Origin of the sequence: Amycolatopsis sp. NPDC004169 (genome assembly GCF_040610315.1) — a bacterium.
Taxonomy (GTDB): Bacteria; Actinomycetota; Actinomycetes; order Mycobacteriales; family Pseudonocardiaceae; genus Amycolatopsis.
Genome location: NZ_JBEXMD010000007.1, coordinates 163,037 through 219,501 on the forward strand (window position 1 = coordinate 163,037; position 56,465 = coordinate 219,501).

General features: G+C 72.8%; 52 protein-coding genes (2 of these 52 running past the window's edge). 34 read left to right on the forward strand and 18 right to left on the reverse strand.

Annotated elements, in window-relative coordinates; all coding sequences use genetic code 11:
• Positions 1-70: the 5' portion of an aldo/keto reductase gene (locus tag ABZX11_RS11975; RefSeq protein ID WP_354912432.1), read on the reverse strand. The gene continues 851 nt to the left of window position 1, outside the view; only the first 70 of its 921 coding nucleotides appear in the window; it begins with the start codon at positions 68-70; the stop codon falls past the left edge of the window.
• Between the two features lie 45 nt (positions 71-115).
• On the opposite strand from ABZX11_RS11975, the gene ABZX11_RS11980 reads away from it, so the two are divergent.
• Entirely contained in the window at positions 116-850 is a 735-nt protein-coding gene (locus tag ABZX11_RS11980; RefSeq protein WP_354912434.1) for an SDR family NAD(P)-dependent oxidoreductase, read from the forward strand.
• Here ABZX11_RS11980 and ABZX11_RS11985 read toward each other — a convergent pair whose 3' ends face one another.
• A complete protein-coding gene (locus tag ABZX11_RS11985; protein ID WP_354912436.1) occupies positions 851-2,173 on the reverse strand; it encodes an amidohydrolase family protein in 1,323 nt (440 codons plus the stop codon). It lies immediately after the preceding gene.
• A gap of 23 nt (positions 2,174-2,196) precedes the next feature.
• Between ABZX11_RS11985 and ABZX11_RS11990 the strand changes: the two genes are divergently transcribed.
• Genes ABZX11_RS11990 through ABZX11_RS12000 form a run of 3 tightly spaced genes read left to right on the forward strand, consistent with a single transcriptional unit; the run spans position 2,197 to position 5,088 of the window.
• Positions 2,197-3,300, forward strand: coding sequence for a zinc-binding dehydrogenase (locus ABZX11_RS11990; protein WP_354912732.1), 1,104 nt, complete (start codon positions 2,197-2,199; stop codon positions 3,298-3,300).
• Between the two features lie 10 nt (positions 3,301-3,310).
• The gene (locus ABZX11_RS11995; protein ID WP_354912438.1) at positions 3,311-4,258 is read left to right on the forward strand and encodes an aldo/keto reductase; all 948 of its coding nucleotides are present in this window, start codon (positions 3,311-3,313) and stop codon (positions 4,256-4,258) included.
• Positions 4,255-5,088, forward strand: a complete 834-nt coding sequence (locus ABZX11_RS12000; protein WP_354912440.1) for an alpha/beta hydrolase fold domain-containing protein — start codon at positions 4,255-4,257, stop codon at positions 5,086-5,088. The genes ABZX11_RS11995 and ABZX11_RS12000 overlap by 4 nt, the downstream gene beginning before the upstream one ends.
• Here ABZX11_RS12000 and ABZX11_RS12005 read toward each other — a convergent pair.
• On the reverse strand, positions 5,075-6,514 hold the full coding sequence (locus ABZX11_RS12005; RefSeq protein WP_354912442.1) for a GMC family oxidoreductase: 1,440 nt from the start codon (positions 6,512-6,514) through the stop codon (positions 5,075-5,077). The genes ABZX11_RS12000 and ABZX11_RS12005 overlap by 14 nt on opposite strands.
• A gap of 138 nt (positions 6,515-6,652) precedes the next feature.
• Between ABZX11_RS12005 and ABZX11_RS12010 the strand changes: the two genes are divergently transcribed.
• The 7 genes from ABZX11_RS12010 (at position 6,653) to ABZX11_RS12040 (ending at position 14,599) form a co-directional block, all read left to right on the forward strand.
• Positions 6,653-8,089, forward strand: coding sequence for an aldehyde dehydrogenase family protein (locus ABZX11_RS12010; RefSeq protein WP_354912444.1), 1,437 nt, complete (start codon positions 6,653-6,655; stop codon positions 8,087-8,089).
• A gap of 72 nt (positions 8,090-8,161) precedes the next feature.
• Entirely contained in the window at positions 8,162-9,583 is a 1,422-nt protein-coding gene (locus ABZX11_RS12015) for a fumarylacetoacetate hydrolase family protein (protein ID WP_354912446.1), read from the forward strand.
• On the forward strand, positions 9,565-10,233 hold the full coding sequence (locus ABZX11_RS12020; protein WP_176170574.1) for a GntR family transcriptional regulator: 669 nt from the start codon (positions 9,565-9,567) through the stop codon (positions 10,231-10,233). The genes ABZX11_RS12015 and ABZX11_RS12020 overlap by 19 nt, the downstream gene beginning before the upstream one ends.
• Before the next feature lie 17 nt (positions 10,234-10,250).
• The gene (gene dapA / locus ABZX11_RS12025; protein WP_354912449.1) at positions 10,251-11,198 is read left to right on the forward strand and encodes a 4-hydroxy-tetrahydrodipicolinate synthase; all 948 of its coding nucleotides are present in this window, start codon (positions 10,251-10,253) and stop codon (positions 11,196-11,198) included.
• Positions 11,195-12,700 (forward strand): 5-carboxymethyl-2-hydroxymuconate semialdehyde dehydrogenase, encoded by a 1,506-nt coding sequence (hpaE, locus tag ABZX11_RS12030; protein WP_354912451.1) that lies wholly within the window; start codon positions 11,195-11,197, stop codon positions 12,698-12,700. Before dapA ends, hpaE begins: the two co-directional genes overlap by 4 nt.
• Positions 12,697-13,737, forward strand: a complete 1,041-nt coding sequence (hpaD, locus tag ABZX11_RS12035) for a 3,4-dihydroxyphenylacetate 2,3-dioxygenase (protein ID WP_354912453.1) — start codon at positions 12,697-12,699, stop codon at positions 13,735-13,737. Before hpaE ends, hpaD begins: the two co-directional genes overlap by 4 nt.
• 184 nt (positions 13,738-13,921) lie before the next feature.
• Entirely contained in the window at positions 13,922-14,599 is a 678-nt protein-coding gene (locus ABZX11_RS12040; protein WP_354912455.1) for a signal peptidase II, read from the forward strand.
• Between the two features lie 124 nt (positions 14,600-14,723).
• On the opposite strand, the gene ABZX11_RS12045 is transcribed toward ABZX11_RS12040, so the two are convergent.
• Positions 14,724-15,827, reverse strand: a complete 1,104-nt coding sequence (locus tag ABZX11_RS12045; protein ID WP_354912457.1) for a hypothetical protein — start codon at positions 15,825-15,827, stop codon at positions 14,724-14,726.
• A 31-nt stretch (positions 15,828-15,858) separates the two neighbouring features.
• Positions 15,859-16,830, reverse strand: a complete 972-nt coding sequence (locus ABZX11_RS12050; protein WP_354912459.1) for a hypothetical protein — start codon at positions 16,828-16,830, stop codon at positions 15,859-15,861.
• A gap of 330 nt (positions 16,831-17,160) precedes the next feature.
• Between ABZX11_RS12050 and ABZX11_RS12055 the strand changes: the two genes are divergently transcribed.
• The 13 genes from ABZX11_RS12055 to ABZX11_RS12115 are packed head-to-tail and all read left to right on the forward strand — an operon-like array spanning position 17,161 to position 30,203.
• Positions 17,161-18,702 carry a phage tail sheath subtilisin-like domain-containing protein gene (locus ABZX11_RS12055; protein ID WP_354912461.1) on the forward strand — a complete coding sequence of 514 codons (1,542 nt, stop codon included), beginning with the start codon at positions 17,161-17,163 and terminating at the stop codon, positions 18,700-18,702.
• A gap of 10 nt (positions 18,703-18,712) precedes the next feature.
• Entirely contained in the window at positions 18,713-19,150 is a 438-nt protein-coding gene (locus tag ABZX11_RS12060; protein WP_354912463.1) for a phage tail protein, read from the forward strand.
• 25 nt (positions 19,151-19,175) lie between these two features.
• Entirely contained in the window at positions 19,176-19,643 is a 468-nt protein-coding gene (locus ABZX11_RS12065) for a phage tail protein (protein WP_176170583.1), read from the forward strand.
• A gap of 35 nt (positions 19,644-19,678) precedes the next feature.
• Entirely contained in the window at positions 19,679-20,101 is a 423-nt protein-coding gene (locus tag ABZX11_RS12070; RefSeq protein ID WP_176170584.1) for a phage tail assembly protein, read from the forward strand.
• Positions 20,102-20,118: 17 nt separating this feature from the next.
• The gene (locus ABZX11_RS12075; RefSeq protein ID WP_354912734.1) at positions 20,119-20,268 is read left to right on the forward strand and encodes a DUF6760 family protein; all 150 of its coding nucleotides are present in this window, start codon (positions 20,119-20,121) and stop codon (positions 20,266-20,268) included.
• Between the two features lie 23 nt (positions 20,269-20,291).
• The gene (locus tag ABZX11_RS12080; protein WP_354912466.1) at positions 20,292-22,460 is read left to right on the forward strand and encodes a DUF4157 domain-containing protein; all 2,169 of its coding nucleotides are present in this window, start codon (positions 20,292-20,294) and stop codon (positions 22,458-22,460) included.
• Positions 22,461-22,473: 13 nt separating this feature from the next.
• Complete coding sequence (locus ABZX11_RS12085) at positions 22,474-22,950, forward strand: phage tail protein (protein WP_176170586.1); 477 nt, start codon at positions 22,474-22,476, stop codon at positions 22,948-22,950.
• A gap of 4 nt (positions 22,951-22,954) precedes the next feature.
• Positions 22,955-24,079 (forward strand): phage tail protein, encoded by a 1,125-nt coding sequence (locus ABZX11_RS12090; protein WP_354912468.1) that lies wholly within the window; start codon positions 22,955-22,957, stop codon positions 24,077-24,079.
• Positions 24,076-25,890 (forward strand): phage baseplate assembly protein V, encoded by a 1,815-nt coding sequence (locus ABZX11_RS12095; RefSeq protein ID WP_354912470.1) that lies wholly within the window; start codon positions 24,076-24,078, stop codon positions 25,888-25,890. Before ABZX11_RS12090 ends, ABZX11_RS12095 begins: the two co-directional genes overlap by 4 nt.
• A gap of 12 nt (positions 25,891-25,902) precedes the next feature.
• Positions 25,903-26,307: a GPW/gp25 family protein gene (locus ABZX11_RS12100; protein ID WP_176170589.1), complete on the forward strand. Its 405-nt coding sequence runs from the start codon at positions 25,903-25,905 to the stop codon at positions 26,305-26,307.
• A 2-nt stretch (positions 26,308-26,309) separates the two neighbouring features.
• Positions 26,310-28,265, forward strand: a complete 1,956-nt coding sequence (locus ABZX11_RS12105) for a putative baseplate assembly protein (RefSeq protein ID WP_354912473.1) — start codon at positions 26,310-26,312, stop codon at positions 28,263-28,265.
• Positions 28,266-28,278: 13 nt separating this feature from the next.
• Complete coding sequence (locus tag ABZX11_RS12110; protein ID WP_354912475.1) at positions 28,279-29,661, forward strand: discoidin domain-containing protein; 1,383 nt, start codon at positions 28,279-28,281, stop codon at positions 29,659-29,661.
• An 8-nt stretch (positions 29,662-29,669) separates the two neighbouring features.
• Positions 29,670-30,203: a phage tail protein gene (locus tag ABZX11_RS12115; protein WP_354912477.1), complete on the forward strand. Its 534-nt coding sequence runs from the start codon at positions 29,670-29,672 to the stop codon at positions 30,201-30,203.
• A 15-nt stretch (positions 30,204-30,218) separates the two neighbouring features.
• Here ABZX11_RS12115 and ABZX11_RS12120 read toward each other — a convergent pair whose 3' ends face one another.
• Positions 30,219-31,490 carry a hypothetical protein gene (locus tag ABZX11_RS12120; protein ID WP_354912479.1) on the reverse strand — a complete coding sequence of 424 codons (1,272 nt, stop codon included), beginning with the start codon at positions 31,488-31,490 and terminating at the stop codon, positions 30,219-30,221.
• Between the two features lie 142 nt (positions 31,491-31,632).
• Between ABZX11_RS12120 and ABZX11_RS12125 the strand changes: the two genes are divergently transcribed.
• Both ABZX11_RS12125 and ABZX11_RS12130 read left to right on the forward strand, forming a co-directional pair.
• Positions 31,633-32,247, forward strand: a complete 615-nt coding sequence (locus tag ABZX11_RS12125; protein ID WP_354912481.1) for a Pvc16 family protein — start codon at positions 31,633-31,635, stop codon at positions 32,245-32,247.
• Positions 32,248-32,250: 3 nt separating this feature from the next.
• The gene (locus ABZX11_RS12130; RefSeq protein WP_354912483.1) at positions 32,251-32,649 is read left to right on the forward strand and encodes a PAAR domain-containing protein; all 399 of its coding nucleotides are present in this window, start codon (positions 32,251-32,253) and stop codon (positions 32,647-32,649) included.
• Positions 32,650-32,702: 53 nt separating this feature from the next.
• Here ABZX11_RS12130 and ABZX11_RS12135 read toward each other — a convergent pair whose 3' ends face one another.
• A complete protein-coding gene (locus ABZX11_RS12135) occupies positions 32,703-33,845 on the reverse strand; it encodes a lytic transglycosylase domain-containing protein (protein ID WP_354912485.1) in 1,143 nt (380 codons plus the stop codon).
• Positions 33,846-33,860: 15 nt separating this feature from the next.
• On the reverse strand, positions 33,861-37,157 hold the full coding sequence (locus tag ABZX11_RS12140) for a hypothetical protein (RefSeq protein ID WP_354912487.1): 3,297 nt from the start codon (positions 37,155-37,157) through the stop codon (positions 33,861-33,863).
• 303 nt (positions 37,158-37,460) lie between these two features.
• On the opposite strand from ABZX11_RS12140, the gene ABZX11_RS12145 reads away from it, so the two are divergent.
• Entirely contained in the window at positions 37,461-38,087 is a 627-nt protein-coding gene (locus ABZX11_RS12145; RefSeq protein ID WP_176170597.1) for a LuxR C-terminal-related transcriptional regulator, read from the forward strand.
• Between the two features lie 76 nt (positions 38,088-38,163).
• Positions 38,164-41,034, forward strand: coding sequence for an AAA family ATPase (locus tag ABZX11_RS12150; RefSeq protein WP_354912489.1), 2,871 nt, complete (start codon positions 38,164-38,166; stop codon positions 41,032-41,034).
• A 16-nt stretch (positions 41,035-41,050) separates the two neighbouring features.
• Here ABZX11_RS12150 and ABZX11_RS12155 read toward each other — a convergent pair whose 3' ends face one another.
• A complete protein-coding gene (locus tag ABZX11_RS12155) occupies positions 41,051-42,070 on the reverse strand; it encodes an NAD(P)-dependent alcohol dehydrogenase (RefSeq protein WP_354912491.1) in 1,020 nt (339 codons plus the stop codon).
• Positions 42,071-42,162: 92 nt separating this feature from the next.
• Here ABZX11_RS12155 and ABZX11_RS12160 point away from each other — a divergent pair, with 92 nt between their 5' ends.
• Complete coding sequence (locus ABZX11_RS12160) at positions 42,163-42,774, forward strand: TetR/AcrR family transcriptional regulator (protein WP_354912493.1); 612 nt, start codon at positions 42,163-42,165, stop codon at positions 42,772-42,774.
• Between the two features lie 141 nt (positions 42,775-42,915).
• The gene (locus tag ABZX11_RS12165; protein ID WP_354912495.1) at positions 42,916-43,308 is read left to right on the forward strand and encodes an STAS domain-containing protein; all 393 of its coding nucleotides are present in this window, start codon (positions 42,916-42,918) and stop codon (positions 43,306-43,308) included.
• 19 nt (positions 43,309-43,327) lie between these two features.
• On the opposite strand, the gene ABZX11_RS12170 is transcribed toward ABZX11_RS12165, so the two are convergent.
• Both ABZX11_RS12170 and ABZX11_RS12175 read right to left on the reverse strand, forming a co-directional pair.
• Positions 43,328-44,509 carry a lipase family protein gene (locus tag ABZX11_RS12170; protein WP_354912497.1) on the reverse strand — a complete coding sequence of 394 codons (1,182 nt, stop codon included), beginning with the start codon at positions 44,507-44,509 and terminating at the stop codon, positions 43,328-43,330.
• A gap of 28 nt (positions 44,510-44,537) precedes the next feature.
• Positions 44,538-46,100 (reverse strand): GMC oxidoreductase, encoded by a 1,563-nt coding sequence (locus ABZX11_RS12175; protein WP_354912499.1) that lies wholly within the window; start codon positions 46,098-46,100, stop codon positions 44,538-44,540.
• Positions 46,101-46,209: 109 nt separating this feature from the next.
• Between ABZX11_RS12175 and ABZX11_RS12180 the strand changes: the two genes are divergently transcribed.
• Positions 46,210-46,791, forward strand: a complete 582-nt coding sequence (locus ABZX11_RS12180; RefSeq protein ID WP_354912501.1) for a TetR family transcriptional regulator — start codon at positions 46,210-46,212, stop codon at positions 46,789-46,791.
• Positions 46,792-46,957: 166 nt separating this feature from the next.
• Positions 46,958-50,401: a carboxylic acid reductase gene (car, locus tag ABZX11_RS12185; RefSeq protein ID WP_354912503.1), complete on the forward strand. Its 3,444-nt coding sequence runs from the start codon at positions 46,958-46,960 to the stop codon at positions 50,399-50,401.
• Between the two features lie 145 nt (positions 50,402-50,546).
• On the opposite strand, the gene ABZX11_RS12190 is transcribed toward car, so the two are convergent.
• Complete coding sequence (locus ABZX11_RS12190) at positions 50,547-51,302, reverse strand: SDR family NAD(P)-dependent oxidoreductase (RefSeq protein ID WP_354912505.1); 756 nt, start codon at positions 51,300-51,302, stop codon at positions 50,547-50,549.
• Between the two features lie 59 nt (positions 51,303-51,361).
• On the opposite strand from ABZX11_RS12190, the gene ABZX11_RS12195 reads away from it, so the two are divergent.
• Complete coding sequence (locus ABZX11_RS12195; protein WP_354912506.1) at positions 51,362-51,691, forward strand: helix-turn-helix domain-containing protein; 330 nt, start codon at positions 51,362-51,364, stop codon at positions 51,689-51,691.
• 31 nt (positions 51,692-51,722) lie between these two features.
• On the opposite strand, the gene ABZX11_RS12200 is transcribed toward ABZX11_RS12195, so the two are convergent.
• Positions 51,723-51,872, reverse strand: a complete 150-nt coding sequence (locus tag ABZX11_RS12200; RefSeq protein WP_354912508.1) for a hypothetical protein — start codon at positions 51,870-51,872, stop codon at positions 51,723-51,725.
• A 192-nt stretch (positions 51,873-52,064) separates the two neighbouring features.
• Positions 52,065-52,898, reverse strand: a complete 834-nt coding sequence (locus tag ABZX11_RS12205; RefSeq protein ID WP_354912510.1) for an alpha/beta hydrolase — start codon at positions 52,896-52,898, stop codon at positions 52,065-52,067.
• A 99-nt stretch (positions 52,899-52,997) separates the two neighbouring features.
• Between ABZX11_RS12205 and ABZX11_RS12210 the strand changes: the two genes are divergently transcribed.
• The gene (locus tag ABZX11_RS12210) at positions 52,998-53,567 is read left to right on the forward strand and encodes a helix-turn-helix domain-containing protein (protein ID WP_354912512.1); all 570 of its coding nucleotides are present in this window, start codon (positions 52,998-53,000) and stop codon (positions 53,565-53,567) included.
• A 103-nt stretch (positions 53,568-53,670) separates the two neighbouring features.
• On the opposite strand, the gene ABZX11_RS12215 is transcribed toward ABZX11_RS12210, so the two are convergent.
• The 4 genes in view from ABZX11_RS12215 to ABZX11_RS12230 are tightly spaced (at most 53 nt apart) and all read right to left on the reverse strand, a layout consistent with a single transcriptional unit that may run on beyond the window.
• On the reverse strand, positions 53,671-54,402 hold the full coding sequence (locus ABZX11_RS12215) for an SDR family oxidoreductase (protein ID WP_354912514.1): 732 nt from the start codon (positions 54,400-54,402) through the stop codon (positions 53,671-53,673).
• Entirely contained in the window at positions 54,399-55,010 is a 612-nt protein-coding gene (locus tag ABZX11_RS12220) for a cysteine hydrolase (RefSeq protein ID WP_354912516.1), read from the reverse strand. The genes ABZX11_RS12215 and ABZX11_RS12220 overlap by 4 nt, the downstream gene beginning before the upstream one ends.
• Before the next feature lie 53 nt (positions 55,011-55,063).
• Entirely contained in the window at positions 55,064-56,023 is a 960-nt protein-coding gene (locus tag ABZX11_RS12225) for a cyclase family protein (protein ID WP_354912518.1), read from the reverse strand.
• Positions 56,020-56,465: the 3' portion of an aldolase/citrate lyase family protein gene (locus ABZX11_RS12230; RefSeq protein ID WP_354912520.1), read on the reverse strand. Its footprint extends 340 nt past the window's final position; 446 of the gene's 786 nt are visible here — the last part of the coding sequence; its start codon lies beyond the right edge, outside the window — the gene reads right to left on this strand; its stop codon occupies positions 56,020-56,022. Before ABZX11_RS12230 ends, ABZX11_RS12225 begins: the two co-directional genes overlap by 4 nt.

The window sequence follows — 56,465 nt, forward strand, 5'->3', positions numbered from 1 at the left end:
CGGCGTCGTCGAACGCCATCCGGTCCCAGGTGTTCCACGAACCGAGGCCGAAGGCCGATCTTCCGAGCACGGGTTTTCCTTTCGCCGCAGCACATCTTTCATCTACGATTGTAGAATGAAAACACGGGTTGTGGTGGTCACCGGCGGGGCGAGCGGCATCGGCCGCGGGGTCGCCGAAGCGTTCGTGGCAGCTGGCGACCGGGTGGTCGTGGCCGATGTGGACACCCGCGCGGCGCACGACGTCGGCCGCGAGATCGGCGCCGGGCACGTCGAACTGGACATCGCGGATCCCGCGTCGGTGGAGGCGGCGGCCGCCCTGGTGGCGGACCGGTTCGGGCCGGTGGACGTGCTGGTCAACAACGCCGGCTTGGCCGGGGGCGGCGGGCCGCTGACCGGCCTGGACGTCGAGGTCTTCGACCGCTGCCTGCGGGTCAACTTCCGCGGCACGTTCCTGATGACCCGCGCGGTGGGCGCGCAGATGGCCGCGGCCGGGACGCGCGGGGCGATCGTGAACCTCTCCTCGATCGGTGCCCGGCAGCCGACGCCCGGGCTCGGCCACTACGAAGCCACCAAAGCCGCGGTCGACGCGCTGACCCGGTCCGCGGCGCTGGAACTGGCGCCGCACGGGATCCGCGTCAACGCGGTCGCACCCGGACCGGTGCTGACCCCGATGACGGCCGGCTTCGCCGCGGACCCGGCCGCCCGCGCGGCCTGGGAGGCCCGGATCCCGCTGGGCCGCATCGCCGCCGTCGAGGACGTCGTCCCGGCCGTGATGTTCCTGGCCTCGCCCGCCGCCGGGCACATCACCGGGGTGAGCCTGGCGGTGGACGGTGGCCAGCTGCTCGCCTGACTATCCCTTGTGGACGATCCGGCCGCCGGTCACGGTCAGCTCGACGGTGACCGACGGCAGGTCCGCCAGGGGAACGCCCACCGGATCGGCACCGAGGACGCAGAAGTCGGCCGCCTTGCCCGGTTCCAGGGACCCCTTCCAGTCCGACGATCCGTCCTGTGCCGCGGCTTCGGTCGTGTAGCAGCGAAGCAGCCGTTCGGACAGCGCGGGCGTGACACCGCGTGCGCCCAGCAGTTCCCCGGCCGCCGCGAGGTGGACGCGCCAGTCGGGGGTGACGACCGGGGCGTCGCTGCTCAGCGTGAGCTGGACCCCGACGTCGAGGACGTCCCGCAGCGGCCACGCCTTCGCGGCGACCTCCTCGCCGAGCGCGGTGGCGACCATCGGCCGCATCGCGGTGGCGATGGCCGGTTGCGTGGTCAACCCGACGCCCCGGGCGGCCATCCGCCGCAGCTGGGCCGGGGTGACGAGGTCGCCGTGCACGAGGTGGTCGCCGGCCCGCAGGTGCTCGAGGGCGGCTTCGATGCTGCGCTCGCCGGTGGCGTGGACGCCGACCACGAGACCGGCGTCATGGGCCAGGGCGATCATCTTCGCCAGGTTGGCCGCGCGCCCGTCGTCGTCGGGCCCGTCGACGAGCAGGGTTCCGCGCGTGCCGTCGGCGTAGCAGTGGTGGGTCCAGGCCGTGCGCATCGGCGGGATGCCGTCGGCGAAGATCTTGACGCCGGTGACGGCCAGCCACTCCGGATCCGCCGCCGGCACCGGGGTGCCCAGACCACGCTCGAAGTCCGGCAGCGAACTGGCACCGTCGAGGAGACCGAACAGGCGCAGCACCGTGACCCTGGCCCGCAGCCGCCCTTCGCGCTGCAGGGCCGCGTACTCGCCGAGGACGTCCGCCGAGAAGCAGCCCGTCTCGCCCGGACCGAGGCCGGGCTCGGTGTAGCTGGTGATGCCCAGCGCCGCGCAGACGTCGCCGGCCCGCAGGATCGCGGACCGGCGGTCCTCCGCGGTGACCACCGGGGTTTCCTCGTGCGGCGCGCCGAGCAGCGGGTGCGGCCACCGGGCGCCGAGCCAGGCCGCGTGCAGGTGGGCGTCGTTGATGCCCGGCAGCACCGTCCGGCCAGCGAGGTCCAGAACCTCGGTGTCCGGTCCGATGTGGCCGGTCAGGTCGCCGCCGGCCGCGGCGATCCGGCCGTCGCGCACCGCGAGCCCGGTGACCGTGCCGGCGGGGCCGAAGGTGCGCACCACCCCGCCGTGGACCACCAGGTCCGCCGGATGGATCCGTTGCGCCGTCATGGTTTCCTCCCGGCTCTGGACTTTTTCTTCCACGACTGTAGACTAAAAAGATGGCCCTGCCCACCCACACGGAGGCCGCCGTTCTCACCGGCCACCGCGCTCCCCTCGAACTGCGCGAGCTCCCGCTGCCCGGCGAACCGGAACCCGGCGCCGCGCTCGTCCGGCTCACCTGCACCACGCTGTGCGGCACCGACGTCCACCTGTGGTCCGGGCGGATGAGCCTGCCCGGCATGCTCCCGATGGTGCTGGGCCACGAGATGGTCGGCGAGGTCGTCGCCACCGGCCCCGGCACCACCGACACCCTCGGCCGGGAGATCAAGCCGGGCGACCGCATCGGCTGGTCCGAGTCGACGTGCGGCAAGTGTCACGGCTGCACGGTTCTGCGCGAGCCGGTCGCCTGCGAGCACCGCGGCTACGGCTTCCTCCAGCGCGCCGACCGGTTCCCGTACGCCACCGGCGGCCTGGCCCGCTACTGCTACGTCACGCCCGGCGCGGCGAAGCTGCTGCTGCCCGGCGACGTCCCGGACACGTGGGCGTCGATGTCCGGCTGCGCGGGCAAGACCGTGCTGCGCGCGGTGGCCCGGTCCGGTGGCATCCGTCCGAACGCGACGGTCGTCGTGCAGGGCGCGGGGGCGCTCGGCGTGTTCGCCACGGCGGTCGCCCGCCTGTGCGGCGCCGGAACCGTGATCACGGTCGGCGGCCCGCAGTCGCGGTTGGCCGTGGCCGAACGGTTCGGGGCCACCGCGACCGTCGACGTCGAGTCCACTCCGGACGAACGCATCGAGCGCGTGCGCGAGCTGACCGGCGGCCGCGGCGCCGATCACGTCTTCGACTTCGCGGGCGGCCCGACGATCGGCGAGGAGGCCGTCGCCTTCGCCGCCCAGCGCGGCACGGTCGCGATCGTCGGGTCCACCGGCCCGGCGCCCGTCCCGGTGCCGCTGGGCACGGTGATGGGCAAGGAACTGACGCTCGCCGGCTCCCTCAACGGCGACATCGCCGACTACCACCGCTCGGTCGGGTTCTTCCGCGCCTTCGCCGGCCGGATGCCGTGGGACGAGCTGTTCAGCGCGCCGGTCGGGCTGGCCGGCGCGTCCGCCGCCGTCGAGTCGATGTCCCGGCTCGGCGAGCTGAAAGCCGTCATCGACCCCCGACTCCCCTAGGAGGGTTCCCGTGCCCATCCCCCAGCGCCGCATCGGCCGCGACGGCCCGCGCACCGGCGTGCTGTCCCTCGGCTCGTGGCACACCTACGACCGGATGGACTTCCGCGAAGCGGTTTCGCTGCTGCGGACCGCCGTCGACGCCGGGATCACGCTCTTCGACGTCGGCGTGTACGGCCTGCCCGGCGGCCCGCCGGTCTTCACCGACGTCCTGTTCTCGGCCATGATCCGCGCCGCGGGCCTGCGCCGGGACGACTACCTGCTCTCGGCCAAGCTGTGGCTGGAGGGCTACCCGGAGCACAGCCTGCGCGCCCAGCTGGAGAACGCGTTCTTCCGGGCCGGCGTCTCGCACGCCGACCTGGTGATCCTCGGCGACCTTCGGCACGACGGCACCGACCTGCACGCCCTCGTCACCGACCTCGCCGAGGTGCACGACGCGGGGCTGGTCGGGCAGTGGGGTGTCAACAACTGGTCGGCCTCGGCGATCAAGGCCGTGCACGGCTTCGCGGCCGCGGACGGCGTCCCCGGCCCCGCGATCGCCCAGCTGAAGTACAGCGTGGCCCGGCGGTCCATTCCGGACGGTGCCCCGTTCGCCTCGGTCTTCGGGCTCGGGGTGTCGCTGCAGGCGTCCGACGTCTTCGAAGGCGGGGTATTGCTCGGGAAGGGCGGGCGCCAGGTCGGCCGCGACCCCGGTGACGTCCGGCAGCGGATCGCGGACTCCGCCGAGGACCTCGCGAAGGTGGCCGCCGGCGTCGGGGCGACCCCGGCCCAGCTGTGCCTGGCGTTCACCCTCACCCACCCGGCGAACACGACGACGTTGTTCGGCGCCACGAGCGTGCGGCAGCTCGAAGACAACCTGAAGGCGGTCGCGCTGGTCGAGCGGGTGGGCGTGGCGGAGCTGCGGGCGCTGGTGGAGCCGTTCTGGGCCGACCGGGACGCCGTCGATCCGGAGGGGCCGTGAACCTCTCCGCCGAGACGCTCCCCGCGATCCGCGCGTCCTTCCGCAACCCCACGCCGCCGGAGGCCATCGGCGACCGGGACATCACCTGGTCGGACCACACGCTGGACGGCGGGGTCGTGGTCACGGTGCTGCAGCCCCGGCACCCGCGCCCGGACGCCCCCGGCCTGTACAGCATCCACGGCGGCGGGATGGTGATGGACGACCGGTTCGCCGACCTGCCGCGCCTGGTGCCGCTGATCGAGGAGTTCGGGTTCGTCTGCGCCACGGTCGAGTACCGGCTCGCACCCGAGCACCCGCACCCGGCGCCGCTCGAAGACTGCTACGCGGGCCTCGTGTGGTTCGCGTCGGCCTTCGGCTTCGAGCAGCTCGTCGTCGGGGGCGGCAGCGCGGGCGGCGGGCTCGGTGCCGGGGTGGCGCTGCTGGCCCGCGACCGCGGCGGGCCGGCACTGGCCGGGCAGCTGCTGCTGTGCCCGATGCTCGACGACCGGACGTCGGCCGACCTCCCGGACCTCGTGTGGACGAAGCAGGCCAACGACTTCGGCTGGCGCAGCCTGCTGAACGGGCAGGTCTCGCCGTACGCGGCCCCGGCGCGGATGGCGGACTTGAGCGGCCTGCCGCCGGCGTTCGTCGAGGTCGGCGGCGCGGAGCTGTTCCGCGACGAGGACGTGGCCTACGCCCAGCGGCTGGCCGAGGCGGGGGTTCCCACCGAGCTGCACGTCTGGGCGGGAGCCCACCACGGCTTCGACCGCTTCGATCCGGAGGCCGAGGTGACCCGCGCGGCGCTGGCGGCGCGGTCCTCGTGGCTGCGACGGCTGCTCAGTTCCCGATGAGGAACCGAGCCGCCTGCTCGCCGACCAGAACCGCCGGCGCGTTCGTGTTGCCCGTCGTCACGCGGGGCAGCACCGACGCGTCGGCGACCATCAGGCCGTCCAGGCCGGGCACGGCCAGCCGCGGGTCGACGACCGCGTCCGGGCCGGTGCCCATCCGGCAGGTGCCGACCTGGTGGTGGTAGGTGATCGCCGTCCGGCGGACGTACTCGCGGACGTCCGTACCCGGCGCCGGGTACCGCGGCCGGGCGCCCCACTCCTCCGCCAGCGCCGGCGCGCGGCCGACCTCGAGGCACTGCTCGACCGACGCCACCAGGCTCTCGAAGTCCGCCGGTGCGGACAGGGCGGCGAGGTCGATCAGCAGTTCGTCGTCGGGCGAAGGACCGGACAGCTTCAGGCTCCCCCGGCTCTCCGGCGTCACCATGCCCGCCATCAGTGAGAACCCGGTCGGCGGCCCGGACATCCACGGCTCGTACATCGGCACGCTGAAGCAGATCGGCTGGGTGTCGGGCACCGCGAGGCCGTCCCGGCTGCGCCAGAACCAGTGCACCTGCGTCACCGGACGGCCCGGCGCCGGCGCGACCTCGCGGGCGGTCGAGAAGATGACCGGCGAGAGCAGGTGATCGTGCAGGTTCCGCCCCACGCCCGGCAGGTCCGCGACGACGTCGAGGCCGAGCGCGCGCAGCTCGTCCGCCGGGCCGACGCCGCTGCGGAGCAGGATCGCGGGCGAGGCCAGCGCCCCCGCGGCGAGCACCACCAGGTCCGCGGAAAGCTCCCGCAGCACACCGTCAAGAGCGACCACCACCCCGGTCACGCGGGAGCCGGAGAACCGCAGCCGGTGCACCAGCGCTCCCGTGTGGACAGTCATCCGCGCGGCCACCGGCGCGCCGTAGGCGTGCCAGGTGGTGAACCGCCGGCCACCGCGCAGTGTGATCTGCTCGACGGAAACACCGTCCAGTTTTCCGCTGTTGTAATCCGGGTTCAGCGGCAGCCCAGCCGAAACGCAGGCGTCCACTATGGACTTCTGAACCGGGTGCAGCGGCTCGTTCGGGACGACCTCCAGGAGGTCCTTCTCGATCCGCGCGAACACCGGCTCGACGTCGGCCCAGGTCCAGCCGGGCAGGCCCCAGCCGTCGTAGTCGGCCGGGGCGCCGCGGACCCAGATCATCGCGTTCAGCGCGTGCGACCCGCCGAGCACCCGGCCGCGCGGCAGGTGCAGCCGCCGTCCGGCGGCGTGCTCCTGCGGAACCGTGTACAGGTCCCAGTCTTCGGGCCCGTGCCACAGCTCCCCGGCCCGGGCGGGGTCGTGGATGGCCGGGTTGACGTCCTCGCCGCCGGCCTCCAGCAGCGTCACCGCCGCGCCCGCGTCCACCAGCCGCCGCGCCACCACCGAACCGGCCGAGCCGGCGCCCACCACGATCACGTCCATGCGGCCCAGCCTGACGCTCGGCCCGTACCCCGCGCGGGATCCCTTCGCGGTCGGTCAACGGGCGTGCGGGAGCGGACAAGACCCGCGGCGGCCCGCCGCCCGATACTCGGTGCACCCCAGGCCGAGGAGGACAGCGGGATGGCGACACGCCTCTGCATCGACGGACAGTGGACCGAAGCCGGCGGCGGCGCGCTCCCGACCCGCGACCCGGCCACCGGCCGGATCCTCGATGAGGTCGGCACGGCTTCGCGGGCCGACGTCGACGCCGCCGTCGCGGCCGCGCGGCGAGCGCTTTCCGCACCCGGGTGGGCCGGGCTGCCGCCGGTCCGGCGCGCCGCCCTGCTGTTCCGGCTGGCCGACCTCGTCGAGCAGCACCACGAAGAACTGGCGCGGCTGGAAACCCTGGACCAGGGCCAGCCGATCGGGGTGTCCCGGCAGGTGAGCGTGACCGGCGCGGCCGAGCACTTCCGGTACTTCGCGGGCTGGGTCACCAAGCTGCAGGGCACGACGAACCCGGTGTCCTTCCCGGACACGCTGCACTACACCCGCCGCGAGCCGGTCGGGGTGAACGCGCTGATCACGCCGTGGAACTTCCCGCTGATGATCCTCGCCTGGAAGCTCGCCCCGGCGCTGGCCACCGGCAACACCGTGGTGATCAAGCCCAGCGAGGTCACGCCGCTGACCAGCATCCGGCTGGTCGAGCTGGCGCACGAGGCCGGGATCCCGGCGGGCGTGGTCAACCTCGTCACCGGCGACGGCGCCGTCGGCGCCCTCCTGACCGAGCACCCCGACGTCGACCACGTCTCCTACACCGGTTCCACGGCGGTCGGGAAGCTGATCACGGCGGCGAGCGCGGCGTCCAACCTCAAGCGGCTCACCCTCGAACTCGGCGGGAAGGCCCCGAGCATCATCGCGGCCGACGCCGACATCGACGCCGCCGTCGCGGGCAACCTCGCCGGCGCGACGCTCAACACCGGCCAGGTCTGCGCGGCGTACACGCGCTTCTACGTCGACCGCAAGCGCGAGCAGGAGTTCGTCGACAAGCTGGCGCGCGGCCTGGAAGGCCTGCGGCTCGGGCCGGGCACCGAAGAGACCACGCAGCTCGGGCCGCTCGTGTCCGAGAAGCACCGCGAACACGTCGACTTCCTGGTCGGCACCGGCCGCGACCAGGGCGCCGACCTGGTCACCGGCGGGAACCCGGTCGACGGCGACGGCTACTTCTACACCCCGACGCTGTTCGCCGGCGTCCGCGACGACATGGCGATCATGCGGGAAGAGATCTTCGGCCCGGTGCTGGCCGTGACGGCCTACGACGACGGCGACGAGCCACTGGCCCGCGCCAACGACACCGAATACGGCCTGGCCGCCACGGTGTGGACCCGCGACATCCGCACGGCGCAGCGCTACGCGGACGGCCTCCGGGCCGGCGCGGTGTTCGTCAACATGCCGCCGATCCCGGACATGGCGGCGCCGTGGGGCGGGTACAAAGCGTCCGGCTGGGGCCGCGAGATGGGCCCGTGGGCGCTCGACGCGTACACCGAAACCAAGTCCGTCTGGCTCCACTACGGCAGCTGAGGGGGTTTCCCCGCGCTGTGGATCGTATATTATTTGAGATACTTTCTCTCGAACCGGCAGGCAGGACCACCGATGACGCCTCTCCCGCAGCGGCCCGGCAAGATCATCGCGCTGCACCTCAACTACCGCTCCCGCGCCGCCCAGCGCGGCCGGGTACCGGAGCAGCCGTCGTACTTCCTCAAGCCCCCGACGTCCGTCGCGGCGAGCGGCACCGCCCTCGAACGGCCGGCCGGCACCGAACTGCTGGGCTTCGAAGGCGAGATCGCGCTCGTCATCGGCCGCACGGCCCGCCGCGTCACGCCCGAAGAGGGCTGGTCGCACGTCGGCGGCGTCACCGCGGCCACCGACTTCGGCGTCTACGACCTGCGGTACGCCGACAAGGGCAGCAACCTGCGCGCCAAGGGCGGCGACGGCTTCACCCCGCTCGGGCCTGCGGTCCTGCCCGCGGCCGGCGTCGACCCGGCGGCCCTGCGGCTGCGGACCTGGCTCAACGGCGAACTCGTCCAGGAGGACACCACCGCCGGCCTGCTCTTCGGCTTCGGACGGCTCGTCGCCGACCTCTCGCAGCTGATCACCCTCGAACCCGGCGACGTCGTCCTGACCGGGACACCCGCGGGAGCGTCGGTCGCCGTTCCCGGCGACGTGATCGAAGTGGAGGTCGACGGCGGCGGCCACACCACCGGCAGGCTCGTCACCCCGATCACCGAGGGGACTGTCCCCTTCGGACCGTTCGGCGCTCTCCCCCGCATCGACGAGCAGCAGCGCGCGGACGCGTACGGGACCGCCGAGCCGCAGTTCGAGCTGACGGCCTCCCTCAAGCAGCGGATCGAATCCGTCGGCACCGCCACGCTGTCGGCCCAGCTGCGCAAGCGCGGGTACAACGCCGTGTCGATCGACGGGCTCACCTCGACCAGGCCCGGCGCCCGGCTGACCGGCCGCGCGCGGACCCTGCGGTACCTGCCGTACCGCGAAGACCTGTTCACCGAACGCGGCGGCGGCTACAACGCGCAGAAGCGGGCGATCGACAGCCTCGGCCCGGGTGACGTCCTCGTCATGGAGGCCCGCGGCGAACGCGGCACCGGCACGGTCGGCGACATCCTCGCGCTGCGGGCCCAGGTCCGCGGCGCCGCCGGGATCGTCACCGACGGCGGGGTCCGCGACCTGGCCGCAGTGTCCGCTTTGGACATTCCCACCTACCACGCCGGGCCGCACCCGGCGGTGCTCGGCCGGCGGCACGTGCCGTGGGACGTCGACGTCGCCATCGCCTGCGGTGGCGCCGCGGTCCGCCCGGGCGACGTCATCGCCGGCGACGCTGACGGCGTCCTGGTCATCCCGCCGGACCTCGTCGAAGAAGTCGTCGACGCGGCGATCGAGCAGGAGCTGCAGGAGACGTTCATCGCCGAGCGGGTCGCCGACGGCGAGCGCGTCGAAGGCCTCTACCCGATGGACGAGCACTGGCGCGGGAGGTACGCGGCATGGCGCGCGAACCGGTGAACGGCACCACGATGAGCAAGTCGCGGATCGCCTACGAGTGGATCAGGGCCCGGATCGCCGACGGCACCTTCTCCCCCGGCTACCGCCTGGTACTGGGCCAGCTCGCGCAGGAACTCGGCGTCAGCGTGGTGCCGGTCCGCGAGGCGATCAGGCTGCTGGAGGCCGAGGGCCTGGTGACCTTCGAGCGCAACGTCGGCGCCCAGGTCGCGATGGTCGACGAGAGCGAGTACCAGCACACGATGCAGACCCTCGCCCTGGTCGAGGGCTACGCCGCCGCGCTCGCCGCGCCGGTCCTCGCGCCGGGCACGCTGGCGAAGGCCCGCGCGCTGAACGCCGAGCTGGCCGGCTGCCTCGGCGACTTCGAACCCGCGAGGTTCACCGGCCTCAACCGCGACTTCCACGCCGTGCTGTTCGAAGCCTGCCCCAACCCGCAGGTCCTCGACCTCGTCCGCCGCGGCTGGGACCGGCTCAGCCACCTGCGCAGCTCGACGTTCAGCTTCGTGCCCGGCCGCGCCCGCGAGTCGGTCGCCGAGCACGAAACCATCCTCGGCCTGCTCGAACGCGGCGCGCCCGGTCCGGAGATCGAACAGGCCGTCCGCGCACACCGGCTGGCCACCCTGGACGCCTACCTCGCCCACCGCCGCCACTGACGCACGAAGGGAACCCCATGCGCTTCCGCTCCGACCCCCGGGCCATCCGCGGGTCGATCGCGCCCCTGATGACGCCGTTCACCGCCGAGGGGGCCGTCGACCACGACGGCCTGAAGAACCTCGTGCGCTGGCAGCTGGCTTCGGGCACGCACGGCATCTCGATCGGCGGTTCCACCGGCGAGCCCGGCTCCCAGACGGTGGCCGAGCGCGCCGAGGCGATCCGGACGGTGGCGGCCGAGGTCGGCGACCGCGTCCCGTTCGTCCCCGGAACCGGCTCGGCGAAGCTCGACGAAACCCTGGAACTCACCGCGGCCGCGCGCGACGCCGGGATCGACGCGGCCCTGATCATCACGCCGTACTACGCGCGGCCCACCCAGGACGCCCTGTTCGTCTGGTACCGCACGGTCTGCCACGAGTTCCCGGACCTGCCGATCATCGCCTACAACGTCCCGAGCCGGACCGCGGTCGACCTCGCACCCGAGACCGTCGCGCGGCTCTACCGCTCGTGCGACAACTTCGCCGGGATCAAGGAGACGACGAAGGACTTCGAGCACTTCTCGCGCGTGCTGCACCTGTGCGGCCGCGACCTGGTCGTGTGGTCCGGGATCGAGCTGCTCTGCCTGCCGCTGCTGGCCCTCGGCGGCGCCGGGTTCGTCAGCGCGACAGCCAACATCGCCCCGGCCGCGTGCGCCGAGATGTACGAAGCCTGGCAGGCCGGCGACCACGAACGGGCGCGGGAGATCCACTACGGCCTGCATCCGCTGGTCGACCTGCTGTTCGTCGAAACCAATCCGGCGCCCGGGAAGTGGGTGCTGGAACAGCGCGGGCTGATCGCCTCCGGGCACGTCCGGCCGCCGCTGATCCCGCCGACCGAAGCCGGCCTCGCCCGGATCAAGGACCTGATGGCCGAAGGCGCGCAGTACCTCAGCCCGGTCGAAGGCTTCTCCCCGGAAGGAAAGGCATGACCCACCACGTCCCGGACGGACTGCCGGGCGAGCTCAAGCACTACATCGGCGGCGAGCTCGTCGACAGCGTCTCCGGCAAAACGTTCGACGTGCTCGACCCGGTGTCCAACACCCCGTACGTCACCGCCGCGGCGGGCCAGGCCGAGGACGTCGACCGCGCGGTCGCGGCGGCGCGCCGGGCGTTCACCGGTGGGCCGTGGCCGCGGATGCTGCCGCGGGCACGGGCGCGCGTGCTGAACAAGATCGCCGACGCCGTCGAAGCCCAGGACCGGCGGCTGGCCGAGCTGGAGACGTTCGACACCGGCCTGCCGATCACCCAGGCGCTCGGCCAGGCGCAGCGCGCGGCGGAGAACTTCCGGTTCTTCGCCGACCTCGTCGTGGCCCAGGCCGACGACACCTACCAGGTGCCCGGGCGGCAGGTGAACTACGTGCACCGCAAGCCGGTCGGCGTCGCCGGGCTGATCACGCCGTGGAACACACCGTTCATGCTGGAGAGCTGGAAGCTCGCGCCGGCGCTGGCCTCGGGCTGCACGGTGGTGCTCAAGCCGGCCGAGTTCACGCCGCTCTCGGCGAGCCTGTGGGCGGGGATCTTCGCCGAGGCGGGGCTGCCGGACGGGGTGTTCAACCTCGTCAACGGCTTCGGCGAAGAAGCGGGTGACGCCCTGGTCAAGCACCCGGACGTGCCGCTGATCTCGTTCACCGGCGAGACCACGACCGGGCAGACGATCTACCGCAACTGCGCGGCGCACCTCAAGGGCATGTCGATGGAGCTGGGCGGCAAGTCCCCGGCGATCGTCTTCGCCGACGCCGACCTCGACGCGGCACTGGACTCGACACTGTTCGGCGTGTTCTCGCTCAACGGCGAACGCTGCACCGCGGGCAGCCGCATCCTGGTCGAGCGGCCGATCTACGAGGAGTTCTGCGCGCGGTACGCGGAACGGGCCGCGAACATCGTCGTGGGCGATCCGCACGACCCGGCCACCGAGGTCGGCGCGCTGGTGCACCCCGAGCACTACGACAAGGTCATGCGCTACGTCGAGCTGGGCAAGACCGAGGGCCGGCTGCTCGCCGGCGGCGGTCGTCCGTCCGGTTTGGACAGCGGGAACTACGTGGCGCCGACGGTGTTCGCCGACGTCCCCCCGACCGCGCGGATCTTCCAGGAGGAGATCTTCGGCCCCGTCGTCGCCCTGACGCCGTTCGACACCGAGGCCGAAGCCCTCGCGCTCGCCAACGACGTCAAGTACGGCCTGGCCGCGTACCTGTGGACGTCCGACCTGACACGGGCGCACACGTTCGCGCAGTCGGTCGAAGCCGGGATGGTCTGGCTGAACTCGCACAACGTCCGCGACCTGCGGACGCCCTTCGGCGGGGTCAAGGCGTCCGGCCTCGGCCACGAAGGCGGCTACCGCTCCCTCGACTTCTACACCGACCAGCAGGCCATCCACGTCTCACTCGGACCGGTGCACACGGCACGGTTCGGCGCCGGGAAGGAAACCGCATGACCGCCACCCCGCCGGACGTCATCCGCTGCGCGTACGCCGAACTCGTCGTCACGGACCTGGCCGCGTCGCGGGCGTTCTACGTCGACGTGCTCGGGCTCGTCGTCACCCACGAAGACTCCTCCGCGCTGTACCTCAGGGCGTTCGAGGAATACCTGCACCACTCGCTGGTGCTGCGCGAGGGCCCGCAACCCGCGCTGGGCGTGCTGGCCTACCGGGTGCGCACCCCGGCCGACCTCGAGCTGGCCGAGGCGTACTACCGCAGGCTCGGCTGCCCGGTCTCCCGGCGAACGGCCGGCGCCACCCGCGGCATCGGCGAGGCGGTGCGCGTGCTCGACCCGCTCGGGTTCCCGGTCGAGTTCTTCCACGAGGCCGAGCACGTCGAGCGGTTCACCCAGCGCTACGACGTCCACGGCGCCGGCGCGCTGTCGCGGTTGGACCACTTCAACCTCGACACCCCGGACGTCCCGGCGGCCCGGAAGTACTACGAGGGCCTGGGTTTCCGCGTCTCGGAGGACATCCAGGACGACGAGGGCACGGTGTACGCGGCCTGGATGTTCCGCAAGCCGACGGTCCACGACGTGGCCCTGACCGGCGGCGACGGCCCGCGGCTGCACCACATCGCGTTCGCCTCGCACGAACGGCACCAGATCCTGCACATCTGCGACCACCTGGGCGCACTGCGGAAGTCCGGGATGATCGAACGCGGCCCGGGCCGCCACGGCGTGTCGAACGCGTTCTACCTCTACCTCCGCGACCCGGACGGGCACCGCATCGAGCTCTACACGCACGACTACTACACGGGCGACCCGGACAACCCGGTGATCACCTGGGACGTCCACGACAACCAGCGCCGCGACTGGTGGGGCAACCCGGTGGTGCCGAGCTGGTACACCGACGCGTCGCTCGTGCTCGACCTCGACGGGCGCGTCCAGCCGGTCGTCGAACGGGCCGAGCCGCGCGAAGCCGACGTCACCGTCGGCGCCGACGGGTTCTCCCACACCGGCGGGGCGGAGTACAAGCTGGGCGAGCAGGTGTAAAACCACGCACGGGTGCGGTGCCGGAGGTCGGCGGCAGCCGGATCCGGCGGGAAACGACAGGTCCCGACCAGGTTCGTGGAAGGTTGACACAGAGAAGGTCGCTGATCGTAAAGATTTCGCAATAATCGCCAGTCACCCTGGGCAACGGTAAGCACACTGACCGCTACCTTCAGGGGGCGCGATCATGAGCGACAACTCGACGACAGCCGCCGTCCACTCGACCCAGGTGACACGAAACGGCGGGTTGGCGGTGTTCGCCCTGCTGGCGGTGGTCACCGTGGTGGACCAGCTCGGCAAGTGGTGGGCCTGGCGGCACGCACCCCTGGCGAGAATCAACTACGGCGGCAACTTCCTCGTCGGCGAAACGATCAGCCACTGGTACGCCGACCCGACCACCGGCGCACTGCTCGACCTGATGGACTTCGGTGTGCTGACCGCCGCCGCGGTCGTCCTGATCCGCCGCCGGCCGTCGGCGGTCGTTCTCGTCCCCGCCGGCCTCATGGTCGGTGGCTGGATCAGCAACCTGTTCGACCGCCTGGGGCTGCACTACCTGACCGCCCCGGGCAGCGTGCGCGGAGCGGTCGACTTCATCGCACTCGGCCCGATCCGCTACAACCTGGCCGACGTGTTCATCGTCTGCGCCACGCTTCTGTTCATCCTCGCCGTGATCGCCAGCACCTTGTTCACCAACCGCCCCAGAGCCGCGTCCCCCGCGCCCCCGAAGCGACACCATCGACGTCGCACCTGGCTGTCCGGAGTCGCCACCGCCACCTGTCTCGTCCTGGTCGTCGGTTTCGGAGCGCTGAACTACGGCGGCGTGACCACACCGAACCCCTCCCCCGGCACCACCAGCACCCGATAACCGACGGCGAGGGCACCGGGAGAGTTCGCCGTCGGCACCGAAGTCGGGACCGGTGCCGGGGACGACGTGCCCGAGGTCGAGCCCGGGGGCAGGCGGCCATCGTGCCGCCCGCCCCAGGCCGTGCTCAGCGATCCTTGTTCACCACGAGGAACTGCCCGAACCGGCGGCCCAGTTTGCCGTTCGGCTTCAGCTCGACGTCCGTTTCGGCCGGTCCGTCCTGGGTGATCTCATAACTGCCGACCTGGCCCGGGTAGCCGTAACCCAGCGCCGTCTCGCCCCACACCAGGCCGACCGTGAAGCCGTAGGGCCTCTCCTTGCGCGGGGTGATGGTGAACTTGCTGTTGATCGACAGGTGCTGCCAGTAGTGCTGCTTGACGCCGTTCAGGTCGGACAGCGGGCTCAAGGCGATGTTGCGCATCACGTAGAACGTCTCGCCCGCCGACTGCGTGGCCTTCAGCAGCTGGGCATCGTAGTCGGCCGCCTCGGCTTTGATGGTCTCGACGGTGGCCTCCAGCTCCCCGATGGCCCCCTTGATCCGGGGTTCGTTCTCCTGGAACTTCCGGAGGAACTTGAGGTACTCGGTGAACGACTCGCCGGAGTTCTTGGTCCGGTACTTCACGGTGAGCTTCTTGCCCTTGCTGCCCGGCTCCTGCACCGTCAAGTCGTCGAGCTTGAGCTCCTTCACCCGCTCGTAGAACTTGTCGTAGGCGTCCGCCGTCCGGCTCGCGAAGCCCTGCTTCACCGCGGCTTCGTCCTTCTTGCTGATCGGTTTGGGCGTGACCGCGTAGAGGTTCCACCGCAGCTGGTAGGGGAACACGGTGCAGATGTAGGCCGACGAGAAGTCGCCGGTGTCCTTGGTCTTCTCGTGCGGGAGTTTCCCGCGGTGCGAGTTCAGCAACGACCCGAAGGCCCGCGTGTGGGTGTACCACACGCCGGAGGCGCTGAACTCCCCCACCCAGTCGGCCTTGAACTTCGCCTCGTCCGCCGTTCCGGACGAAATCCCGTCACCGCCCGACTCGACCGCCATGGTGAGCTTCGCGCCGTGGTCCTTGACGATGCTGTAGACGAAGTTCGCCGCGCCCAGCACGGCGCCCAGGATGCCGCCGCCCGTGCCGGCGATGGTCTGCGCCTGGGTCTGCGGACTGGCCGTGACCGACTGGACGCTGCCGCTGACGTTGCCGTCCTTGTCCACGTTCGTCGTCTGGGTCTGCGTTACTCCGGATGTCATGGTCTTCCCGTCTGGTCGGTGGAAACGGTGGTCACTGGACGTTCACGAAGTGGCTCGCGTCGAACGAGTCGATGTCCTCCTCGTCGGAGGAGTAGTCGATCTGCAGGTCCCCTTCGGAGACGGCCTGCATCAGCTCCGCGAAGCTCGACGGGTCGTTCAGGAACGTCTCGACCTCGGCGTCGGTGACCGCTTCGCCGTCCGAAGCCGGCGTGCCCGGCACGTATGGCTTTCCGTTCTGGTAGAGCTGGTTCTGGCGGTCGTAGTAGATGTCCTGCCCCGGGTAACCGGTGTGCAGGAAGACCTCGGTCGTCTTGTCCGCCAGGAACACCCGCCCCGCACTGTCCTTCAGGAACCCACCGGACTCGGTGAACGTCTGCTGCGGCGTGTACGGCTTCCCACCCTGGTACAGCTGGTTCTGGCGGTCGTAGTAGACGCCCTGCCCCGGATAACCGGTGTGCAGGAAGACCTCCGTCGTCTTGTCCGCCAGGAACACCCGCCCCGCACTGTCCCTCAGGAAACCGCCCGACTCGGTGAACGTCTGCTGCGGCGTGTACGGCTTCCCACCCTGGTACAGCCGGTTCTCACGGTCGTAGTAGACGCCCTGCCCCGGGTAACCGGTGTGCAGGAAAACCTCGGTCGTCCTGTCCGCCAGGAACACCCGCCCCGCGCCGTCCTTCAGGAACCCACCGGACTCGGTGAACTGCGGGGTGGCCGACGGCGGCGCCCAGCCCTCGGCGTCGATGAACTTCTCGGCGAACTTCTCCGGATCCTCCTGGTAGTCGGTACCGGTCTGCTCGAGTTCTCCGGCGACGGCGTTCACCAGGTCATCGAGGTCGGAGCCCTGCAGGCCTCGGCTTTCGAGGTCCTTCTTGAACTCCTCCTCGAAGTCGTCGTACCGCGGTTTGCCCGCCCCGCTCGCGAGGTACATCGCGTGCAGGGCGGCGTGCACCCGCTTCTCGGTGTCCTTGGACCGGACGAAATCGCGTACTTGGTCGAGCGCCATGGCGGCTCCTCGTCAGGCGTGGGCGGTCCTCCAATCGGCGGGGGCACACCCGGGCGGATTTCCTGGCCGCAGGCCCGCGGCCTGCCGGAGCCATCCTGTCCGGTCGCCGTCTCCGGGGGCAGCCGGTGACCGGGCAAGAAGGCGCGCAGCGGGGTTCTCCTTCGGGCAGCCGGCCCGGGCAGGCGGTCGTGCCCGGACGGTCCTGCCCGTTGGTGCACCGGCGTGCGCGATGGATGGTCCGTCGGCTTCTGCGCGATCGCCGCGGCACCCGGCCACAGTGGACCTCATCGGACGCCATCGGACGCCATCGAAACCCCACGGGAGGCCGCGATGCCCAACTACCTGTCGCCAGGCGTCTACACCGAAGAGGTGTCCTCGGGCTCGAAGCCGATCGAGGGCGTGGGCACCGCGGTCGCCGGGTTCGTCGGGTTCGCCGAGCAGGGGCCGGTCGACGAGCCGGTGCTGGTCACCAACTGGACGCAGTTCACCCAGGCGTTCGGCGGGTTCGTCGACGGGGGCTACCTCGCCCACGCGGTGTACGGCTTCTTCCTCAACGGCGGCGGCGCGGCCTACGTGGTCCGCATCGGCGGGGACGGCGCCGCGGCCGAAGGCAACGGGCAGCCGGCGCTGGAAGCCGGGCGTTCCGCGGCCGCGGAGCTCGCGGGCGCCGGCGGCCGGCCGCTGATCGTGCGGGCCCGGGAGCCCGGGCCGTCCGGCAACGGAGTCGTCATCGACGTCCAAGACCCCTCCGAACCGGGCGAAGACACCTTCAAGCTCGTGGTGCGCGCGCACGGCGTCGAGGAGGTCTACGACAACGTGACCGTGCGCCGCGGGCCGGCCAACGTGGCCACCGCGGTCCGCCAGTCCAAGCTGATCACCATCGAGGAGACGAAGCCGGGGTCGGCGGCGGTGCCGGCGAAGGGCACCGCGGTGACGCTCAGCGGCGGTGAAGCGGCCGGACCGGCGCCCGTCGCCCCCGGCGACTACGTCGGCGACGCCGCCGACCGCACCGGGTTCGCCGGGCTCGAGGCCATCGACGACATCACCATGCTGTGCGTGCCGGACCTGATGAGCGCCTACCGGCGTGGCCTCCTCGACGCCGACGGGGTGAAGGCCGTGCAGCTGGCGATGATCGCGCACTGCGAGCTGATGTCGGACCGGGTGGCGATCCTCGACCCGCTGCCGGACCTGAGACCGCAGCGGCTCAAGGACTGGCGGATGAACGACACCGGCTACGACTCGAAGTACGCCACGCTGTACTGGCCATGGCTGAACGTCATGGGGCACGACGGACGGCCGGTGCCGGTGCCGCCGTGCGGGCACGTGGCCGGTGTGTGGGCCCGCAACGACGACACCCGCGGGGTGCACAAGGCCCCGGCCAACGAGGTGCTGCGCGGGGTGCTCGACCTGCCGTCCGGGCTGACCCGCCGCGAGCACGACACGCTGAACCCGGTCGGCGTCAACTGCATCCGGTCCTTTCCCGGCCAGGGCATCCGCGTCTGGGGCGCGCGCACGCTCTCCAGCGACCCGGAATGGCGGTACCTGAACGTGCGGCGGCTGTTCAACTACGTCGAGAAGTCGATCCTCAACGGCACGAACTGGGTCGTCTTCGAACCGAACGACCAGTACCTGTGGAGCGCGGTCAACCGCACGATCGGCATGTTCCTGCGCCGGGTGTGGCGCAGCGGCGCGCTCTTCGGCGACACACCCGAGCAGGCGTTCTACGTCAAGTGCGACGCGGAGAACAACCCGCCGGAGAACCGGGACGCCGGGGTGCTCACCGTGGACATCGGGATCGCCCCGGTGAAGCCGGCCGAGTTCGTGGTGTTCCGGCTGTCCCAGTACTCCGAGGGCACCGCGCTGCAGGAGTGAAGGCGGGGCGATGACCGGCCAGTTCGTCAGTGCCGCACGGTTCCTGATCACCTGCGAAGGCTGGGCCGTGGGGCTGGGGTTCTCCGAGATGTCGGGGTTCAGCTCGGCCGTGGAGCACCAGGAGTACTCCTACAACGGCCGGCTCGGCAACGTCCACACCAAGCAGTTCGGGCGGCCGAAACCACCGTCGGTGACGCTGAAGCGGGCGCTGGACGCGGCCGGGTTCGGGCAGCTGTTCGCCTGGCACGCGCTGGCCAGGCTGAACAGCCCGCTGGCGAAGGTGCCTGCCACCTTCACGATCATGGACGCCGCGGGCACGGTCACCGCGAACGTCCTGCTGGAGAACGCCTGGTGCGCGAAGGTGGAGCTCGATCCGGCCACCGCCGGCTCGTCCTCCGTGGTGATGATGAAGACGACGATCGAATGCGACGCGGTCCTGCTGATCTGAGCGCCGCCGAAAGGATGGGTTCCCGATGACCTCCGCGACCACCCAGGCCCAGGTGATCTCCGCCGCGCGGTTCTACCTGAGCTTCACCAACCTCGGCACGATCGCGTTCTCCGAGCTGCAGGGCATCACGTCGAAGGTGGGCGCCCAGGAGTACATCTACAACGACGACAAGGGGAACACCGTGCACACCAAGCAGTTCGGCAAGACCGAGCCGCCGACGATCACCCTCAGGCGCGGCCTGGACGCGGCCGGCAACGCGAAGCTGATGGCCTGGCACGCACTGGCCCGCAGCGGCGATCCCACCGCCCGCGGTGACGGCACGCTGACCATCATGGACGCCCAGGGCAAGGGCCAGATCGTCTACACGCTGCACCACGCGTGGTGCTCGGAGCTCGTGGTGAGCGGCATGAAGGCCGGTGACTCGGCGGTGGCCACCATCGAGTGCAAGGTCACCTGCGAAAGCATCGCGGTCACCCCGCCGGCCACCAGCTGATCACCCCCGCTTCCGACGGAAGGGTTGCCACGCCGATGTTTCCCGCCGAAACCTCCTTCGCCACCGCGGCCGCGCCCGCGGCCGCCGGCCTGCGGACCGAATTCCCGTTCGTGCTGCCGCGCGGGTTCGTCGACGAGCACGGGCGCGTGCACCGCGACGGCGCGATGCGGTTGTCCACGGCCCGCGACGAGATCGGCACGCAGGTCGATCCGCGGGTCCGGCAGAACTCCGCGTACCTGACGGTGCTGCTGCTGGAACGCACGGTGGTCCGCCTGGGCAGCCTGCCGGTGGTGGACGCGCCGGTGATCGAGGGGCTGTTCTCCTCGGACCTGGCGTTCCTGCAGGACCTGTACCGGCGGATCAACCAGCAGGGCCACACCGAGGCCGAGGTCACCTGCCCGGACTGCGGTCACGAGTTCGCGGTGGACATCGCCGGTGATGCCCCGGGGGAATCCTGACGTACGGGCTCCCCCGGCTGTGGGAGGAGATCGCGTACCTCGCCTACTACCTGCACTGGCCGTTCACCGAACTGGCCGACCTCGACCACCACTCCCGCAGCCGGGTGATCACCGAGGTCGGCCGGATCAACGAGCAGCTCAACGCCGGCGACAGCCTGCCGGCCTGATCCCCGGACCCCGTGGAGGCGCGATGTGGTGGCCGTTCCGGAAGCGGCACGGGCGGAAGCCCGCGCCGGGTGAGCGGCGGCCCGCCGCCCGGCACTGGCGGGTGCTGCCACCTCTGCGGCCGACCCTCGACGTCCGGCCGCCCGTGCTGGCGCCGCTGTTCGCGCTGCCGCGGGTGACCGGCACCCGGCGGCTGGTCCGCGACCTGCCGCCGCTGCGGCACCGGCGGATCCGCCGCCGCCCGGCGCCAGGTGCCGCGTACGGCCGGGTGACCGGCGTGGTCACCGTGCGGCCGGAACCCCTCCTCGAGCCCGCCGGAACGGCCGGGCCGTTCGAGCCGGTCGCCGTGGCCACGCCCTTCGGGCCGGACGAGGCGGCCGAGCCGATCGAGCCCCGCCGCCCGCAGGAAGCGATCGCCGGCTTCAGCGTGCCGAACAGGTCTGTGCGGGTGTTCCGGACCGACGACGTCACGCCGGCCGTCACCCCCGGCGAACCGGCGGTGGTGGTCCCGTCACCGGTGCGACGGCTGCGTGCGCGGCCGGCGTCCGGCCCGGCCGGGCCGCTCACCGAGGCGAGCGCGGAGTACGTGGCCGAGCCGGTCGAGCCGGAGACGCCGTTCCGGGGGGTCACCGAGTTCGACCGGCTGGCCGCGCAGTACGAACAGCTCGACGTGGCCACGGCGATGAGCCTGCTGGGCGCCGGTCCGGCCGGCCTCGGCCCCGCATGGCCTGCCGAGCCGGCACCGGCCGTCCCCGAGGCGCCCGCCGGCGTGCCGTCCGGACGGGCCCCGTACCGGCGGCCGAGCCTGGCGGAGAGCCGGCGGCGCGGGATCGACGTGGCGAGCGGCGAGCCGGATCGGCGTCCGGTGTCCCCAGTGGACGATGCACCGGCGCCGGCCGCCGCCACCCCGCCGCCCGCACCGGCACCGGACCCGGCACCGGCGACCGCCCCCGCCGGGCCGCTCGCGGCGGAGCCGGCTCGCCCCGCCGCCACACCCGCTCCTGAGCCGGCGCCCGCCACCGTCGGACCGGCGGAAGGCGGTGCCCCGGTCCCGCCGGGCGGCCGGCCCCCGGAAGACCCGGTCCGGCCGCGCACCGTGCAGGCTCCGCTGTGGCCGCGGCCGCCGCACCGCCGGACGGTGCCGGCCGCGGTCCCGCCGCCCGCACCGCCGCCCGCTCCCGGCGAAAGCACGGAAGCCGCCCGGCTCGGAGTGCCACCGGATTCGTCCACTGTGGACGAGGCACCGGATCGGGGTGTCTTCGCCGGACCACCGGAGCCCGCCGGCCCGGTGTACCGGGCGGTCCTCGCCGACCAGCTGCCACCACCACCGCCCGAGGACGCCGCCGTGCCGGACACCGTGGTGGTCCCGGTGCCGGGCGAGCTGGTCACGTTGTTCACCCGTGAGCTCGGCGTCGACGTCAGCGCGGTGCCGGTCCACCGCGGCCGGGCCGTCGCGGTCCGCGCGCGGCAGCTGGGCGCGCGGGCCTACGCCCAGGCCGGTCAGGTGTTCCTCCCGCACCATGCCGGCAACCTCGCCGAGCCGCCGGTGCGCGCCCTGCTCGCCCACGAGCTCACGCACGCCGTCCAGCAGCGGATCCTCGGTGACACGCAGCCCACGCCCGAGTCCGCCGAGGGGCGCGAGCTGGAAGCCGCGGCCGACCTCGTCGAACACTGGGTGGCCGGTACCGGGCCGCGGCCGCCGGCCCTGCTGCACCGCAGCGCCCGGGGCCGGCCCGACCCCGGACGCCCGGACCCCGGACGGCCACCCGGTTCGATCGTCCAGGCCGCCGAGGCACCGGTGGCGGTGCCGCCGGGAGCGCCGCCCGCCGAGCCGCCCGCGGACGTGCCCGCCGGTGTGTCCTGGTCGTGGGACACGGGCTTCACCGGGGAGCCGCCGTCCGGCGGTCCGCCGCCGGGGGGCACGGTTGCGGGCCTTGCGGGCGGCCCGGTGCCGACGGCGGCGGCCGAACCGGTCGCGGCGCCGGAGACCGCGGCGGCGGTGGCGATGGCCTTCGAGCAGATCGCCGATCTGCGCGCTTCGGTCGTCCGGCTGGGCGACCGGGAGCCCCGGCCGCAGCCGGTGATCGATCTGCAGGACCTGGCCGGCCGGCTCTACCGGCACATCAGGACCCGGTTGCGCGCGGAACTGATCGTCGACCGGGAACGCGCCGGAACACTGGCGGACCCGTGGTGAGAGGAGTTCGGGCATGGTAGTCGGCAAGCTCAACACGAAGCTGTCGGAGTTCCTCTTCGACCAGGTGGCCATGACCCACCGGTTCGTGGTCCAGATCGACATGGCCGAGTACGACCTCGGGACCTGGACGAAAGTGGCCGGGCTGCAGGTCACCTGGACCAAGCACAGGTACCGGCCGGGTGACAACAACGACGAGCTGGTCTTCCCGGGGAACGCCGAGTACCCGACGATCAAGCTCAGCCGCGCGGCCAGCTCCAAGTCGGCCACCGTGCAGGAGTGGCTGAAGAAGACATCGCGGAGCCACACGGTGCTCAGCGGCGGCATCCACATGCTCGACTACCTCGGGGTGCCGGTGCTCACCTGGGAGCTCAAGCAGTTCTTCCCGGTCGGCTGGTCCATTTCGGACTTCGACTCGGGCAGCGGCAGGCCGGCGATCGAGACGCTGGAGCTGGCGCACACCGGATTCCTGGGCGACGAGGCGAGGTTGTGACGCGATGACGATCCCGAACGTGCTGCAGGCGCCGATGGGCGCGCTCGGCGCCGTGGGCATGCGGAAGTCGGTGCCGGGCAACGCCGCGGCCCGCAAACCGCCCCGCTACGGCATGACCATGTGGTTCAAGGTGGTGGTGACCGACCCGGCGGGCGGCACCAGCCACCTCGGGCTCTGGTCGGGCTGCTCCGGCCTGGCCGTCAACCTGGAGACCGAACCGGTGTGGGCCGGCGGGCAGTACCTGGCCCCCTACCTGACCCCCCGGCAGATCACCTACCCGAACGTGACGCTGGAACGGGCGATGGAGGCGCGGTCCGCCGCGCAGGTCCGCAGCTGGCTCGAACTGGTCGCGGGCAAGTGGATCAGCGGCGACGAAGGCGGCGCGGGCATGGTGCACGAGAAGGCGGGCGGCAGCGCCCCCGGCACAGCGCAGTTCCGCGGCACCACGGTGACCGTCTCGCTGTTTTCGGCGCTGGTGCCCGGCGACGGCAAGGCCGCGCCGGCCGGCGGCACCGAGCGCGAGGTGGCCAAGTGGGAGCTGCGCGACGCGATCCCGGTGTCGTGGTCCGCGCCCGCGTTGTCGGCGGGCGGCGGTGGTGTGGCGACCGAGAAGCTGGTGCTGACCCACCGGGGTTTCCTCGACGCCGCCCCGGCGGGGTCCGCGCCCGGCGGCCTCAACACGCAGCACCAAGGGCAGCTGACCCTCAGCTGCCAGGGCAAGAGCCTGCAACTCCAGTACAACCCGAGAGAGGTCACCGAAGAGCGGACCACCCGCGTCGGCAACGAGAACGAGGGCCAGACGCTCACCATCAACGGCGAAGAACTGATCTACGACCGCAAGAAGCTGACCCTTTCCGCGCTGCAGATCGAAGGCGTGACGGCGGTCGCGGACGGCTGCCGGAAGCTGTGGGAGTGGACCGACCTCGACTACAGCAAGGAGAAGAAGGGCGCGCCCAAGCAGGTGCAGCTGCGGATGGGCTCCGGCACCGGCCTGGTCTTCGACGAGCAGGTCCTGATCAAGACGGCGAAGGTGTCGTACTGCCGGTTCACCACGTCCGGGGTGCCGTCCCGGGCGCTGGTCACCCTCACCCTGATCGTGGTCGAGCAGAAGCAGAAGACCCGGGCATGACCACGGGAAGCGCCTACTACCACCTCGACGACCGGACCCGGGTCGTCCCGCAGGTGCGGGCCGGCGGGCGGCCGCTGCCGCCGGAGCTGGCCGACCGCATCCAGCGGGTCGTGGTCGACACCCACCGGCTGCGGCCGGACATGTTCGAGATCACCTTCCTGGACCAGGACCTGACCGTGGCCCGCTCGTCCGGGCTGGCCGTCGGCACCGCGATCGGCATCACCTCGGGGTCGGCGGCCGACGGGAACCAGATCGAGCTGATCAGCGGCGAGGTGACCGCCATCGAAGGCTCGTACGGCCGGGTGAACCGCACGATCGTGCGCGGCTACACCCACGACCACCGGCTGCAGCGGTCGCGGCGCAACCGCTCCTTCCCCAACCGCAAGGACTCCGACGTCGTCCGGGAGGTGGTCCGGGAGTACGGCCTGCCGCTCGGCACCGTGCACCCCACCCGGACCGTGCACGTCCACATCGGACAGGTGAACCAGACCGACTGGGAGTTCCTGCGCGGGCGGGCCGACGCGCTCGGCTACGACGTCGGCGTGGTGGACGGCAAGTTCTGCTTCACCAGACCCGTCGACGTCCGCCGCGGGAAGCGGCCGCTGGCCGTGGAGTTCCCGTTCGGGCTGCGCGTGTTCCGGCCCCGGATCACCGCCGGGAACCTGGCGCCCACCACCGAGCTGCGGGTGTGGGACCCGGCGGACCGGCGGGCCCGCTCCGCCTCGGCGCCGACCGCGACCACCGGGGTGCAGCTGCCCGACGCGGACCCGGGCACGCTGAGCAAGCCGTTCCAGCCGGACTCCGCCCCGCCGCGCGCGGCGAACCCGGCGCTGGGCGAGCTGGGCCCGGCGCCGCGGCCGCAGGCCTTCGCCGTCACCACCGTGCCGGCCGGTACCGGCAGCGGGATCGACGCCGCCGCGCGGGAAGCGGTGGCGGGGGCGGCCGAGCAGCTCGGCAGCACCGTCGCCGAGGCGGACGGCGAAGCGGTCGGCGACCCGCGGCTGCGGGCCGGCACGGTCCTGGAGGTCGGCGGGGTCGGCCCGGTCTTCGACGGCCGCTGGCTGGTCACCCGCGCGGTGCACACCTACGACGTCGACGGCTACTTCACCGCGTTCGAAGTCAGCGGCAGGCAGGAGCGCTCCATCCTGGGGCTGACCGCCGGTGTCCGCACGGCCCCGCCGCAGCTCATCCCCGGGGTGGTGTGCGGGGTGGTCAGCAACATCGGCGATCCGGACGGGCTGAACCGGGTGCAGGTGGTGCTGCCCTGGCTGTCGCCGGAGTTCGTCAGCGACTGGGCGCCGGTCGCGCTGGCCGGCGCGAGCACGGGCGCGGCGGCGCTGTTCCTGCCCGAGGTGGGCGACGAGGTGCTGGTGGCGTTCGAGTTCGGCGACCCGCGCCGCCCGTACGTCCTCGGCGGGCTGCTGAACCGCAAGAGCAAACCGGACCTCGGCGGCAAACCGGTGCTGACCCGGGGCAGCACGGCCACGGTGGCCTGGCGCGGGCTGGTGTCCCCCAACGGGAACCGGCTGGCCTTCCATGACGAACGGACCCCCGGTGCGCAGCCCACGCCGACCAAGGGCGAGATCGTGCTGGGCACCCAGCGCGGGGACGTGGCGCTGGTCATCGACCAGATCGCCGGCACGGTCACGGTGCGGTGCAAGAACGGCGGCAAGATCGACATCCAGGCGGGCCGCGGCGGGGTGGTCAACGTCGGCGGCGGCGCGCAGCTCAACCTGACCGCGCAGGCCTCGATCAAGATCGAGAGCCGCGGACCGGTGGAGATCAAGGGAAACCCGATCAAGCTCAACTAGCGGGGAGTGACGATGTCGGCCGAATCGATCGGTGCGGGGTGGCAGTTCCCGCTCGGGTACTCCCCGAGCGGCGGCTTCGACCTGGCCCGTGGCGTGCGCAGGCTGGAGCAGTCGATGCGGCTGGTGCTCACCACCTACCCCGGGGAACGGCTGATGCGCCCGGAGTTCGGGTCGCGGCTGCGCGACTACGTCTTCGCCGCCGTCTCGCTGGACACCGCGACCGAACTGTCGGGCGAGGTGCGCCGGGCGCTGACCCGCTGGGAGCCGCGCGTGGAGATCACCGACGTGGTGACCCGGCCCGATCCGGACGAGCCCGGCCTGCTCCACATCGACATCGGCTACCGGCCGGCCGGTGGCGGCGACGAGCGGAACCTGGTTTTCCCGTTCTACACCGTGCCCGACGGCGAGGTGCCGTAGCGATGGCGCTGCCCGCACCGAACCTGGACGACCGGGGGTTCGCCGAGCTGGTGGCCGACGCCACCGGCGTGGTCCGCCGGCACTGCCCGGGGTGGACCGACCTCACGCCGTCGGATCCCGGCGTCACCCTGATCGAAGCGTTCGCGTTCCTGGTCGACCAGCTGTTCACCCGGCTCAACCAGGTGCCCGACCGGCTGCACGTCAAGTTCCTCGACCTGATCGGCGTCCGGCTGCACCCGCCCACCCCGGCCCGCACCGACGTGACCTTCTGGCTGTCGGCCCCGGCGACCGCCGCGCTGGTCGTCCCGGCGGGCACCGAGGTCGGCACCCAGCACACCGAAACCGTCGACCCGGTGGTGTTCAGCACCGAGACCGAAGCCGTGGCGCTGCCGTGCGCGCTCATCGCGGTGCGCACGCTCGGAAGTGCGGACGCCGGCCCCGCCACCGACCGGACCACCGAGCTGCGCGCCGGTCCGGTGCCCGCCTTCTCCGCGGTCCCCCGGCCGGGCGACGCCGTGCTCTTCGGGCTGGACGTGGCGGTGCCGCGCGGCGCGGTCCAGCTCGACCTGGAGAGCCGGATCGACGGCGTGGGCGTCGACCCGCAGCAGCCGCCGCTGGTCTGGGAGGCCTACACCGGCGAAGAATGGCTCGGCTGCCGGGTGCTGCGCGACGAAACCGGCGGGCTCAACAGCGACGGCGCGGTGGTGCTCGACGTGCCGGCCGAGCACCGGGTGGCCCTGCTCGACGGCCTGCGCGCGGCCTGGCTGCGCGCCCGGGTGACCGACCCCGCCGCGGGACGGCCCGGCTACCACGCGACGCCGACGATCGCCGGGGCCGTCGCCTGCACGGTGGGCGTCACGAGCGCGGCGGTGCACGCCGAGCTGATCGGCGCCGAGCCGCTCGGCACCGCCGACGGCTCGCCGGGCCAGGTGTTCCGGGTGGCCGCCGCGCCGGTGCCGTCCGGCCTCGGCAGCCCCGTGGTCCAGACCAGTTCGGAGGACGGCTGGCAGGACTGGACCCGCGTCGCCGACTTCGCCGGCAGCACCGCGGCCGACCGGCACTTCCTGCTCGACGGCTACACCGGCGAGGTCGTCTTCGGCCCGCTGGTCCGGCTGGCCGACGGCGGCACCGAGCAGCACGGCGCGGTGCCCGGACCGGGCGTCGCGGTGCGCATCCGGGGCCACGCGGTCGGCGGCGGCGCGGCGGGCAACGTCGCCGCCGGCACCCTCACCACGCTGCGCTCGTCGATCCCGTTCGTCGCCGCGGTGAGCAACGCGGCCGGGGCCAGGGGCGGCACCGACGCCGAGACACTGGACCAGGCCCGCGACCGGGGCGCACTCACGCTGCGGACCCGGGGCCGGGCCGTGACCGCCGAGGACTACGAGGCGCTCGCCCGCGAGGCGGTGCCGGAGGCGGCCCGGATCCGCTGTGTCACCGCGGGCGAAGCCGGGCTGCCGGCGGCCACGGTCAAGGTGCTGGTGGTGCCGGACGTGCCCGCCGAGAACGGCCGGGTGCGGCTGGCCGACCTGGTGCCGTCCGACGAGGTGCTCGCCCGGCTGGCCGGGCACCTGGACACGGTGCGCCTGATCGGCACCACCGTGCTGGTCGAGCCACCGCGCTACCGCGGGGTGACGGTGGTGGCCCGGCTGGTGGCCCGGCCGCGGCGGAGCCCGGCGGCGGTGCGGGAGGAGGCGCTGCGGACGCTCACCGGCTACCTCAGCCCGCTGCCCGGCGGCGGACCGGACGGCGCGGGCTGGCCGTTCGGCCGTGCGGTGCGGGTCGGCGAGATCCACGCGCTGCTGCAGCGGGTCTACGGCGTCGAGACGGTCGAGGACGTCCGGCTGTACAGCGCCAACCCGGTCACCGGCGAGCGCGGCGGCGAGACCAACCGGGTCGAGGTGGACGCCCACAGCCTGGTGTTCTCCTTCGACCACCACGTCCGCGTCGAAGCCACCTGAGGAGGAGCACGCGATGATCGTCTGCGGGGAATGCGGGCAGTCCAACCGGGACAACGACACCTTCTGCGGCTCCTGCGGGGGCTTCCTGGAGTGGACCGGGCAGAAGACGGCGCCCTCCGCCGCACCGGCCCCGGTCGCCGTGGCGGCCGAGGCGCCGGGCAAGGTCGGGCTGCTGCGCCGGGTGGCCTCGGCCATCGTCGGCCCGCTCACCACGATCGACGGCAAGCCGGTGCCCGATGACGTCGTCGGCCCGGCCCCGGCGGGGCAGGGCCCGCCCCCGCCGCCACCACCGGTCGGCGCGCCCCCGCCCCCGCCACCGCCGCCGGTCGGTGCTCCCCCTCCCCCGCCGCCCCCGGTCGGGGGGCCACCGCCTCCGCCGCCGCCTCCACCGCCGCCGCCTCCACCACCACCGCCGCCCGGCGGGCCGCCGCCCCCGCCGCCGGCACCGGAGGCCGACCAGGGCCGCCACCGCGCCCCGGAGACCGGACCGGGCGTCGACGGCCTGGTGGCCCCGATCGACCCCGCGGCCGCCGGGACCGAGCCGGCCGAGGTGCTGCCGCAGGAGGTCGCTCCGGCCGCCAAACCGGCCCACCGGGCGCCGCCCACCCGCCGGATCCAGCCCGGCGACCGGATCTGCGGCGAGTGCGGCGAAGGCAATCCGCCGACCCGCAAGTTCTGCAGCCGCTGCGGCGAATCGCTCGAGAGCGCGGTCGTCCGGCGCCTGCCGTGGTGGCAGCGCCTGCGCCGGAGGGGCGGCCCGAAGCTCGTCTCAGCCGCCCGCCGCCCCAAGAGCGCCGGGCGCGGGGGCAACCGGCGGGTCGGCCGCCGGGTGGCGACGAGCGTGCGCCGGTACACGTTCGTCGTGGTGCTCGCGTTCGGGCTGCTGGCCGGGCTCTACCCGCCGCTGCGCACCTACGTCGTGCGGCAGGCCGACCACCTCAAGAGCTGGGCCACCGGGCTGGTCGGCGACGCCACGGTCCGCCCGGTGCGGCCGACCGCCGTGCAGGCCACCGACACCCAGCTGCCCGGCCACCCGGCAGGCGCCGCCTTCGACGGGTTCACCAACACCTACTGGGCCGCGCCGTGGGTGCCGAACGGCAAGCCGCCCCAGGTGACCGTCGACCTCGGCCAGCCGACCGCGCTGGCCAAGGTCGTGATCACCGGCGGCGCCAGTGACGACTTCGTCGGCCACGACCGGCCGTCGATCATCGTGTTCAGCTACTCCAACGAAAAGTCCGACACGCTGACCCTGCAGGACTCCAAGAGCCCGCAGACGTTCACCCTGCGCAACGGCCTGGCCGCCAAGCTGGTGCAGGTGCAGGTCCTGCAGGTCAAGGAGTCGCCGGGAGCCAAGGACGTCGCCGTGACCGAGTTCCAGTTCTTCAGCGTCGGGTAGGGGCGGGCATGCGTGGGATGACCGCCGGGGTGCGCACGCCCCGGCCGCTGGCCGCCCTGCTGCCGTCGGTGCTGCAGGAGGACCCGGTGCTGACCGGCCTCACCGCGGGCCTGGACGAGGTGCTCGCCCCGGTCCACGCCGTGCTCGACTGCCTGGACGCCTACCTGGACCCCGGCCTCGCGCCGGCCGACTTCCTGGCCCACCTGGCCGCCTGGCTCGGCGTCACCCTGGACGACGCCTGGACCGACGACCGGCGGCGCGAGATCGTCCGGAACGCCGTCGCCCTGCACGGCCTCCGGGGCACCGCCCGGGGCCTGCGGTGGCAGCTGGAGCTCGCCACCGAGGGCCGGGCGGAAGTCGTCGACAGCGGCGGGACGCACTGGTCCCGCACGCCCGGGTCGACACCGGCGGCCGCTGAGCCGTCGCTGGTGGTCCGGCTCCGGCGTGGCGACGCGCCGGAGGCGGAACTGGCCGCGGTGCGGGACCTGGTGGCCGCGGCCAAACCCGCGCACGTACCGCACCACGTCGAACTCGTGGACTGAGCCCGCGACGCCGATTCAGCCGGCGCCCGCCGGCAGCAGCTGCGCGGAGAAGGACGCCGACGGAGTGCACCGCACCGAACCCGCGCCGGGCGTGACGCAGTCGACCGACACCGTCACCGGCACGTCCTTGGGCACGTGCAGCCCCTTGGCGTAGCTGTAGGGCTGGTCGGTGAAGTTGGCCAGCCCGGACTCCAGCAGCACGTCGGAGCCGACCGAGACCCGGATGAACCCCTTGTCCTGCCGCGGGTTCTGCAGGGTGATGGCGTAGATGTCCATCGCCCGCCCCGGCGGCGCGGAGTAGCCGAACTGCTGGAAGGAGCTGTCGGTCACCGGGGCCGCGAAGGTGGCGATGCGGAAGTCCAGCGAGGTCGGCGTGTTCGCCGCGCTCGCCGCGGCCGCGGCGCTGAGCTGCGCGTGGGCGTCCTCCTGGGCGCCGTTCGCCTTCGAGGCCGCGGCGTTGGCCGCCTCCGCCGCGCTGCTGGCCGCGCTGACCTGGCCCGCCACCTCCGAGCTGGCGATCTCCTTGACGTTGGGGGCGAGGACGGCGAACCACAGCGTGGTCAGCACGATCGCCAGCGCGGACAGCAGCGCCAGCGACGGCAGGACCCACTTGGGCAGCATCCGTTCCTGCGTCATCAGGCCCTTGGTGGTCAGCGGATCGCCCACCAGCACGCCGTCCGCCGATTCGTGGATCAGCTTCAGCTCGAACGGGTGCGGCCGCGGATCCCCGCGCAGGAACCGTTCGAACGGCCGGACCAGCACCCGCAGCAGCGCCACGGTCCCCGGCGGCACGGTGAACAACGTCCGGTCCAGCCGGATCCGCACCTGGTCGTCCTCCGGGTCGAACGGCTCGGCCTCGATCCGGACCGGGGTGTTGCCGGCGTTCTCGACCGCGAGCCGGTACTTCGCCTTGCGGCTGCCGCGTCGCTTGGCCGGCAGCAGCTCGGCGTCCAGCGCCAGGAAGGGGGCGACCTCGACGTGGCCCTCCACCACCGCGGACCGGTCCGGGTACTCGCGCGAGCGCAGGCGCACGCCGAACGCGTGGCTCCCGGCGGCCACCTGCGGGCCGCGCGGCGGGACGAAGCGGACGGTCACGGTGGCTTCCCCGCCCGGCATCAGGTTGACGACCTCCGGGACGGCGGTGGCCCACTCCCGCGTCTCGCCGACGACGTCGACGGCGAACTGGTCCACCACGGCACCTTCGTTGCGCACCAGCACTTCGCAGGCGGCTTCCTCGCCGGCTTCGACGAGCAGCACCGGATCTCCGAGCAGCGTGAACGCGGTCATGGCCCCCAGCTTCGACCCCGGCGCGGCGCAGGAGAACACGCCCGCGGCCAAGCCATCGCGCAGATTCGCGCTGGCTCGCTGTGCCCGCACGCCTGTCCGTCCGGCAGCGCCCCGGCGGGGCGGCCCGGCGGACACTGGACGGGTGATCGAGCACGTCGACGCCGCCCTGACCGCGCTGGTGCGCGCCGCGGTCGGCCCGGAAGTGGCCCTGCGGGCCGAGCCGCCCGGCCCGGAGCTGGCCGGCGACGGCGAGGTGCTCAGCCTGTTCCTGCACCGGGTGGTGGAGGACCTGACCGCGCGGGCGGCCGCGTGGACCGACGAACTGGACGCGCAGGGCCGGGTGGTGGCCCGCGTGCTGCCGCCGCGCCGCTACCGGTTCTGCTACCTGATCACGGCGTGGGCGGCGGCCGGCCGCGCCGCCGAGCACGCCTGTCTCGGCGCGGTCCTCGCCGCGATGGCACCGCACCGGCACGTGCCGGCCGGGTACCTGCCGCCGCCGTTGCGCATCGGGCCGTCGATCGAGCTCGACGTGGCGCACCCGGACCTGCCCGGGGTGGCGGCCGATCTGTGGCCCTCGTTCGGGGTGCCGCCCCGGGCCGGCCTCGACGTCGTGCTGACCGCGACCCTGACCCCGGCCGCGCTCGGCCCGCTCGCCACCCCGCCGTCCACTGTGGACCTCGGGGTGGCCGGCGGCCCGCCGCCGGCGCCGCCGCCGTCCCCAGCACCGGCGGTGCCGGGGCGCCGGATCCGGGAGTGACCGGTGGGCAAGCCGGCGGCGAAGCAGGGCGACCAGGTGACCGGGGTGGACACGCACATCGTGCTGGTGCCGTCCCCGGGCGGTCCGGTGCCCACGCCGACCCCGCTGCCGTTCACCGGCCGGATCGTCCAGGGCTGCTGCCCGAGCGTGCTGATCGGCGGCCGCCCGGCGGCCACCGCGGGCTCGGTCGCGCTCAACGCGCCCCCGCACGTCCCGCCGGCCCCCGGCTCGTTCGCCAAGCCACCGGACAACCGCGGCACGGTCATCGGCGGCAGCGCCACGGTCCTGATCGGCGGCAAACCGGCCGCCCGCATCGGCGACAAGGTCCTCACGTGCGCGGACCCGGCTCCGGCGCCCAACGGCACCATCGTGGGAGTGGCGACCGTCCAGATCGGACCGTAGCTGACCGAACGTCCACATCGGACATCACGGGCGCCTTGGCCGATCGCCGCCGCTCACAAGCAGAGCAACCCGAGCACGGGCACACATCCCGCGCTGGACGGCGGCGCGGTCGAAGCCGTGGTGGTCGCCGTCGGGCTTTCGGTGGTGGCTGCCGGGCCGGACGAGGTCGCCGGCGGCACGGTCGTCGCCGGCACCGGCGGCACGGTGGCCGGCGGCACGGTGGCCGGCGGCACGGTGGCCGGCGGCACGGTGGCCGGCGGCAGCGGCGTGCCCGGTGCCGTCGTCGTCACCGGCGGGACCGGCGCGCCCGAGGTGGCGGTACCCGAGGCCGGCGCGGTGCCCGGCTCGCCGGTGACCGCCGTGCCCGCCCGGTAGCGCTCGGCCAGGGACAGCACCAGCGCCACGTAGCTGCCCGAGTGGTTGTACCGGTACACCGCCGCCCGGGCCGCGGCCGGGTCGGCCAGGTCCGTTCCGCCGCTGCACAGGTAGCTTCCGGCGCCCAGTGCGGCGTCGGTGATGTCGTCCGGGTCCGCCGTCCCGTCGCCGTCGCCGTCCGCGCCGATCGCGCGCCACGTCTGCGGCAGGAACTGCAGGGGCCCGACCGCGCGGTCGAACACCGGGTCGCCGTCCAGCCGGCCGCCGTCGGTGTCGCGGATCAGCGCGAACTCCCCGCCGTCCAGCCGGGGTCCCCGGATCGGCGGCACGCTCCGCCCCGTCACGGTCAGCACCGCCCCGCCGAACCGGCCGTGGTCGCTCTCCACCCGGCCCAGTGCCGCGATCAGCGCCCAGTCGAGGTGGCAGGCGGCCCGCTGCCCGGCCAGCACCGCCGCCGCGTGCTGGTAGGCCCGCAGCGCGACCTGCGGGATACCGTCGGTCGAGAGGTCCGCGGCCGCCGACGCGCCCGCCGTGGGATCCGGGGCGAGCAGCGGCTCGGGCTGCACCCCGAGCGGGGGCACCGCCGCGGGTACCTCCACCGGATCACCGGGGACCGCCACGGCGACCGGGCCGGCCGCGCCCGGCGGGCCGGCCGGGCGGGTCTCCGCCAGCGGGACGCTGCGCACCGGGTGGACGGTCAGCGCCAGCACGGTGGACACCCACAGGCAGGTCGTCAGCGCGGCCGCGCCGGCGACCAGTGCGGTGTCGCGGGCCCGGGCGGTCGCCGCCAGCCGGGCCCGGGCCTCGTCGATGGTGTGCACGGGCGCCCCCTTCGCTCAGCGCCGGCTTCGCCGTCGGCGGCGGGCCGTGGTCAGCAGCAGCAGCGCGGTCCCGGCGGCGACCAGCAGCACACCGGCCGTCACCAGGGGCCCGGCGGCCACGCCGGTGTAGGCCAGCCGCCCCGGGCGGCCGGGCGGACGCGCGCCGGCGGACGGGCCGCCGGTGGCCCCGGCGGTGCTGCCGGCCGGACCGGCCCCGGTGGCCGCGCCCGCCGGGGTGGCCTTCACCGGTGTGCTGAGCACGCTCGGCGCCGCGGTGACGCCGGCGCCGGCCGCGGTGGTGCCCGCCGCCGCGGTGGTGGCGGTCACCGTGCCCTTGCGCACGTCCGCGGCGGTGATCGGGTAGGACGTGGTGCACGACAGCTTCGCTCCCGGCGCCAGCGCCGCCGGCGCGCTGGGGTCGCAGGTGAGGTGCGGGGTCCCGGACGCGGGCGCGGCCAGCGTCATCACCGGGGCCACGCCGGTCACCGTCACGCTGCCGGTGTTGGTCACGGTGACCGCGTAGACCAGGACGTCGCCGGCGTCGGTGACGGTGTCGCTGTTGCGGTCCTCGATCGACGTCACCGTGCTCACCACGCTCAGCGCGGCCTTGCTCGCCAGCGGCGTGGTCGCCTGGCCCGGTCCCGAGGTGACGCTGCGGCCGCCGGGCGCCTTGGCGTTCGCCGTGGCCGTGTTGACCACGCTGCCCCGGTCGACGTCGGCCTGGGTGACCGTGTACTGCGCGGTGCAGGACACCGTCTCGGTGGGCCGCAGCGTCACGGGCGGGTCGGCCGAGCAGTGCAGGGCGAGCGCCGGGCCGGCCGGCGGGGTCAGCCGGTCGTCGACCGTCACCGCGCTCAGCGTCGTGGTGCCGGTGTCGGTGACCACGACCGAGTAGCTGATGACGTCACCGGCGTCGGTCACCGAGTTGTGGTTCTCGTCGGAGATCCCGGTGACCGTCTTGGCGATGGCGAGCGCGGGCGCGCCGGTGATCGGCTCGGTCACGGTGACCGGGTCCGAGCTGACCGCGTCGCCGCCGGGGGCCGCCCCGGTGGCCGTGGCGGTGTTGGTCACCCCGCCGCTGTCCACGTCGGCCTGGGTCACCTTGTAGGCGGCGGTGCAGGTGAGCACCGCGCCGGCGGCCAGTGTGGCCGGTTGCTTCGGCGTGCACGCCAGTGCCGGGTCGGGACCGGCGGGCGAAGCCATCTGGTCCACCACCGACACCCCGGTCAGGGACACGGTGCCGGAGTTGGTGACCGCGATCGCGTACTTGATTGTGTCGTCCACGTCGAGGTTGCCGTTGCCGTTGACGTCGGTGATGCCGGAGACCGACTTGCTGACGGTGAGCCCGGAGGTCCGGCTCAGCGGGGTGGTCGCCGGGCCCGCCGGGGAGGTCACCGCGTTGCCGCCGGACTTCCCGGTCGCCGTCGCGGCCGCGGCCACCTCGCCCTTGTCCACGTCGGCCTGGGTGATCGTGTACTGCGCGGTGCAGGACAGCGTGCCCCCGGGTGCCACGGTCGAGCCGGCGGCCGGGGTGCACGCCGGAGCCGGGGCAGGCGCGGCGGGCGCGGTCATGGCGATCGTGACGCCGACGTCGGTGAGCGTGACGCTGCCGCTGTTGGTGACGGTGGCCGTGTACGCGATCGTGTCGCCGCTGTCGACCCGGCCGTCGCCGTTCGTGTCGGCCGGGGACGCCGCGGTCAGCTGCGTGGTCAGCGCGGGCTGCTGGGTCAGCCGGGTCTTGGTCTCCACCGGGCCCGCGCCGGTCGTGGTGCCGGCGCCGGCGCGGCTGGTGGCCGAAGCGGTGGCCGACGCGGTGATGGTCCCGCCCGGGGTGTCCACGTCGCCGGGGGCGATCGTGTAGGTGCCGGTGCAGGTCATCGTGGCGGTGATGACGATCCGGCCGGGAGCGGCCGGGTCGCAGGTCAGCGGCACCGCGTGCGTCGCCCCGCCGGTCACCTGCTCGGTCACCGCGGCGCCGGCGAGCGTGGAGTTGCCCGCGTTGGTCGCTTCGACCCGGTAGCCGATCACGTCGCCGGCGTCGGTGAGGCCGTTGCCGTTCGTGTCGTCGATCCCGGAGACGGCGTTGGTGAGCACCAGCTTGGGGTTGTCGGCCAGGGTGCTCGTCACCGCGGCCGTGGCCGTCACGAGCAGGCCGGTGGAAGCGCCCGGGAGTGCGGGCAGCCTGCCGGTGACGGTGACCCCGTTGCTCACCGAGCCGCGGTCGAGGTCGGCGGCCACCAGGGTGTACTGGCCGGTGCAGGTGAGCTTGCTGCCCGGCTGGAGGGTGGTCGGCGGCTGCACGGGCAGGCAGGACAGCGGGATCTGCACGCCGGAGGGCGCGGTCATCGTGTCGACGGCGTCGATGTCGCCGATCGCCACGCTGCTGTCGTTGCCGATCGTGACGGTGTACTGGATGGCGTCGCCGGCGTCCTGGACGCCGTCGGCGTTGTTGTCGATGACCGCCGAGGCCGTCTTGGTGACCGTCAGCGCGATCGGGTCGATGGTGACGCTCCCGCCGCCGTCGTTGCCCGCGCTCTCGTAGACGGTGTTCGCGGCGGAGCTGCAGGAGCTGCCGCCCCCGCCGCCGCCACCCCCGCCGCCGCTGCCGCTGCCGCCGGTGCCGTTGGCGCCACCCGCGCAGCCGCCGCCCCCGCCACCGCCTCCGCCGCCGTAGGACCCGCCGCTCCCGCCGTTGCCGCCCGGGCCGGAGGTGGCGCCGCCCGCGCCCCCGGTGCCCCCGGTCTGCCCGGCGAGGTGGGAGCCGCCGTTGCCGCCGGAGGTGCCCTTCTCGCTGCCGGCACCGCCGTTCCCGCCGCCGTCGTTGCACCCGCCGACACCCCCGCCGCCCCCGCCGCCCCCGGCTTCGACCAGCCGGCTCGAGCCGCGGATCAGCGCGCTGCTGCCGCCGCCGGACGCGCCGCTGTGGACGCCGTCGGAGCACCCCGGGCCGCTCCCGGCGGACCCGGAGGCCCCACCGCGGTGGTAGCCGCTCTGCCCGCAGCCCACGTAGACGGTGATGGTCTGCCCGCCGGAGACCGGCACCACGGCCGAGACGACCGCGCCGTTCCCACCGCCCCCGCCGTCGGCGTCGGCGCCCTCGCCTCCGGCCACCCGGACCAGCAGGTGCGTGGTGCCGGCCGGGACCGGGTAGCTGCCGCCGCCGGTGGTGCAGTCGAACCGGCCCTGCACCGCGGCCAGCGCCACCGGGCCGGCGTCGCCGGTCAGCGGGAGCACGGCACCGGCCAGCGCCAGCGCCCCGCCTGCGGCCCACACCCGGGCCCGGTTCGCCGTCGCGGACGCCGGAGTTCGCATGGTCGTCCCCCTTTTCCTCGCGCGCGGAACCGTCGGCGGAAGTCTCCCCTCGCGGGTGCGCCGGTGCGTACGACTCGGAGCCAATGGATCGGGCAGAGCGTCTGCGCGTTCGGGCAACCGGTACCGGGGCCGCCCCCGTACGGATGAATCGCGCACCCTCGCCCTAGGGGTACGCGTTTAGTGGACTGACGAAGCTAGGGAACGAACTAGGGGCTGTTCCCCAGGGCTGCCCGTCCGCGTCGGGGGCAAGCTGGGCGGCGGGGTCCGCACGCAGGACGCGGGGACGATTCGAGGAGCGTTCGCATGGGCGAGAAAATCACTGTCTGGACCGAGGCGGACGACCCGGTCATCAGTTTCGGGGTGACAGCGCAATTGGGTCAGTCGGCCGAGCTGACCCTGGTGGACCGGGACGCGATCACCCCGGAAACGGTGGTCGTCCTCGCGGTCGACGCCATCGACGACCGGATCGTGCACCGGGCCCGCGAGCTCGGGCACGCCGGGTGCAGCCGGTTCATCCTCGTCACCCCGGCGCTCGACGACGACCAGCTGCGCGCCGCGGTGGAGATCGGCATCTGCGCGGTGATCGAGCGGCGGCACGCCACCCCGAGACGGCTGGAGCAGCTCGTGGTCAAGGCCACCCGTGGCGAGTCGGAACTGCCGACCACGCTGCTGAACCTGCTGTTCCGGCAGGTGTCCGCGCACGAGCGCGACCGCGTCCCGCCCCGCACGCTCCCGTTCGCCGGGCTGACCACCCGCGAAACGCAGGTCCTGCGCCTGGTCGCCGACGGCCTCGACACCGACGAGATCGCGGCCCGGCTCGCGTACTCCTCCCGCACCGTCAAAAATGTCCTGCACGCCGTGACCACCCGGTTCTGCCTGCGCAACCGGTCGCACGCGGTCGCTTACGCCATGCGTGAAGGGCTTATCTGACCCGAAGGACGGCGATGAACCGCAGACGACGGCCACACAGGCCGGTGGGGGGTCGGCGCGGCGACCGGGTAGAGCCGTGACTTCGGACGACGATTCCTTCGACATCAGCGAATGGCCCGAAGACGCCTGGGACATCCCGTGTGGACTGACCGGCCGGGACGGCGAACTGCGCACCATCGCCCACTGCGCCAAGGCGGCGATCAGCGGGCAGCCGGCGCTCGTGCACCTCGAGGGCGAGCCCGGCATGGGCCGCAGTGCCCTCGCGCGGGCGGCGGTCGACCACCTGCCCGGCTTCCTCGTGGTCTGGATCGCCTGCCACGAGTCCGAACGGGACGTCGGCTTCGGCGGGACCGACCAGGCCATCTCCGGTCTGCGCCGCGTCGCGGCCACCCGGGGCGTCGCCATCCCGCGCCTGGATTCGCCCGAGCCGCGGCCGGCCGCGACCGGCCGCAGCCTGCTGACGTTGCTGGACGGCATCCAGCGCGTGCACCCCGCGGCGATCGTGCTGGACGACGCGCACTGGTGCGACGAGCAATCCTTGCAGAGCTTCGGTTTCCTGGTGCGACGGCTGCGGGTGGGCCGGGTCCTGCTGATCGTCACCTCGGCGGTGCGCGGCCGTTCGGCACTGGCCGTCGCCGGCCCGGCGCCGTCGGCGGGCAGCCGGGTGCGGCCGCACCTGGAAGCGGCCGCTTTGGACGCGCTGACGGTGCGGCTGGGCGCCTTGCCGGACGAGCAGGTCCTCGCCCTCGCCCGGAACGACGGGCGGCCGGTGGACGCGCGGCTGGCCGAGCGGCTGACCCGGTTCTCCGGGGGCAATCCCCGCGTGGCGAACCTCCTGATCGACGGCGCGGAGCTGGACCACGACGCGAGCGGCGCGGTGCTCCCGCCGTCGCTGGTGGCCGCACTGGAGATCCAGCTGGCCGGCCTGCCGGCGCACGCCAGGACCATGCTGGACGCACTCGCCGTGCTGGGCAGCCCGGCCCGCATCACCCAGGTGGCGCAGCTCGCCGGGTTCACCGATCACGTTGCGGCACTGGAAGTCCTGCTCGGCCGGGGCCTGCTCACCTGGGCGCCCCGGGACCTGCCGTCGGTGCTGGAAATCCCGGACCCGCTGCTGGCCGACGGCGTCTACCAGCTGCTGCGGCCGTCGCGCCGCCGCGAGCTGCACGCCGCGGCCGCCGAACTGGTGGCGGACGCGCGGCGGTGGCGGCACCGCCGCGCCGCGACGATCGGGGTGAGCCCGACCCTGGCGGCCGAACTGGAATCGCAGGCGAGCACCGCGGTCCTCGACGGCCGGATCGAGCAGGCCGTCGAGTACCTGCGCTGGGCCGCGGACCTGAGCTCGGCCAAAGAGGACCACCAGCGGGCCGTGCTCACCGGCGCGGTGCTGGACGTGTGGTGGGAGCGCGGTTCCCTCGACGAGGCCGAGCGGACCGTGCGCGGCACCGACCCGGGTCCGGTGCGGGACGCGGCGCTCGGGGTGGTGCTCGCCCGGCGCCCGGACGGGCCGGCGGAAGCCGACGCGCTGCTGCGGGGCTGCCTGCCCGCGCTGGTCGAGGGCGGGGTGGTGCCCGGCTGGCTGGCCCTGCTGACGGCCTCGGCCCTGGCCCGGGTGCAGCTGCTGCTCGGCCGGGCGGACGAGGCGGTGCGGCACGCCCGGTTCGTGCTCGACCACGCCGACCAGGCGGACCGCACGGTGCTGGTGCGCACCGCGCGGACACTGGTCTTCGCGGTGCTGCACCGGGACGGGCCGGGCACCGCACTGGCCGTGCTGGAGCACACCGACGCGGAACTGCGCGGCGCGGGCGGGCTCGGCGCCGGGCGGGTGTTCGACTTCGACCGGGCGACGCTGCTGCTGCTCAACGGCAAGCTCACCGAGGCGGCCGTCCGGGCCGAAGCCGCGCTCGAGGTGACCACCCACCCGGCGGGCGACACCGTGCACCACGGCGCCACCCTGGTGCTCGCCGAGGCGCAGTTCCGGCTCGGCGGCTGGGCCAGGGCCAGCGAGGCGGTGGAGACGGCGCTGCGGATGGACCGGGACGGCAGCCTGCCCACCGGCGCCGGCGCGGCCGCGCTGGTGCAGGCGGCCCGGCTGGCCGCGGTGTGCGGGCGGTGGAAGCGGGCCGCGCACCACATCGGCCGGATCGAGCAGGTGCCGGGCGTCCGCCGTGAGCACCGGCTGATGTACCTGACCATCGCCCGGGCGGCGGTGGCGGGGGCCCGGGGCGACCACGCGCTGGTGATCGCCCTCTTCGCCGAGACGGCGCACCTGTTCACCGGCGAGTCCGCCGGCCGGCTGCCGTGGGTGGTCGAGCAGTCGTGGCGCCCGCTGCTGGCCGAAGCCCTGGTGGAGGCCGCCGCCCCCGAATCGGCGCAGGCCGAGCTGGTGCGGCTGGGCCGGCTCGCCGAGCAGGCGGGCTACCTGCGCACCACCCAGCTGTGGCTGGCCGGCCGGCTGGCCGAGCGCGCCGGTGACCCCCAGCGCGCCCGCTGGTTCTTCGAGCAGGCCATCACCCGCCCGGCCGACCACGACAGCGACGCACTGGGCCGGGCGCAGGCGGAACTGGCCTACGGGCTGCTGCGGCACCGCCGCGGCGAGGGCAGAGCGGCATCGGTCTGGTTGCGCAGAGCGCGCCAGCGCCTGGTGAGACTCGACGCGGCGCCATTCGTGGAGCGCTGCGACCAGGCGCTGGCGGCGATCACCGAGGCGCCCCTGCTGCGCTTCGCCGAACTGACCGAACGGGAACGCCAGGTGGCCGCGCTGGTGAACGAAAACCTGACCAACAACCAGATCGCGGCCACGCTGTTCGTGAGCGAGAAGACCGTGGAATACCACCTGGGCAAGGTGTTCGCCAAGCTCGGCATCTCATCCCGCCGCCAGCTCCGCGGCATGGGCCCGGCCGTCATCGGCCCTGACGGCGGCCCGCCGCGCCCTCCTCCGCCGTGACGGACCGTCGAGCTGCCTAAGCGAGTGTGACGACTGCCCGATAGCGTGCGCGTCCACTTCGGACGACCTCGACCGCGGTGTTGATTTCCGCCGCCGGAAAGGTTTCCACCTGGGGGCCGATGCCGTGCCGGGCTGCGAAGTCCAGCATCGAACGGGTTTCGCTCGGGGACGCCGGCACGCCGCCGGAGATCGTTTTCTCGGCCGGGAGCAGGCTCATCGGGTGCACCGTGATCGGCTCGGGCGGGACGCCGACGACGCTGAGCCTGCCCTGAGGCACGAGGAGGTCCAGGTAAGCGTCCCACGGCAGGCTCGCCGAGACCGTCGAGAGGATGAAGTCGAACGAACCGGCGGCGGCCTCGAGAGCGCCGTCTTCGCTCGTAGCAATGAAAGAATTCGCGCCGAAGCGAAGGGCGTCGTCCATTTTGGACCGTGAGGTTGAGATGGCGGTGACGTCGCAACCCCAGTGGGACAGGAACTGCAGAGCCAGGTGGCCGAGCCCGCCGATCCCGACGACGGCCACCCGGTCGACCGGCCGCACGCCGTGGCGCAGCAGCGGCGCGAACACGGTGACACCGGCGCACATCAACGGTGCCGCCTGTTCGGAAGGGATCGCGTCGGGGATGGGATAGGCAGTGCGCCAGTCGGAGACGCGGAGCAGTTCGGTGAAGGCACCGCGGTCGCCGCGCATGACCGTGTCGTCGCGCTGCGGACAGAGGTTCTGCCGTCCGCTGAGGCAGAGGGCGCAGCGGAAGCAGGCACCGGCGATCGCGCCGACACCCACCCGGGTGCCGACCGGCAGCAGATCGGTGTCGACGGCGCTGCCGACGGCCTCGACCACGCCGACGGCCTCGTGGCCGGCGACGCAGGGGTAGCGGGTGATGCCGTACTCGTTGTCGATCTGGCCGATGTCGCTGTGGCAGACGCCGCAGTGCGTCACGCGGACGTCGGCTTCCAGCGCGCCGAGCGGGCCGGGCTCGCGTTCGTACGGTTCGAGGCGGGTGCCCGCGGAGTGCGCCGCGTAGGAGGTGACGGTCATCGTGCCCCTTCTTTCGGAGTCGCCGTCGACCTTACAGTACGAAACGGTTTCGTACCGTTCAAGCTTTTGAAGTGCACTGATACGATCGGCTCATGAGCGTTCGCCCCTTGGACCCCACCCGAGACGCCCGGATCCTCGACGCCGTGCTGGAACTGCTCGCCGAAGCCGGGTACGTGTCGATGACGATCGACGCCGTCGCCGCCCGGTCGGGCACGTCGAAGGCCACCATCTACCGGCGCTGGCGCAACAAGCGGGAGATCACCGTCGCCGCCATGGCGCGCTACCACGGGAACCGGACGTCGTGGTCGGTCGACACCGGCACCTTCCGCGGCGACCTGCTCGCCCACACGCGGCGCTTCGCCGAAGTGCTCAACGGGTTCGACGGGCGGCTCGCGATCGGGCTGGTGCAGGCCCGCGCCTCCGACCCGGAGCTGATCGACGAGCTGGAAACCCGGTTCTCCAGCGGCGCCCGGCTCCCGGAGGAGGTGGTCGAGCGCGCCGTCGAACGCGGCGAACTGCCCGGCCCGGTCGACGCGGGACTGTTCGAGGAGGTCGTCGCGTCCGTGCTGTTCATGCGCTGGCTGTGGCGGCTCCCGCTGGACGCCGCTTTTCTCGAGCACGCCGTCGATCGCCTGGCCCTGCCGGTTCTCACGGCCGGGGCCCGACCGCCGGACAGCTTTGGAACAGGCCCCGGTGCGCCGTGACTGCGGAGGCAGGGTGACCCACCCGTAAGAGCGAATTGTTGTTGCTACCGGCGCAGAGCTGACGTTCCGAATAAACACTTCCACTTCACCCGTTAGCGTTATCAATGCACCGCAGCCCCCACCTTTCGATACGATCAGGGCGTGTCCCTCACGTTCCGCCGACCAAGCCAGGGCGAGCTGCCACATCCCCTTGGCTGCACTCATTCGCGGAATGGGGAATTGCTGATCGCTTCCGTTGACGGCGAGATCGACATGGCTACCGCGCCCAGGTTCGTTCACCATGTCGAGGAATTGCTTGCCGAACGACGGGTGGCCGTGATCGCCGACCTCACCAAGGTGAGTTTCCTCGGGGCCGCCGGTGTCGTCGGGTTGCTCACCCTGACCACCGCTGCGCAGGCGGCCGATGTGCCCTTCTGCGTCGTCACCGACCAGCGCGCGGTGCTGCGGCCCCTGCAGGTGACCGCCGTGGACCGGGTTGTCGTCGTCCACGCCACCTTCGAGCGAGCGCACGCCTGGCTGAACGATCAAACGTGACGAAGCCGGCGGCCGTCCCTCAGCAGTCGGAGTGCGCCGGCTTGCCCGCGAACCGGTCGGCCAGGTACTGCACGACATCGCCCGCGGAGAACGCCAGTGTCGTCACGTGCTCGCCGAGGTAACTGCGCCACATGACGTCGACGCCGGCCGCGCAGTACTCGCGCCGCAGGGTCTGGGCCTGTGACAGCGGGATGATTTCGTCGAGGCGGCCGTGGAACAGGAAGACCGGCGCCTGCGGCGGACGGGCACCCAGTTCGTTCTCGGCCAGGCGAGCCTGCCACTTCGCCGTGGTGAGCGGGTTCGACGTCGTGTAGTCGGCGATGTGGCCGAAGGCGTAGCCGAACACCGCGTCGACGCACGCGTCCTGCTGGGTCGCGTACAACCGGCGGCCGCGGTCGTTGAGGTAGCCCGGCAGGTCCAGCTCGGGGTACGCCGCGTCCAGACCGAGCGACGCGAGCAGCAGGAACCCGAAGCCGACGCCACCGTCGAGGTTTCCGGCCACCACGTTCAGGTCCGCAGGCGTGCCACCGGCCGTGATTCCCGCAACCCGCAGCTCCGGCGCGTACGACGGCGCCAGCTCCCCCGCCCAGGCCGCTCCCCCGCCGCCTTGGGAGTACCCGGAGAACGCGACCGGCCCACCGGCGGCCAGACCGGCGGCCGGGAGCCGGGTGGCCGCCCGGGCGGCGTCGATCACCGTGTGGCCTTCCGAGCGCCCGACGACGTAGGTGTGCAGGCCTGGCGTGCCGAGGCCTTCGTAGTCGGTGATCGCCACCGCCCAGCCGCGGCTCAGCATGGCGTCGACGAACAGCGGCTTCTCGTAGTCCGGCTGGAACTTCGACGGGGCGCAGCGGTCGCCGATGCCGCGGGTGCCGCTGGCCACCGAGACGATCGGGCGCGGGCCCGGGCCCGTCCACGACGCCGCCGGCACCAGGATCCGGCCCGACACCGCGATCGGGGTGTCCGTCGCGGACCTCGACCGGTACAGCACGAGATACCCCTTGGCGCTGCCGGAGTCCGGTAGCGGTCGCCACCAGACGACGTCGCCGTCGGCACCGTCCGGCAGCGGGCTCGGCGGCGTATAGAAGGCGTCGCCGTCCGGGCCGCGCGGCGGGCCTGCGGCCGCGGCGGCACTCGCGGCCACCGTGGACAGCAGGGTGACGATGACGGCCGTCAGGACCGTCCAGATGGACCTCGTGCGCACGGGTACTCCTCGTCGAGTCCGGTTCGGGTCAGAAGACGCGGTCGACGTCTTGGGCGATCAGGTGGTCGAGCGCGCGCTCGGCGAGGGCGGCGATGGTCATCGACGGGTTGCAGGCGGCGGTCGTGCCGGGCATCAGGGCGCCGTCGAGGACGTAGAGGCCGCGGTGGCCGAGCACGCGGCCGTCCAGGTCGCAGACCGAGCCCATCGCGGCGCCGCCGAGCGGGTGCCACGTGCCCGGCACGAGGGCGGTGGTGTCGAGCAGCACGCCGAGCGGGCCGGCGATGCGGGTGATCCGCTCGTGGATGCGGGCGGTCAGCTTCGCGTCGGCGGCGGACGGCCAGTGCAGGACGGCGTCGTCCTTCGCCGCGTCGTAGACGAAGCGGCCGCGGCCTTCGCTGATGCCGTACCCGACGAGCATCGTGGTCCGCAGGTCCGGCAGCGGCGGGAGCGAGGCCTGGATGACGGTGTTGGCCGTGGTCGGGTCGTCCCACTCCTTGCTGCCGTAGACGACCGGGCCGCCCTGGGGTGTCCCGAAGTCGTCGGCGAGGTTCGTCCAGGTGTAGATGCGGTCGCCGTTGCTGCCCCAGCCGTCGCCGAGCGCGTCGGGCAGGTCGGGGATGTCGCCCTTGGCGCCGGCCCGCATCAGCAGCCGCGTCGTGTTCGCCGTCCCCGCGGCCATGACCAGCGCCTTCGCCGCGAGGACCTTCTTCTCCAGCACGGTGCCGGAGGTGTCGATGCGGTCGACGCGGACCTCCCAGCGACCGTCGGCGGCCAGGGCGACGTCGGTGACGTTGTGCAGCGGTGCCACGGTGCAGCGGCCGGTGGCCTCGGCGGCGGCGAGGTAGGTCACGTCGACCGAATGCTTGCCGCCGTTGTTGACGCCGAGCCCGCAGTCACCGTTGGTGTACGACGGCTTCATCTCGCCGTCGAGCTCGCGGAGGGCGTAGGTCCAGTCGATCGGCATCGGGATCTTCTCGACCGGGTAGCCGGCGTCGCGCGCGTTGCGGGCGAAGATCCGCGACGCCTTGTACGTCTTGCTCTCGATGAGGGCGTCCGGCGCGGTCGCGATGCCCAGCATCCGGGCGACGCGGGGGTAGTGCTCGGCGGCCAGGCGCGCGTAGTCGAGCTGCTCGGGAAAGCAGGCGTGGAACAGCTCGGCCGTCGGCTGCAGCGTCATGCCCTGGTAGACCAGCGATCCACCGCCGACGCCCGCCGCGCACATCATGCTCATGCCCTGGCCGGCGACCTGTTCCAGCAGCCCGGTGTAGCGCTCGAACGGCGGCAGCGACGGCAGGCCCGGCAACGCGGGCGCCGAACCCAGCCAGAAGATCCGCTTGTCGGGTGCCGACGTCACGTGCGGGAACGTCTCGGCGTCCGGCCCGGTCGGCCAGCGCCGTCCGCGTTCGAGCACCAGCACCGGTACCCCGGCCTGCGCGAGCCGCAGCGCCGTGACCCCGCCGCCGAACCCGGACCCGACGATCACCACCCGGTGGTCCTCGCGGGTGACCGGCACCCGGCCCGCGCCGACCGCGGCAACCCCCGCGACGGCCACGGCGCCCTGCAGGACGGTTCGGCGATTCAGGGTGCGCATGGGCGGGTTCCTCCGGGCGGCGAGTCATTACGCTGGGTGACTGTATGAACCCGAAACGAGAGATGGAACCGATTGCCGGTCTCACTACTCGCGAGTAGGGTGCCGTCTCATGCGCGCAGTGCGACCGTCCGCGGCAATGCCCCGGCGCGTCGACGCCCGGCGCAACCGCGAGGCGATCCTCCGCGCGGCCGACGAGGCGTTCAGCGAGGACGCCGACGTCGCCCTGGACGACGTGGCTCGCCGCACCGGCCTCGGCCGCGCCACCGTCTACCGGCACTTCCCCGACCGCACGGCACTCGCCCTCGCCGTTGCCGCCCACCACCTCGCTGAGCTGAAGAACCAGGTGCGCGGCCGCGAGCCGTTCCGCGAACTGCTGCGCTCGATGCTCGCCATGCAGGCCCGGCGCCGCCCGCTCGTGCGGCTGTTCCGCGAACTGCCGGAGCGCAGCCAGCGTCAACACGCCCACGCCGTGGTCTCACTGCTGCGCCCGGCCCTGGAAGAGGCACAGCGCGACGGCACCGTGCGCTCGGACATCGAACCCGCGGACCTGGCGCTGCTGTTCGAGATGCACGAGGCGGCGCTGGCGTCGGGACTGGTCACGCGGGAGCCGACGGAACCGGCAGAGCGACTGGTGCGGGTGTTCCTCGACGGCCTCGCCGACCACCGGAACCACACTGCGGACACCGGCTAGTCCAGCAGCTCGTCCATTGCAGAGCGTCATCGGACAGCGACCAAGAGTTCAAGATCACAACCACAAACCCGTGACGGACGCGCGACACTGAGTAAATTTAGTTGTCGTACGCATCTAGTCTTCGGGGTCAGCGCGGTCTCCGAGGTGCCGACTCCGGAGGTGAAAAATGGCGACAACCGACCAGCGTGACCAGGCCGTTCTCGACCGGCGAGCCGAACTGTTCGCCCAGGACGCGCAGTTCGCGGCCGCGGTACCGCGCGCGGACGTCACGGAAGCCGTCCTGCGCGAGGGTGCGTCGCTGCTGGAGATCGTCGAAACGGTGATGACCGCCTACGCCGACCGGCCCGCCGTCGGCGAACGGGCCACCGAGGCCGTCGCCGAGCCGGGTACCGGCCGGACGACCCGGCGGCTGCTGCCGCGGTTCGCCACGACGACCTACGGCGAGCTGTGGCGGCGCGCGGGCGCGGCGGCCGCCGCGTGGCACCACGACGAGCACGACCCGGTGCGCGCCGGCGACTTCGTGGCCACGCTCGGGTTCACCAGCGGCGACTACGCGACACTCGACCTGGCGTGCGTCCGGCTCGGCGCGGTCGCCGTCCCGCTGCAGGCCGGGGCGGCCCTCGGCCAGCTGCGCCCGATCCTCGAGGAGACCGCACCGCGCGTGCTGGCCACCAGCGTCGAATACCTCGAGGCCGCGACCGAACTCGCCCTCGGTGCGCCCTCGGTGCGGCGGGTGGTCGTGTTCGACCACCACCCCGATGTCGACGAGGAACGCGAAGCGATCGTGGCCGCGCAAGCCCGCTTGACGGACGTCGTCGTGGAGACCTTGCCTCAGCTGCTCGACCGCGCCGCCGGTCCCCTGCCCGCGGTCACGGAGGACGAGGAACGGCTGTCGCTGCTCATCTACACCTCCGGCAGCACCGGGACGCCCAAGGGCGCGATGTACCCGGCGCGGCTGGTGTCCGAGCTGTGGCGCGGGTTCTTCCCCGACCGCGCCGGCCTGCCGCTGCTGAGCGTCAACTTCATGCCGATGAGCCACATCGCCGGCCGGGCGGTGCTGTTCGGCACGCTCTCGCGTGGCGGGACGTCGTTCTTCGTGGCCCGCAGCGACCTTTCGACCCTGTTCGAGGACATCGCGCTCGCGCGGCCGACCGAGGTGATGTTCGTGCCCCGGATCTGCGACATGCTCTTCCAGCGGTACCAGAGCGAGCTGGGCCGCGGCGGCACCGACGTCGAGGCATTGCTGCGCGACGAGGTCCTCGGCGGCCGGATCCTGTGGGCCGCCAGCGGTTCCGCGCCGCTGTCGGCCGAGCTGACGACGTTCGTCGAGTCCGTGCTCGGCGTGCCGCTGCACGACGGCTACGGCTCGACCGAAGCCGGTGGTGTCCTGTTCGACCACAAGGTGATGCGCGAACGCGTGCTCGGCTACCGCCTCGACGACGTCCCGGACCTGGGCTACTTCCACACCGACTCGCCGCACCCGCGCGGTGAGCTGCTGATCCGCTCGAAGACGCTGATCCCCGGCTACTACCACCGGCCCGACGCCACGGCCGAGGTGTTCACCGAGGACGATTTCTACCGCACCGGCGACATCGTGGCGCAGACCGGGCCGGACGAGCTGGTCTACCTCGACCGCCGCAAGAACGTCCTGAAGCTGTCGCAGGGCGAGTTCGTCGCCGTGTCCCGGCTCGAGGCGTTGTTCGCGGCCAGCCCGGTGATCCGCCAGATCTACGTCTACGGCAGCAGCGAGCGGGCCTACCTGCTCGCCGTCGTCGTCCCCACGCCGGAAGCGCTCGAGCGGTCCGGTGGCGACGTCAAGCCGCTGCTCCTCGAGTCACTGCAACGGATCGCGAAGGACGAAGACCTCAACTCCTACGAGCTGCCGCGGGACCTGCTCGTCGAGACCGAGCCGTTCACGACGGAGAACGGCCTGCTGTCGGGGATCCGCAAGCTGCAGCGGCCGAGGCTGAAAGAGCGCTACGGCGCCCGGCTGGAACGCCTGTACGCGGAGCTGGCCGAGCGGGAAACCGATGAGCTGCACCGGTTGCGCGTCTCGGGGCGGGAACGTCCGGTGCTGGAGACGGTGACCGCGGCCGCGGCGGCGGTGCTCGGCACGACGGCGGCCGACCTCGGCCCGGACGTCCACTTCACCGACCTGGGCGGCGACTCGCTGTCGGCGCTGACGTTGTCGAACCTGCTGCAGGAGATCTTCGCGATCGAGGTGCCGGTCGGCGTCGTCGTCAGCCCCGCCAACGACCTCCGGGCGCTGGCCGGGTACGTCACCCGCGGCCTCGCCGGCAGCGAGCGCCCGACCGCCGCCTCCGTGCACGGCGCGGACGCGACCGAAGTGCGGGCCGCGGACCTGACTCTCGGCAAGTTCCTCGACGCCGAGCTCCTCGCCGCCGCGGAAAGCCTGCCGCACCCGGCCGGCCGGCCGCGGACCGTGCTGCTGACCGGCGCGAACGGCTACCTCGGGCGGTTCCTGTGCCTGGCGTGGCTGGAACGGCTCGCGCCCGAGGGCGGCAAGCTGGTCTGCGTGGTCCGCGGCCGGGACGACGCGGCCGCACGCGCCCGGCTGGACGCGGCGTTCGACAGCGGCGACGCCGAACTTTCGCGCCACTACCGGGAACTGGCCGACGCGCACCTGGAGGTGCTGGCCGGCGACCTCGGCGAGCCGCTCTTCGACCTCGCGCCCGAGACCTGGCAGCGGCTGGCGGAGAGCGTCGACCTCGTCGTGCACCCCGCCGCGCTCGTCAACCACGTGCTGCCCTACGCGCAGCTGTTCGGCCCGAACGTGCTGGGCACGGCGGAGGTGATCCGGCTCGCGCTCACCGAGAAGCTGAAGCCGGTCACCTACCTGTCGACGGTCGGCGTGCTCACCGGCGACGCGGCGACCGCGGCGGAGGACACCGACATCCGCCGCACCAGCCCCGTCCGGCCGCTGGACGACGGGTACGCCAACGGCTATTCGAACAGCAAGTGGGCGGGGGAAGTGCTGCTGCGCGAGGCGCACGACCGGTGCGGGTTGCCGGTGGCGACGTTCCGCTCGGACATGATCCTGGCGCACAGCCGCTACACCGGGCAGCTGAACGTGCCGGACATGTTCACCCGGCTGCTGCTGAGCCTGATCCTCACCGGCATCGCGCCGGGTTCGTTCTACGGTTCTGCGGACCCGGCGCACTACGACGGCCTCCCGGCGGACTTCACGGCCGAGGCGATCACGACACTGGGCGCGGGTGTGGTGAAGGGGTACGAGACGTACAACGTCCTCAATCCCCACGAGGACGGGATTTCGCTGGACACGTACGTCGACTGGCTGGTCGAGGCCGGTTTCCCGATCAGCCGCGTCGACGGCTACAGCAGGTGGTTCGCCCGCTTCGAGACGGCGCTCCGCGCGCTGCCCGACCGGCAGAAGCAGCACTCGCTGCTGCCGCTGCTGCACGCGTTCGCGGCGCCCGCGGAGGCGGTGCCGGGCTCGGGGATCCCGGCCGGCCACTTCCGCAACGCCGTCCGCGAGGCGGGAATCGGCCCGGACCGGGACATCCCGCACGTCACGGCGGAGCTGATCGCCAAGTACGCGGCGGACTTGAAGGGCCTCGGGCTGCTCTGACGGCCGGGCGGGGCCCAGGTCGTGGTACCTGGGCACCGCCGTCGGGCGGGGAGGCGATGAGCTCAGCCGTGGGTGCACCGCACATCCGAGGTCCGCAGGCCGCCGTCGGCGCCGGATCTCCTGGCCCGGTGATGACGATCGGCGGTCAGGCGCCAGGGACGAAGGGAACGTCGTCGGGGGCGGCCTTGCGTGCAGCGAGCAGTGCCGTCGCTGCCTCGCCGATCGGCAGGCGCAGCGGTGGCTCGTCGAGCGCCGCCGCGTCGGCGATCGCCCGTGCGACTTCCTCCACGCTCAGCGCCGAGCTGCGGTCCAGGCTGTCGGCGGCCAGTGCCGGGTACGGGTCGTCCGGCAGGCGGTAGGTCAAGGGCGCGTCCAGCGCTCCGGAACTCACCGAGCCGGGCTCGAGCAACGTGGTGTGGATCCCGAACGGGCCGGTTTCGATGGCGAGAGCCTCGGCCAGGGCTTCCAACGCCCACTTCGTCGCCGCGTAGGCGGCGTTGCCCGACAAGACAATGCGCCCGACCAGGCTCGAGACGAACAGCAGCCGGCCACTCTTGCGCTCGCGCATCTGCGGCAGTACCGCTTGCGCGACACGGATGGCGCCGGCGGTGTTCTGTGCGTACAACCGCTCGATCTCGGCTACGGGGCTCGCCTCCACGGCACCGAGGAAGATCACGCCCGCGTTGGAGACGAGGACGTCGACCTCGCCGGCGGCGGCGACTGCGGCGTCGACGGAGCCTTGGTCGGTGACATCGAGCCGCAGGCGCTCGGCGACGTCGAGGTCATCGAGTGTGCGGGGATCGCGGGCGGTGGCGATCACGCGGTAGCCGCGGGCGGCGAACTCGGCGGCGGTGGCGCGGCCGATGCCCTTGGACGCTCCGGTGATCAGGACAGACGGCATGAAGACTCCCGGTAAGTACAAAAATCTAACTCACTATGACCTCGACTACCATAGGGTCCGTGGGTACAAAAAGCAAACCTTCTCAGGACGGCACTCGCGTCTGCGGTATCGCCGATGCACTGAGCATCGTCGGCGACCGCTGGGCGCTGCTGGTCCTGCGCGAGCTGGGCTTCGGTGTCCACCGCTTCAACGACATCCAGGCCAACACCGGCGCCCCCCGGATCTCCCTGACCACTCGGCTGCGCGACCTCGAAGACGCGGGCTTGATCACGCGCCGTCGCTACTCCGATCACCCTCCGCGTGATGAGTACTTGCTCACCGAGGCCGGCGAGGCGATCGGCCCTGTACTGCGCGAACTGCGCATCTGGGGCGAGACCTACGCTCGCTGACTTCCACAAGTCGAGGTCGCCGCGTCACGTCTCAGCGGGTGACCGTATCGGGAAGAGCCCACCGGCGCAGCGCGTCGATGGTGGTCTCCGGTGAGGTGTTGAAACAGAACACGATCCCGGGGACGAGCCGGGTGAGCAGGTTGACGACTCGTTCGAACAGCAGGGTGTGCTCGGGCGCCATCCGCAGGCCGCCTCCCCCGCCGCGATCCGCGCCGTCAGGGTCGCCTCGTCGAGGCCGGGGTGGCGGCTGTAGTCGATGGCGCTCGGGTGCAGCCCGAGCGAGAGGATCCGGGTCACCACGGGGCTGCTCCCTGCCGGTCGAGGAGGCCGCCCCGGTGGTGGGGCAGGTCGGTCGCGGTCGCATGAGTCACGGTCAGACCGAATCTGGCGCCGTGTCGCGCCGTGGTGGCGTGCGGAGTCCCGAGGCGTGGGCGAGGAATGGCTCGACCGCGGCGAGAAAACCCTTCGGGTCGGACGCGAAGGGAGCGTGGCCGGTCGGAAGCGTGATGAGATGCGACGCAGGCAGCGCGGCGTGGGTGTCCAGACCGGCCTTCGCGGGCAGGACTATGTCGCGGTCGCCCCAGACGAGCAGGACCGGCGCGGCGATGAGGGCCGCGCGGTCACGCAAGTCATGGGCAGGCGTGGCGAAGCTGCTCCAGAGGCCGGCGTCGAGCCGCGCGCCTTCGCGAGTCCGTGCTCGTGCTGCCACACGGGCGGTGACGGCGCGGTCGAAGTCCGAGCGGGGTTTCATGTAGGCGGACACCAGTTTCGGCATCACCCGGCGGTTGATCACGGGAATCCCCAGTAGCCGGCAGAAGGCGCGCGTCGCGGGGGTGTGCCGGGTGAAGCCGCCGCTGTTGACGAGCACGAGACCGGATGTGCGCTCGGGATGATCGAGGGCGAGGCGGGCCGCGGCGTACCCGCCGACGGAGTTTCCGAGGAACACCGCGGGCGGCAACGCCAGCTCGGCCACGAAGTCCGCCAGCACCTCGGCGAACAAGGGGGCCGAGACCTCTTCCGGCGCGGGATCCGAGGCTCCGTGCCCGGGCCAGTCGAGGGCGATCGTGCGGTACCGCCGCGCGAGCTCGCCGGATATCGCGGCGAAGTCGGTGTGGTCGTGCAGTGCCGCGTGGAGCAGGACGACCGGTGGGCCGTCGCCGCGTTCTTCGTAGACCACGCGGCCGAATCGGGTCCGCACTTCGGGCATGTCGCGTCCTTTCAGTGACCGACTGGTCGGTCACTACCCTACTCGCCGCGGACGTGCCGTCAATGACCGATCGGTCACCGAGGCAGTACGCTGCCCCCCGTGACCGCCCGCGAGCTCGCCGCCGAACGCACCCGCGACGCCCTCCTCGACGCCGGCTTGCGGGTCGCCGAGCAGGCCAGCCTCGCCGGCATGAGCGTCAACCGCGTCGTCGCCGCCGCTGGGGTCGCGAAAGGCACCTTCTACGTGCACTTTCCCGACCGCGGCGCCTTCCTCGGCGCCTTGCACGCGCGGTTCCACGAGCACGTCAGCCGTGCGGTGCTCCAGGCCATCGAGGGCATGCCGCCCGGCAGAGCCCGGCTCCAGCACGGAATGCGGACCTACCTCGACGCGTGCCTGCTCGCCCGCGGTGTCAAGGCGTTGCTGCTGGAAGCACGCAATGACGAATCCGTCGCCGACCAGGTCGCCTCCCGGAACGACGCCTTCGCCCAGCTCGCCGCACCCGACCTGCAAGCCATGGGCTGGGACCCCGCGGCCCCCGCCGCGCGCCTGCTCATCGCGATGGCCGCGGAGACCGCCTTGGTGGAACTCCCGCTCCGCCGCGCCGATCCCACGACCCGCGACGCGCTGTGGGAACTCGTGGCCCGCGCCGACCGCAGCGACAATCGCTGAGACTCACCACTCCCGGCGCCCGCAGCTCCACCAGTGGTTTGACTGCGATCCCATTGAGGCGGGCCATCGGAGACGCGAAACTCGAACCCGCCGGCCGGGGGTGTCAGCCCTGGGCGGTGGGCCTGACGACGATTTCGTTGATGTCGACGTCGGCGGGCTGGTCGATGGCGAAGACGATGGTTTCGGCGATCGCCTCGGGTGAGATGGCCAGCACGTCACGTCGTTGTTCGAGCGTGGCGCGGACGTCCGGGTCGGAGATGGCGGCGACGAAGTCGGTGGCCACGAAACCGGGGCGGATCAGCGTCACGCGGAGGTCCGGGCCGGCTTCGGCGCGGAGGCCGTCGCAGAGGACGGCGACCGCCGTCTTGGTGGCGCCGTAGACCGCCATCGCCGGCGTGGGCGCCATGCCCGCGACCGAGCCCACGGTCACGAACTGGCCGGAGTTCTGCCGTCGGAACACCGGTAGTGCCGCGGCGATGCCGTGCAGCACCCCCTTGAGGTTCACGTCGACCATCCGGTCCCACTCGTCGGCCTTGAGTTCGTCGAGCGCGGAGATCGGTCCGATCCCGGCGTTGTTCACCATGACGTCCACCCGGCCGAACTCGGCTTCGGCGGCCGCGACGAGCGCGGCGAGGTCTGCTCGGCGGGTCACGTCGGTCGCGACGGCCACGGCCTGTCCGCCCGCGGATCGGATTTCCCCCACCACGTCGTCGAGTGCGGTGCCGGTGCGCGCCCCGAGGACGAGTTTCGCTCCCCGTGCGGCCAGGCGGACCGCGGTGGCTCGTCCGATACCGCCACTGGCGCCGGTGACGATCACCACCTTGTTCTCGATCACGCCATTGTCCTTTCGGCGTCGGGGCTCGGGAGGAGTTCGGACCAGGGCGCCACGGTCGCGAACAGTGCGCTCATCGCAGCGAGTGAGGGCGCCCGGAATCCCTCGTAGGCGGCGGTGGCGTCACCGGCCACCGCGACCTCGAAGCGGCGCTCGAGCGCGCCACGGACCGTGGATTCGACGCACACGTTGGTCAGCACCCCGGCGACCAGGAGCCGTTCGACACCGAGCGCACGCAAGGCGTCCTCGAGGCCGGTGTACAGGAAGGCGTCGTACCGGTTCTTGTCGATGACCACCTCGTCCGCTGCCGGAGCGAGCCGGTCGAGGATCCGGGCGTCCCAGCTGCCGTGGCTGAGCATGCGTGGTTCGACGGCGAAGGCCGGTGCGGCGGCGGCACGCCACCGCGGGGACATCTCGGGCCCGCCTGCACTGATGACGTGCCTGCTGTAGAAGACGGGCAGGCCGGCACCGCGAGCGCGGGCGAGCAGGGCTTCGGTCGCGCGGATGACGGGCTCGGCGTCCGGCAAGCCCATTCCGGCGCGGGCGAGGGACCCTTCCGGGTGCAGGAACCCGTTCTGCATGTCGACGACGAGAACTGCCGTAGTGGACACGGGCAGCTGTCCTTTCGGGATCGAAGGCGGCGCGGGGTCTCCCGCGGTGGTGCTCAGAAGATTGAGACGGGGTTGCCGGCGCTGGAGGTGACGCCGACCATTCGCCACGGCAACGCGGCGAAGAAGAACTCCCACCGGTGCTCGTCGCGGCACACGGCGGCGAGTTCGGTGAGCTCCATGTTGTCGATGAGCCAGAGGCCGAGGGCGACCAGGCCCACCGTGTGCACCGGCCGGGTCAGGTCCGGGCCGTAACCGGACGGCTGGACGTCCTGCACCCCGTCGTTGCCCAGCACGGCGATGTCGCGCTCGCGCAGGAACGGCAGGCAGCTCGCGTGCAGCCCGGCCTGCCGCGCCGCCGGGCCGACGGCGTCGGGGCCCTCGTACAGGATCCTGGCCACGTTGCCGGTGTGCACCAGCAGCGCGTCTCCGGCCCGGACCATGACGCCCTGGCGTTCTTCCGCGGCGGCGAGGTCGTCCGGGGTGACCGGCTGGCCACGCTCGAGCCAGTCGACTCCGTGCAGCGCCGCGATGTCCAGGAGCACCCCTCGCGTGACGATGCCGTGCGCGGCGTGGTGAATCGACAGCTCCCGCGCGCCGCCGAGCGAAGTGGTCCGGGAGGCGGGGAAGCCGTTGTAGTTGTGCCCGTCCCACGAATAGTGGGCCAAGCCGTCGACGTGGGTGTTCGAGCCGTGCGCGGCGATCCCGACGAACTCGGTCACCGCGTCGAACCGCAACGGCCGCCCGAAGTGTTCTTCGACCTCGTTGGTTCCGGTGAACCGCTGCACCACGGAGTTGCCGGACGCCAAGGGGTCCGGGGCACGCGGGTCGATGTCGCGGGAGAGCGATACCGCGCGCCCGGTGCGCAGCGACGCGGCCGCCGCCGCGCGGACCTCGTCGGTGATGAGGTTCAGCGTGCCCAAGCGGTCGTCGTCGCCCCAACGGCCCCAGTTGGACAGTGAGGTGAAGAAGCCGAGCACCTCGTTCTCGGTGAGGTTCGTGCCGTTCCCGTTCACGGTCGCGCTCCCGCCGACCGCGCCGACTCCAGCAACCGGCGCAGCCCGTCGAACAGCACGCCCCGGTCGCCGGCGAGGGTGACCGTCCGCGAGCCGGTGGCGGCGACACCCCCGAACTCCCACGCCGCGTTCGCCACCACGTACTCGATCCCGGCGTCGCGGCAGGCGCGGACCACCCGGTCGTGCAGCTGCCGGATGTCGTCGTGGCCGACGTCGCCGTCGAGGCCGTGGGCCATGCTCAGGTCGAAGGGGCCGAACACGAGGCCGTCGAGACCCGATCGCGACGCGATGGCCTCCACGTTCGCCACCCCTTCGGGGTCTTCGATGAGCCCGAAGACCAGAACGTCCTGATCGGCGCGCCGCCGGTCTGCCGGCCAGTCCGTGGTGACGTGGCCGACCGACCGCACCGCCGGACACGCGCCCCGCAGGCCCGCGGGCGCGT

What these genes read in the sequence shown, in the direction of transcription:
- ABZX11_RS11980 (WP_354912434.1), top strand. Translation starts at nt 116, where the DNA reads ATGAAAACACGGGTTGTGGTGGTCACCGGCGGGGCGAGCGGCATCGGC.
- ABZX11_RS12005 (WP_354912442.1), bottom strand. Translation starts at nt 6,514, where the DNA reads ATGGACGTGATCGTGGTGGGCGCCGGCTCGGCCGGTTCGGTGGTGGCG.
- ABZX11_RS12010 (WP_354912444.1), top strand. Translation starts at nt 6,653, where the DNA reads ATGGCGACACGCCTCTGCATCGACGGACAGTGGACCGAAGCCGGCGGC.
- ABZX11_RS12015 (WP_354912446.1), top strand. Translation starts at nt 8,162, where the DNA reads ATGACGCCTCTCCCGCAGCGGCCCGGCAAGATCATCGCGCTGCACCTC.
- ABZX11_RS12020 (WP_176170574.1), top strand. Translation starts at nt 9,565, where the DNA reads ATGGCGCGCGAACCGGTGAACGGCACCACGATGAGCAAGTCGCGGATC.
- dapA (WP_354912449.1), top strand. Translation starts at nt 10,251, where the DNA reads ATGCGCTTCCGCTCCGACCCCCGGGCCATCCGCGGGTCGATCGCGCCC.
- hpaE (WP_354912451.1), top strand. Translation starts at nt 11,195, where the DNA reads ATGACCCACCACGTCCCGGACGGACTGCCGGGCGAGCTCAAGCACTAC.
- hpaD (WP_354912453.1), top strand. Translation starts at nt 12,697, where the DNA reads ATGACCGCCACCCCGCCGGACGTCATCCGCTGCGCGTACGCCGAACTC.
- ABZX11_RS12040 (WP_354912455.1), top strand. Translation starts at nt 13,922, where the DNA reads ATGAGCGACAACTCGACGACAGCCGCCGTCCACTCGACCCAGGTGACA.
- ABZX11_RS12045 (WP_354912457.1), bottom strand. Translation starts at nt 15,827, where the DNA reads ATGACATCCGGAGTAACGCAGACCCAGACGACGAACGTGGACAAGGAC.
- ABZX11_RS12050 (WP_354912459.1), bottom strand. Translation starts at nt 16,830, where the DNA reads ATGGCGCTCGACCAAGTACGCGATTTCGTCCGGTCCAAGGACACCGAG.
- ABZX11_RS12055 (WP_354912461.1), top strand. Translation starts at nt 17,161, where the DNA reads ATGCCCAACTACCTGTCGCCAGGCGTCTACACCGAAGAGGTGTCCTCG.
- ABZX11_RS12060 (WP_354912463.1), top strand. Translation starts at nt 18,713, where the DNA reads ATGACCGGCCAGTTCGTCAGTGCCGCACGGTTCCTGATCACCTGCGAA.
- ABZX11_RS12065 (WP_176170583.1), top strand. Translation starts at nt 19,176, where the DNA reads ATGACCTCCGCGACCACCCAGGCCCAGGTGATCTCCGCCGCGCGGTTC.
- ABZX11_RS12070 (WP_176170584.1), top strand. Translation starts at nt 19,679, where the DNA reads ATGTTTCCCGCCGAAACCTCCTTCGCCACCGCGGCCGCGCCCGCGGCC.
- ABZX11_RS12080 (WP_354912466.1), top strand. Translation starts at nt 20,292, where the DNA reads ATGTGGTGGCCGTTCCGGAAGCGGCACGGGCGGAAGCCCGCGCCGGGT.
- ABZX11_RS12085 (WP_176170586.1), top strand. Translation starts at nt 22,474, where the DNA reads ATGGTAGTCGGCAAGCTCAACACGAAGCTGTCGGAGTTCCTCTTCGAC.
- ABZX11_RS12090 (WP_354912468.1), top strand. Translation starts at nt 22,955, where the DNA reads ATGACGATCCCGAACGTGCTGCAGGCGCCGATGGGCGCGCTCGGCGCC.
- ABZX11_RS12095 (WP_354912470.1), top strand. Translation starts at nt 24,076, where the DNA reads ATGACCACGGGAAGCGCCTACTACCACCTCGACGACCGGACCCGGGTC.
- ABZX11_RS12100 (WP_176170589.1), top strand. Translation starts at nt 25,903, where the DNA reads ATGTCGGCCGAATCGATCGGTGCGGGGTGGCAGTTCCCGCTCGGGTAC.
- ABZX11_RS12105 (WP_354912473.1), top strand. Translation starts at nt 26,310, where the DNA reads ATGGCGCTGCCCGCACCGAACCTGGACGACCGGGGGTTCGCCGAGCTG.
- ABZX11_RS12110 (WP_354912475.1), top strand. Translation starts at nt 28,279, where the DNA reads ATGATCGTCTGCGGGGAATGCGGGCAGTCCAACCGGGACAACGACACC.
- ABZX11_RS12115 (WP_354912477.1), top strand. Translation starts at nt 29,670, where the DNA reads ATGCGTGGGATGACCGCCGGGGTGCGCACGCCCCGGCCGCTGGCCGCC.
- ABZX11_RS12120 (WP_354912479.1), bottom strand. Translation starts at nt 31,490, where the DNA reads ATGACCGCGTTCACGCTGCTCGGAGATCCGGTGCTGCTCGTCGAAGCC.
- ABZX11_RS12140 (WP_354912487.1), bottom strand. Translation starts at nt 37,157, where the DNA reads ATGCGAACTCCGGCGTCCGCGACGGCGAACCGGGCCCGGGTGTGGGCC.
- ABZX11_RS12145 (WP_176170597.1), top strand. Translation starts at nt 37,461, where the DNA reads ATGGGCGAGAAAATCACTGTCTGGACCGAGGCGGACGACCCGGTCATC.
- ABZX11_RS12155 (WP_354912491.1), bottom strand. Translation starts at nt 42,070, where the DNA reads ATGACCGTCACCTCCTACGCGGCGCACTCCGCGGGCACCCGCCTCGAA.
- ABZX11_RS12160 (WP_354912493.1), top strand. Translation starts at nt 42,163, where the DNA reads ATGAGCGTTCGCCCCTTGGACCCCACCCGAGACGCCCGGATCCTCGAC.
- ABZX11_RS12175 (WP_354912499.1), bottom strand. Translation starts at nt 46,100, where the DNA reads ATGCGCACCCTGAATCGCCGAACCGTCCTGCAGGGCGCCGTGGCCGTC.
- ABZX11_RS12180 (WP_354912501.1), top strand. Translation starts at nt 46,210, where the DNA reads ATGCGCGCAGTGCGACCGTCCGCGGCAATGCCCCGGCGCGTCGACGCC.
- car (WP_354912503.1), top strand. Translation starts at nt 46,958, where the DNA reads ATGGCGACAACCGACCAGCGTGACCAGGCCGTTCTCGACCGGCGAGCC.
- ABZX11_RS12190 (WP_354912505.1), bottom strand. Translation starts at nt 51,302, where the DNA reads ATGCCGTCTGTCCTGATCACCGGAGCGTCCAAGGGCATCGGCCGCGCC.
- ABZX11_RS12200 (WP_354912508.1), bottom strand. Translation starts at nt 51,872, where the DNA reads ATGGCGCCCGAGCACACCCTGCTGTTCGAACGAGTCGTCAACCTGCTC.
- ABZX11_RS12205 (WP_354912510.1), bottom strand. Translation starts at nt 52,898, where the DNA reads ATGCCCGAAGTGCGGACCCGATTCGGCCGCGTGGTCTACGAAGAACGC.